Raw genomic sequence first — 55,777 nt, 5'->3', positions numbered from 1 at the left:
CACGACGCAAAACCGCCGCACCTGACACATTCCCAAAAACAAAAACTCCCTTGGAGACAAAAATGAATCGATCACTGCGCCGTTTCGCCCTCGCCGCCAGCTGCATGCTGTTCGCCGGTCAATTGATGGCCGAACCCAAACGCCCGGAATGCATCGCCCCGGCCTCACCGGGCGGTGGTTTCGACCTCACTTGCAAATTGGCGCAGAGCGCGCTGATCAACGAAAAGCTGCTGACCAAACCGATGCGCGTGACCTACATGCCCGGCGGCGTCGGCGCAGTGGCGTACAACGCGGTGGTCGCTCAGCGCCCTGCTGACGCCGGCACGCTGGTGGCCTGGTCCAGCGGTTCGTTGCTGAACCTGGCGCAAGGCAAGTTTGGTCGATTCGATGAAACCAACGTACGCTGGCTGGCCGCCGTCGGCACCAGCTATGGCGCCATCGCGGTGAAAAGCGATTCGCCCTACAAGACCCTGGACGATCTGGTCAAGGCACTGAAAGAAGACCCGAGCAAAGTGGTGATCGGTTCCGGCGGCACCGTCGGCAGTCAGGACTGGATGCAAACCGCACTGATCGCCAAGGCCGCCGGGATCAACCCCCGTGACCTGCGTTACGTCGCCCTCGAAGGCGGCGGTGAAATCGCCACCGCCCTGCTCGGTGGCCACATTCAGGTCGGCAGCACCGACATCTCCGACTCCATGCCGCACATCATGAGCGGCGACATGCGCTTGCTCGCCGTGTTTGCCGAGAAGCGTCTGGACGAGCCGGAAATGAAAGACATCCCGACTGCCAAAGAGCAAGGCTACGACATTGTCTGGCCGGTGGTTCGCGGCTTCTACCTTGGGCCAAAAGTCAGCGACGAAGACTACGCCTGGTGGAAAGACGCCTTCGACAAACTGCTGGCGTCCGAAGACTTCGCCAAGCTGCGCGATCAGCGTGAACTGTTCCCGTTCGCCATGACCGGCCCGGAGCTGGACACGTACGTGAAGAAGCAGGTAGCGGACTACAAAGTGCTGGCCAAAGAGTTCGGCCTGATCCAGTGATCGCCTCTGTCTAGCGGCTGCGGCCTCGTTCTTCGGGGCCGCGGCACAGGAGTTCCCCATGCTCTTACAACGCATTTTTGCTTCGGTGCTGTTGCTGGCCTGTGTTGGCTTGGCACTGATGGCGTGGCCGTATAAAGCGGCTTTTTCCTACGAACCGGTGGGGCCTCGGGCCTTTCCGCTGCTGATGCTCGGGCTGATGGGCCTGGCGCTGCTGTACATGGTGTTTCGTCCGGCGCCGATCAAGCACGACGCCGACGAACCACCGATGGACCGCGAAACCCTGACCAAAATCGGCATTTGCGTGGTGCTGTTACTGGTGTTTGCCGGCACCTTCGAACCCCTTGGTTTCATCGTCGCCAGCATCCTGATCGGCATTCCGATGGCACGCCTGTACGGCGGTCGCTGGGTGCCCAGCATTGTGATCATTACGCTAATGGCCGTCGGCCTTTATCTGCTGTTCGACAAGTTGATGGACGTGCCACTGCCCTTGGGCGTGCTCGACGTTCTGGAGAACTGATATGGATACGCTTGGCTATTTGGGTCAGGGTTTTGGCGTCGCGCTGAGCCCGTACAACCTTGTGACCGCGCTGTGCGGCACCCTGATCGGCACCGTGGTCGGCCTGTTGCCGGGCCTGGGCCCGATCAATGGCGTGGCATTGTTGATCCCGATTGCATTCGCGCTCGGCCTGCCACCGGAATCGGCACTGATCCTGCTGGCAGCGGTGTACCTGGGTTGCGAATACGGCGGACGAATCAGCTCGATTCTGCTGAACATTCCCGGTGAAGCTTCTACCGTTATGACCACACTCGACGGTTACCCGATGGCCCGCAAAGGCCTGGCCGGTGTCGCGCTGTCGTTGTCGGCGTGGAGTTCGTTTATCGGCGCGTTCATCGCCACCTGCGGCATGGTGCTGTTCGCCCCGCTGCTGGCGAAATGGGCGATTGCCTTTGGCCCGGCGGAATATTTCGTGCTGATGGTGTTCGCCATAGTTTGCCTTGGCGGCATGGCCGGAGACCGACCGCTGAAAACCTTTATTGCGGCGTTGATCGGCCTGTTTCTGTCGAGCGTCGGGATCGATGCCAACAGCGGCGTGTACCGGTTCACCGGGGACAACATCCACCTGACCGACGGCATTCAATTCGTCGTGTTGGTGCTGGGGCTATTCTCCATCAGCGAAATCCTCCTGCTGCTGGAAAAAACCCATCATGGTCAGGAAGCAGTGAAAGCCACCGGCCGCATGATGTTCAACTTCAAGGAAGCCTCGGCGGTGTTCGTGGTGAACCTGCGTTGTGGTGTGCTGGGCTTCATCATGGGGGTGTTGCCGGGAGCCGGCGCTACCCTCGCCAGCGCCGTGGCCTACATGACCGAAAAACGTATCGCCGGCGCCAAAGGCACGTTCGGCCAGGGCGACATGCGCGGCCTCGCGGCACCGGAAACCGCCATCGGCGGCGCAGCGTGCGGCGCACTGGTGCCGATGCTGACCCTCGGTGTTCCGGGCTCGGGCACCACAGCGGTGATGATCGGCGCCCTGTCGCTGTACAACATCACGCCGGGGCCGCTGCTGTTCCAACAGCAACCCGATATTGTCTGGGGCCTGATCGCTTCGTTGTTCATCGCCAACATCATGCTGGTGATCCTCAACATCCCGATGATCCGCATCTTCACCCGCATCCTCGCCGTGCCTAACTGGGCGTTGGTGCCGGTGATTGCGATCATCACCGGGATCGGCGTCTACGCGGTTCACGCCACGACGTTCGACCTGTTCCTGATGATCGGCATCGGCATCTTCGGCTACATCCTGCGCAAGCTGGACTTCCCGTTGTCGCCGATTTTGCTGGGCTTCATCCTCGGCGGCCTGATGGAACAAAACCTGCGTCGCGCGCTGTCGATTTCCAACGGTGCACTGGAAATCCTCTGGTCCAGCCCGATCACTTTCGGCTGCTGGGTACTGACCGCAATCATGCTGCTGATGCCACTGCTGCGGATCTGGCGTAAACGTTCGGCCGCTCAACGCGCTATCGCCGATGTCTGATCGAACGCCGCTCAAAGCCTGGTGGGGAACGCCGCTGGTCGGTCTGCTGGGCGGTTACCTCGCCAGCCAGATCGGCTGGCCGCTGCCGTGGATGGTCGGCTCGCTGCTGGCGATCATCCTCGTGCGTTGCGTGACCCCTTGGCAATTGGCGGAAATCCCTGGCGGGCGCAAGTGCGGCCAGTGGATTGTGGGAATCGGCATCGGCCTGCACTTCACCCCGGTGGTGATGGAGCAGGTGCTGGGGCATTTCGGTCTGATCTTCTTCGGTGCGTTGGTCACCAGCCTGTCGGCGGTGGTCGGGGTCTGGTTGATGCGGCGTACCGGTGAAGATCGCGCCACCGCGTTCTTTTCCAGCATGCCCGGTGGCTCCGGGGAGATGGTCAACCTCGGCGCGCGCAATGGCGCAGTACTCAGCCGTGTAGCGGCGGGGCAAAGTTTGCGGGTGTTGGTGGTGGTGTTGTGCGTACCGGCGGCGTTCAAGTATTTGTTGGGTGACGGTGCGCCGGTTGTTCATCCGACAGCCGTCAATGGGTGGTGGCTCGCTCTTCTATTCCCGGCAGGCGCCTTGGCGGCGTGGCTCTGGGAACGTCTTCGTCAACCCAATCCATGGCTGTTCGGCCCGTTGCTGGTGAGTGCGGCGGTAAGTATCAGTTGGGATTTGCACATCGGTTTGCCCAATGGCGGCAGCCAGATCGGCCAATGGCTGATTGGCAGCGGCTTGGGTTGTCACTTCAACCGACAGTTTTTCCGACGTGCGCCTTCATTCATGGGCCGGACCTTGGTTGGCACAGTGTTGACCATGTTGATCGCCACGGCGGCGGCAATGGGATTAAGTGCACTGACCCATCTGGATTTGCGTTCGCTGACCTTGGGCATGATGCCCGGCGGGATTGCGGAGATGAGCCTGACGGCGGAGACGCTGCAGTTGTCGGTGCCGCTGGTGACCGCGATGCAGGTGATGCGGTTGCTGTTTGTGCTGTTTCTGGCGGAGCCGTTGTTCAAGTATTGGAACCGAGTGCCGGAATCTTCCTGAAGACCGAGTTGTCCCCATCGCCGGCAAGCCGGTCTCACTCCCACAGGGTTCGCGCGATTCTTGTGGGAGTGAGCCTGCTCGCGATGCTTTTAGAGTGGCGGCAACCGCCACTCAATCGGCGTCTCGCCATTCTGCTCAAGAAACTTGTTGGTCCGGCTGAAGTGCCCGCATCCCAGAAAACCTCGATACGCTGACAACGGCGACGGATGCACCGACGTCAGCACCAGGTGCTTGGTCGCGTCGATCAGCTTCTGTTTGCTCTGGGCATGCGCGCCCCACAGCATAAACACCAGATGCGGCTGCTGTTGGCTGACAACCTCAATTATCCGGTCGGTGAAAAACTGCCAGCCCTTATCCTTGTGCGCATTGGCATTGGCGCGCTCGACCGTCATGGTGGTGTTGAGCATCAGCACGCCCTGGTCGGCCCAGCGCTGCAAATAGCCATGATTGGGGATGTCGATATTCAGGTCGCGCTTCAACTCTTTATAGATATTCACCAGCGACGGCGGCGCCGGCACGCCCGGTTGCACCGAGAAGCACAAACCATGGGCCTGGCCCGGGCCGTGGTAGGGATCCTGACCAAGGATGACGACCTTGACCTTGTCCAGCGGTGTAGAGTTGAGCGCATTGAAAATCATCGGGCCCGGTGGATAGATCTCTTTGCCCGCCGCACGCTCCTGTTGCAGGAATTCACGCAACTCTGCCATGTAGGGCTGGTCGAATTCGGCACGCAGTGCCTCCTTCCAGCTCGGTTCGAGTTTGATACGGTCGTCAGCAGTCATGGTTACATCCGGCAAAAACAATGGGGCGAACCCTAGGAAAGCCCATCATGCTTGTCAATTGATCTGACGCACATCCGGCACTTTCCTGTACAGCGATCATACTGAACGCTCAAATTCCCGATCGAGGTCACGATGAATCTGCACTTCGAAGAACTCACCGGCACCGACGGCGCTCGCATCGGCATTGCCAGCCTCGATGCCGAAAAGTCCCTTAACGCCCTGTCCCTGCCGATGATCAACGCCCTGCGCGATCAAATGGACGCCTGGGCCAAGGACCCGCAGATAGTCTGCGTGTTACTGCGCGGTAACGGTGCCAAGGCCTTCTGTGCCGGTGGTGAAGTGCGCAGCCTCGTGGAAGCCTGTCGCGCGCATCCCGGGGAGGTGCCGCCGTTGGCCGCGCACTTCTTTGCGGCGGAATATCGCCTGGACTTCAAACTGCACACCTACCCGAAACCGTTGATCTGCTGGGGCCACGGTTATGTGCTCGGCGGCGGGATGGGTTTGTTGCAAGGCGCGAGTATCCGGGTTGTCACGCCAAGCACTCGGCTGGCGATGCCTGAGATCAGCATTGGCCTGTACCCTGACGTTGGCGCCAGTTGGTTTCTATCGAGACTGCCCGGCAAGCTCGGGCTGTTTCTGGGCCTGACCGGTGCCCATATGAACGGGCGCGATGCGATCGACCTGGACCTCGCTGACCGTTTCCTGCTCGACGAACAACAGGAGGAGCTGATCGAAGGGTTGCTGCAATTGAACTGGCAGGAACAAACGCCGATGCAGCTCAACAGTTTGCTCAAGGCCTTGCAGCAGGAAGCGGTCGCGCAAATGCCCGAAGCCCAGTGGTTGCCACGGCGCCAGCACATCGATGAGCTGCTGGACGTCAGTGATGTGAGTTGCGCCTGGAAAGCCATCAGCCTGCAACGCGACAGCGCCGACCTGCTACTCAGCCGTGCTGCAAAAACCATGAGCGAAGGCTCGCCGCTGACCGCGCATCTGGTCTGGGAGCAAATCGCCCGGGCGCGGCATTTGTCGCTGGCCCAAGTATTCGAGATGGAATACACCTTGAGCCTCAACTGCTGCCGTCATCCGGAATTCAGCGAGGGTGTGCGGGCGCGGTTGATTGATAAGGACCAAAAACCGCACTGGCACTGGCCGGACATCAACAAAGTGCCGGATACGGTGGTGGAAGCGCACTTTCAGAAGGCCTGGGAAGGCAGGCACCCATTGGCGGATTTGTCGGAATACTGAACGGAATGTGGGAGCGAGCCTGCTCGCTCCCACAGGGTATTGCGTTTAGCTCAAATTAACGGTGACCGCCTCGGCCGTTGTTGTGGCCTTGACTGTTTTGGTTGCCTTGACTGTTGTGATCACCGCGTCCGTCGTGATGGTTGTTGCGTCCACCCCCCTGGTAATCATTGTTCCAACCGCCGCGATTATGGCCGTCCCACCCATAATTTTGATGGGCCCGGTAATCGCCCCGCGACGGGTAATAGCGCGGGGCCGGTTGATAGACCCTTGGTTGATAGTAATAGCGTGGGGTCGGCTGGTAATACCGCGCTGGCGGTGAGTAGTACCGGGGCGGCGGCGAGTAATACCCCCCGCCTCCTGAATAATAGGATCCGCCACCGGCGTAATAGGTTGGCGCTGGCGAGGTATAGACCTCGGAACTGTAGTAGTTGGCTCCTCCATCGGAATAGGGCACGCACGCACCAAGAGACAATCCCGATAGAGCAATCAGAAGAATTCGGCGCAGCTGTTTTCGACAGAGCATGGCGGCCTCCTGGACCGCGAGTGAGCTACACCAGCGACGCTGGCGAGCGACAGTCAATTATTCGGTGACTGTCGAAAGATCAGACATCGATTTCGAAATCTGGTGCGCCCATGAAACACATTGAAACATCTGCCCGATGAAAGGTTTTTCATCTATTCGCGCACTGATTAATGGTGCCAGCCGTGATATCCACCACCGTAATAACGCGGTCCGTGGCCACCGTAATAACGGTAGCGATAACCCCCGTAATACCGTGGGCCGTAATAGCCACCGTAGTAGTAAGGCGAGTAATAACCAGGATAGTAATAACCGGGGTAGTAATAAGAAGCGCCGTACTCGTCGTAGGGGCCTGTGGAGTAATAGCAACCAGACAACCCCAAACCGAACAACACAGCCAACACAATTCGACGCAGCATGACGGCCTCCGAAAAGACCTGGGACAGCAGCCGACAAAGGCCGACTGACATTGCTTTTGACTTGAAAAACGCCATCGAGTGCGGGGCCGCAAATACCTTCAGATCAGCGGGCAAACCGTTCCATTGCGGTGCAGCTGCGCACCATCACAAGGCAACCTTGCTCCCCCCTCCCGACGTAGTCCTCGCGTCATCCCCACGCTAGAGCGCTCAAGCCGACTTGGCACGTCTCTCGCTTTAGTAAAAGCGTGCAGGAGTTAATTACAGGTTCGCGGCACCACAATTTGCAATGGCTGACTAGGGTTCCGGCTCGCATGAGCGAGTGGCTGGTCCGAGAGTTGGCGACCTCCAGTTGAGGTTACACGGCGGGACAAAAGCCCGGGAGACAAGCCACCGTTCGCGGTGCCGCGTTGACTCCTGCCCGCCCCTGATCAACTGGAGAACCACCATGTCCCAGCTTCGTCTACCCACCCTGCTCGCCGCTGCATTCGCAGCCTTCGTAAGCTTCTCGTCCCAGGCCGCCCAGAAAGACCACTTCAGCGTATGTTGGACGATTTACGCTGGCTGGATGCCCTGGGAATACGCCGGCAGCCAAGGCATTGTCGACAAATGGGCAAAAAAGTACGGCATCAAGATTGATGTGGTGCAGCTCAACGACTACGTCGAATCGATCAATCAATACACCGCTGGCCAGTTTGACGGTTGCACCATGACCAACATGGATGCGCTAACCATTCCGGCCGCTGGCGGCGTCGACAGCACCGCGCTGATCGTCAGCGACTTCTCCAACGGCAACGACGGCATCGTGCTCAAGGGTGACGGTAAAAAAATCACCGACCTCAAGGGCATGGACGTCAACCTGGTGGAGCTGTCGGTTTCCCACTACCTGCTGGCCCGTGCGCTGGATTCGGTCGACCTCACCGAGAAAGACCTGAAAGTGGTCAACACCTCCGACGCCGACATTTCGGCCGCCTTCAACACCGAACAGGTCAACGCGGTCACCACCTGGAACCCGATGCTTTCAGACATCAAGGCCAAACCCGACGTCACCGAAGTCTTCAACTCCAGCCAGATCCCCGGCGAAATCATGGACATGATGGTGGTCAACAGCGCCACCCTCAAAGACAACCCGGCGCTAGGCAAAGCGCTGACCGGTGCCTGGTTCGAAGTCGTCGAATTGATGAACGCGAAAAACGCCGCCAGCAAAGCCGCGCTCGAACATATGGCCAAGGCATCCGGCACTGACCTGGCGGGTTTCCAGGCGCAACTCGACACCACCAAATTGTTCGCCACGCCCAAAGAAGCTCTGGATTTCTCCACCAGCAAGCAACTGCCGGCCACCATGCGCAAAGTTGCCGAGTTTTCGTTCCAGCACGGCTTGCTCGGCGAAGGCGCCAAGGACACCAGCGCCGTCGGCATGGCGTTCGCCAATGGCGTGACCAGCGGCGACACGTCCAACCTCAAGCTGCGCTTCGACCCGACCTTCGTGCAGATGGCTGCCGACGCCAAGCTGTAAACAGGAGGAGCTGGCCATGCGCCTGATCAATCGCCACCTGGACCGCCCGAGTCGCCTGTTGCTGGTGATCCTGCCATTTGCCCTGGTGCTGTTCGCCTACTTCATGGGCTCGGCCGAGCGACTGGCAGACAACCCCAACGACAAGCTATTGCCAAGCGCCGTGCAGATGTCCGACGCGGTGAAACGCCTGGCCGTAGTCGCCGACACCCGCACCGGTGAATACCTGCTCTGGCAGGACAGCGCTTCCAGCCTGCGCCGCTTGGCCATCGGCCTCGGCATCAGCGCATTGGCGGGGCTGTGCCTGGGCATGGCTGCCGGGACTTTACCGTTGTTCGGTACGCCGTTGTCACCGTTGTTGACAGTACTGTCGATGGTGCCGCCGCTGGCGATCCTGCCGATTCTGTTCATCGTGTTCGGACTTGGGGAGTTGTCGAAAGTGATGCTGATCGTGATCGGCATCACCCCGGCCCTGGCCCGTGATCTGGAACAACGCGCCCGGGAAATTCCGGTCGAGTTGCTGATCAAGGCGCAGACCCTGGGCGCCTCGACCTGGACCTTGATGCTGCGCGTGGTGCTGCCGCAACTGCTGCCGCGCTTGCTGATCTCGTTGCGGTTGATGCTTGGTTCAGCGTGGTTGTTCCTGATTGCCGCTGAAGCCATCGCCTCGACCGATGGCCTCGGTTACCGGATCTTCCTGGTGCGCCGTTACCTGGCGATGGACGTGATCCTGCCGTACGTGGTGTGGATCACCCTCCTCGCCTGGCTGATGGACTGGGGCCTGAAGCGCCTGACCCAACGTGCTTTCCCTTGGTATGAAGGAGCACGCGCATGAGCTTCATCACCGTAAAAAACGTGTGGCAGCAATACGGCGACCAAGTGGTGCTCGAAGGACTGAGTCTCAGTATCAAAGAAGGAGAGTTCTGCACACTCGTCGGCGCCTCAGGCTGCGGCAAATCAACCTTCCTGCGCTTGTTGCTCGGCCAGGAACGCGCGAGTCGCGGCGAGATTCTGCTCGACGGTCAGGCTCTGGCCGGCGAACCGGATTCCAGTCGTGGCGTGGTGTTCCAGCGCTACTCGGTGTTCCCGCATTTGACGGTGCTGGACAACGTCGCCCTCGGCCTCGAACTGCCACGCTCGCCGTTGCTCGGACGTCTGTTTGGCAGCGCCAAGCGTGATGCCCGGGAGCAGGCTTCGGTGTTGCTGCACAAAGTCGGCCTCAATCACTCGCTGGACAAGTACCCGGCGCAGCTTTCCGGTGGCATGCAGCAACGGCTGGCCATCGCCCAGGCACTGATCATGAAACCTCGCGTGTTGCTGCTCGATGAACCCTTCGGCGCGCTCGACCCGGGTATCCGCAAAGACATGCACGCCTTGCTGCTGGAGCTGTGGCGCGAGACGCAACTGACGGTGTTTATGGTCACTCATGACCTGTCCGAAGGTTTCAGCCTCGGCACGCGCCTGCTGGTGTTCGACAAGGTCCGCGTCGACCCGCACGCCCCCGGCGCCTATGGCGCACGTATCACCTACGACATCCCTTTGAACAGCGACCGCCGCACCACCCGTGCCGCCGTCGACGCCCTGCCGCTGCCACTGGCAGGCACGCTTCGTATCGCTTAGAGGAATCTGCAAATGACTGATTCGACCCAACTGTTCACACCCTTCGCCGAAGAATTGCTGCCCGGTGGTGGCCATCGTTCGTTCGTGCTGAAGCGCGGCCAATTGCTGCGCCTGACTGACCTGCGTGGCGGAGCCAACGTCAGCCTGACACTTCTCAACGCCAATGAAAAAACCGAACGCCTGAACCTGCCCGACAGCCTCAAATGCCAACACACCGCCAAGCTCACCAGCGGCCACTGCCTGTACTCGGACATGGGCCGCGTGCTGGCTGCAATCACTGCCGACACCTGTGGCTGGAGCGACAGCCTCGGCGGTGTGCTCTGTGCTGAAGAAGTCGCGCAAAAATACGGTGCGGGGCGCTATCAGGAACTGCGCAACGGCTTCTTCCGCAACGGTACTGACAACCTGCTGGTGGAGCTGGGCAAATGGGGTTTGGGCCTGTCGGACTTGCTGATGACCCTCAACTTGTTCAGCCGGGTGAACGTCGATGAAGCCGGACGCTTCCACTTCGTCGAAGGCAATTCCAGGGCCGGTGATTACATCGAGTTGTACGCGCCGATGGACACACTGGTGGTACTCACCGCCCTGCAACACCCGATGGATCCGTCGCCCGAATACGCACCGAAACCCCTGAAGCTCAGCTGGATGAACGCCGACGCCAGCGTCGCCGAACACTGCCGCACATCCCGCCCGGAAAACGAGCGCGGCTTCATCAACACCGACCGTCTGTTCGCCTGAGGATCGCTGCCATGTCACTTGCAATCTCTACTGCTGCCGTTCACACAAGCAGGCATCCAGAAGCTGCTATCTACCGCGCGACCATCCCCGCCGGCGAGCCGTGGCTGATGGAAGTCAAGACCGGCCAGACCTTGCGCATCCTCGACCTGGAAGGCAATCAAGCCGTCGATACGTTGTTCTACAGCGTGGCCAATCCGAAAGAACGCTACGACGTGCAACGCACCTTGCGCCGGCAAAACAGCGTGTACCTGAGCACCGGCAGCGTGCTGTATTCCAACCTCGGCAAGCCAATGCTGACCATCGTCGCCGACACCTGCGGGCGTCACGACACCTTGGGCGGCGCCTGCGCGCAAGAGAGCAACACCGTGCGCTACGCCCTGGAAAAACGCTACATGCACAGCTGCCGCGACAACTACCTGCGCGCCTGCGTCCACGACGGGCGACTGGGCAAGGGCGACATCGGGCCAAACATCAATTTCTTCATGAACGTGCCGGTCACAGCGGACGGCGGGTTGACCTTTGAAGACGGCATTTCGGCGCCGGGCAAATACGTCGACCTGCGGGCCGAGATGGACGTGATCGTACTGATTTCCAACTGCCCGCAACTGAACAACCCGTGCAACGCCTACAACCCGACGCCCGCGGAGTTACTGGTATGGAACTGAAATTCGCGCGGTTGCGTAAATGGTTGTTCGCCCTGTGTCAGGCCCGCTCCGGCCAGTGCATCAAGTAACCGCTCCTACAGGGCGGTGTGAATTTCTGTCATCGGGGACGGCCCTGGTGCATTTCGAAGAACTGCGGGACGGCCCGCATCCCAGGTCGAGGCTGATGCGCTATCGCCTCCAGGGGTTATGCCATGTTCGAAAAAGTCCTGATTGCCAACCGTGGCGCCATTGCCTGCCGCATCCTGCGCACCCTGCGTGAATTACAGGTCAAGGGCGTCGCCGTGTACTCCGAAGCCGATGCCGCCAGCCTGCACATCCTGCAAGCCGATGAGGCTTACAGCCTCGGTGAAGGCGCGGCCGCCGGCACCTATCTGGCGGTCGAAAAGATCCTCGCCATCGCCAAAGCTACTGGCGCGACGGCGATCCATCCCGGCTACGGATTTCTCTCGGAAAACGCTGCGTTCGCCGAGGCCTGCGAAGCCGCCAACATCGCGTTCATCGGCCCGACACCCGAACAGCTGCGCGTGTTCGGCCTCAAGCACACCGCCCGTGCCTTGGCCAGACAACATGGCGTGCCAATGCTCGAAGGCACCGAATTGCTCGACAGCCTCGACGCCGCCCTGATCGCCGGCGAACAGCTCGGCTACCCAGTAATGCTCAAAAGCACTGCCGGCGGTGGTGGCATCGGCATGCGCGTGTGCCGCAGTGCCGCAGAGTTGAGTGACTCCTTTGAAGCCGTCAAACGCCTCGGCCAGAACAACTTCAGCGACGCCGGTGTGTTCATCGAGAAGTACATCCAGCGTGCGCGGCACCTGGAAGTTCAGGTGTTCGGCGACGGCCGGGGCGAGGTGATTGCCCTCGGCGTGCGCGATTGCTCGGTGCAACGGCGTAACCAGAAAGTCCTCGAAGAAACCCCGGCGCCGAACCTGCCTGAAAGCATGGCCGACGACCTGTGCGCAGCCGCCATCAAACTGGCTAAAGCAGTGAACTACCGCAGCGCCGGCACCGTAGAATTTGTCTTCGACAGCGAAGATCAACGCTTCTATTTCCTTGAAGTGAACACCCGTTTGCAGGTCGAACACGGCGTCACCGAACAAGTCTGGGGGGTCGATCTGGTGCGCTGGATGGTCGAACTCGCAGCCGGTGATTTGCCGCCACTGCGTGAGTTGAGCCAAGGGTTGAGAGCTGAAGGGCACGCGATTCAGGCACGGCTGTACGCCGAAGATCCGGGGCGTGATTTCCAGCCAAGCCCGGGCTTGCTCACCGCCGTGAGTTTCCCTGCCGCCAATGGTATTCAACTGCGCATCGACACCTGGGTGGAGGCCGGTTGCGAGATCCCGCCGTATTTCGATCCTATGATCGCCAAGGTCATCAGCTGGGCACCGACCCGCGAAGAAGCGCGCACCGATTTGCATCAGGCATTGGCTGACAGTCAGCTCTATGGTGTGGAAACCAACCGCGATTACTTGCGGCAAATTCTGCTCGATGCGCCATTCGCCAGCGGCCAGCCGTGGACGCGTTGCCTGGAAGGTTTGGTCTATCAGGCCAACACCTTTGAAGTGCTCAGCGCAGGGACGCAAACCAGCGTTCAGGACTATCCGGGGCGCCTCGGCTATTGGGCGGTGGGTGTGCCGCCGTCTGGGCCGATGGACAGCCGCGCACTGCGTCTGGGTAACCTTTTACTGGGTAACGAAGAAGGTGCCGCCGCGCTGGAAATCACCATGAGCGGGCCGTTGCTGCGCTTCAATTGTGATGCGGTGGTGACGGTGACTGGCGCGGTGATTCCGCTGACGCTGAACGGTGAAACCGTCGTAATGAACACGGCGTTGTTGATTCCGGCGGGCGCCACGTTGAGCCTTGGCACAATGGCCGGTGCCGGCGCGCGCAGCTATCTGTGCGTACGCGGTGGCTTGCAGGTACCGGATTATCTGGGGAGCAAAAGCACCTTCACCCTCGGTCAGTTTGGCGGGCATGGTGGTCGAGCCTTGCGGGCCGGTGACGTGCTGCATGTTCCTGCTTTGATCGACCGTAGTGTTGGTGCTGAACTGTCTGACGTTCAAGTCACCGCATTGCCTGCCGTGCGACAAATCCGCGTGATCTACGGCCCCCATGGCGCACCGGAATACTTCACCGAAAATTACATCGGCACGTTCTTCGCGACCCAGTGGGAAGTGCATTTCAACTCCAGCCGAACCGGCGTGCGCCTGATCGGACCGAAACCGGAATGGGTGCGTGCCGATGGGGGCGAAGCGGGACTGCATCCGTCGAACATTCACGACAATCCATACGCCATCGGGGCGGTGGATTTTACCGGTGACATGCCGGTGATCCTCGGCCCGGATGGCCCGAGTCTCGGTGGCTTTGTATGCCCGGTGACGGTGATCGAAGCTGACCTTTGGCAACTGGGGCAACTCAAGGCCGGGGACAAAGTGCAGTTCATCCCCGTCGATATCAAAACCGCCCGCACCCTCGCCTTGAAATGGAACACCCCCTGTAGGAGCTGGCTTGCCAGCGAAGAAGTTGATGCCGTGTCTGGACAGGCCTCTTCGCTGGCAAGTCGGATCGCCGCACCGCAGCTCCTACAGGGGGTTGAGTCGCCTGTGGTGTTGGATTTGGGTCAGGGGGATACACGGCTAGTAGCGAGGCTGTCGGGGGATACTCACCTTCTTCTTGAAATCGGCGCACCGGAACTTGATCTAGTTTTACGCTTCCGCGCGCACGCCCTCATGCAAGCGCTGGAAAGCAAACACCTGCACGGCGTAATCGACCTCACCCCAGGCATCCGTTCGCTGCAAGTGCACTACCAACCTGAGCAACTGCCACTGGCAGACCTGATCGGCATCGTCGCTGGTGAATGGGACGCCGTGTGTGCCGCCAAGAACCTGCAAGTTCCCTCGCGCATCGTTCACTTGCCACTGTCCTGGGACGACCCGGCCTGCCAGCTCGCCATCGAGAAATACATGACCACCGTACGCAAGGACGCGCCGTGGTGCCCGAGCAATCTGGAGTTCATCCGTCGCATCAATGACCTGCCCAACCTCGACGAAGTGCAGCGCACGGTGTTCGACGCCAGCTACCTGGTGATGGGCCTGGGCGACGTCTACCTCGGCGCTCCAGTCGCCACCCCACTGGACCCGCGTCATCGTCTGGTGACCACCAAATACAACCCGGCCCGCACCTGGACCGCCGAAAACTCAGTGGGCATCGGCGGCGCCTACATGTGCGTCTACGGCATGGAAGGCCCCGGCGGTTATCAGTTTGTCGGGCGCACCTTGCAGATGTGGAATCGCTACCGCGAAGTCGCCGCGTTCGATGGCAAACCGTGGCTGTTGCGCTTCTTTGACCAGATCCGTTTCTACCCGGTGAGCGCCGATGAACTGCTGCGCATCCGCAAGGACTTCCCGCTCGGGCGTTTCGAGCTGAACATCGAACACAGTCAGTTGAACCTCGCAGACTATCAGGCGTTCCTGACCAAAGAAGCCGAGACCATCGCCGCGTTTCGCGATCAGCAGCAAGGCGCTTTCAACGCTGAACGCGAGCGCTGGATCGCCAGCGGTCAGGCGCATTTCGACAGCGAAGAATTGGCCCCGCAAGCGACCGAAGATGCAGCGCTGGCCAGCGGTGAAATGAGCGTCGACAGCCACATTGCCGGCAACCTCTGGCAGGTTCAGGTGGAAACCGGCAGTCGCGTGGCCGCCGGTGATGTGCTGGTGATTCTGGAGTCGATGAAGATGGAAATTCCGCTGCTGGCGCCGATGGCCGGCGTGGTGCGCGAGATTCGTGTGCAACCGGGTTCGGCGGTGCGCGCCGGACAGCGCGTTGTAGTGCTGGAAGTCGACTGAAGCCATTTCGAAAAGGATTAACCCCATGACCCTAAATCTGCAACTCGACGTCCTGCGCAGCGCTTACCGCGACGGTAGCACCACGCCTCGAAAACTGCTGCCGAGCCTGCGCGACAAAGCTGCCGCGCTGAACCCGGACTATCACCTGTTCATCCACTTGCTCAGTGTCGAAGAACTGGAACCGTACCTCGCCGCCCTCGACGGCCGCGACATCGACAGCCTGCCGCTGTACGGCGTGCCGTTTGCGATCAAGGACAACATTGACCTGGCGGGTATTCCGACCACCGCGGCGTGTCCCGACTTTGCCTATGTGCCGGAACGTTCGGCGACAATCGTCGAGCAGTTGCTGGCACTGGGAGCGATTCCGTTGGGCAAGACCAATCTCGATCAATTCGCCACCGGCCTCAACGGCAGCCGCTCGCCGTATGGCGCGTGTCCGAACAGCGTGTTGCCGGAGTATCCGTCGGGCGGTTCCAGCGCCGGGTCTTCGCTGGCGGTGGCGCTCGGCGTGGCGAGCTTTTCCTTGGGCACAGACACCGCGGGATCGGGTCGTGTACCTGCGGGGTTGAACAATCTGGTGGGACTGAAAGCCACTAAAGGATTGATCTCCACAGCGGGTGTGGTGCCGGCCTGCCGCACGCTCGATTGCGTGACGACCTTCACGGCTACGGCTCGCGAAGCCAGTCAGTTGCTCGCACTCACCGCACACCTCGACCCGCGCGACGAATACAGCCGCAGCAACCCGCTGTGGAACGACGGATCGGCGTTCGGCTCACCTCGTCCTTTGCGCTTCGGCGTTCCGCGCACGCAGGATCTGGAGTTCTTCGGTTGCCCCGAAGGCCCGCGGTTGTTCGGGGATGCCATCGACCGACTCAAGGCGTTGGGCGGTGAAGCCGTCGAACTGGATATGTCGCCGTTTCTCGAAGCGGCACGCTTGCTTTATGAAGGGCCATGGGTGGCCGAGCGTTACAGCGTGGCCGGCGAATTGATGGAGCAAAATCCGCAAGCGGTGCTGCCGGTGATTCGTGCAGTGCTGGCCAAAGCGCCGGCTGTGACTGGCGTGCAAACCTTCCGCGCGCAATACCGACTGCAAGCCTTGAAGGCGCTGTGCGACAAGGCACTGGAAGGACTCGATTGCGTGGTCACGCCAACCATCGGCCGCCCGGTGACACTGGCGCAGTTGGACGCCGAACCGGTGCTGCGCAATTCGGAACTGGGTTACTACACCAACTTCATGAACCTGCTCGATTACGCCGCCGTGGCCGTACCTAGCGCCTTCATGGGCAATGGCCTGCCATGGGGCGTGACGCTGTTTGGCCGGGCGTTTACCGATCAGTATTTGTTGAGCGTGGCGGATGCTTTCCAGCGCCAGCAAGGTCTGAATGCACCAGCGCCAACGGCGGTTGCGCGCAACGACCGGGCGCGGTTGGTGGTGTGTGGCGCGCATCTGGATGGGCTGGCGCTGAACTGGCAGTTGAAGCGGCGCGGGGCCCGGTTGGTCGAGGCGACGTTCAGCTCGCCGGATTATCAACTGTATGCGTTGGCCGGTGGCCCGCCGTTTCGTCCGGGAATGGTTCGGGTGAAGGATGGCGGTGTGGCGATTGCGGTGGAGGTGTGGGAATTGCCGAGCAGTGAATTGGGCTCGTTCTTGACCGGGATTCCGGCGCCGCTGGGGTTGGGCAAGGTGCAACTGGCGGACGGACGTTGGGAGAGCGGGTTTATCTGTGAGGCGTATGGGTTGGAGGGGGCGGTAGATATCAGTCATCTCGGCGGATGGCGTGCATATCTACAATCCCTGACCTGAACACCAATCCCTGTGGGAGCGAGCTTGCTCGCGAAGGCGTCAGCACATTCACCTATGATGTCGCCTGATGCACCGCCATCGCGAGCAGGCTCGCTCCCACAAGGTCCAGCGCAATTACGCCAGTTATTTTCCAGCAGTCCCATTAGAATGCTTGCCATCGGCTCACTGCCAGGCAACCTGGAAATATCTCACTCGCGTTATGAGTAACCCTTTATGAACCGGCCTGAACTGTGCCCGGCCTGCGGCGCGTCCAACGACTGCACCCTGGCCGCCCCGCAAACCGCTGATCGCGCGTGTTGGTGCTACGGCGTCAGCATCGACCCGGCCGTGCTCGAAGCGCTGCCCCCTGAACTGCGCGACAAATCTTGCCTGTGCCCACGCTGTGCGCAGGTCGAAGCGCAGCTGTAAGCAAGCGCCCGGCCGATCACGTAAGATACGCGCCCTTTTCCCACCGATCTCTTGCCATGCGCGTTGACCGTTTCCTCAGCAACCTGCCGCGCTTCAACCGTAAGCAGGTACGCCTGTTGCTGGTGGAAAAGCGCGTGCGGATCGACGGAAACATCGCCAGCGACCCGCACGCCGAGGTGCTCGAATTCAGCCGCGTCGAAGTCGACGAAGAAGTCCTGCAAGTCGGCAAACCTGCACGCTACTTCATGCTGCACAAGCCACCCGGCTGCGTCAGTGCCACCCGCGACCCGGAGCACCCGACGGTCCTGGACCTGATCGATGAACCGGACAAGGACGAATTGCACATCGCCGGTCGCCTCGACTTCAACACCACGGGTCTGATGCTGATCACCAACGACGGCAGCTGGTCGCGACGCCTGACCCAACCGCAAACCAAACTGCCCAAGGTCTACTACGTCGAGACCGAGCAAGATATCGGGCCGGAGTACGCACTGAAATTTACCGAAGGGCTGTATTTCGCCTTCGAAGACCTCACCACTCAGCCTGCCGAGCTAGAGCTTCTAGGACCGAAGTCGGCGCGTCTGAGTATCGTCGAAGGCCGCTATCACCAGGTGAAGCGCATGTTCGGCCACTTCGACAACAAGGTCATGCGCCTGCACCGCGAGCGCATGGGCCCGCTGGTGCTCGATAACGCGCTAAAACCGGGCGAGTACCGCGCATTGCGCACCGAAGAGATTCATTTGATCTAAGCAGGCGACCGCTCAGCAGAAGTTGTCGAACAATTTACAAAAGGCTCTTGCGCGAAGGCGTCGCCCCTGCTTGAATCAGGTCGTCAGCCGAAATGTGACTGATGAGTCACCACATACCTCTAAGAAACTTTTTGTCGGTTAGAGAACCTTCAGGTTCCACCTCAGACCGGCAGACTGCCCGCCAATAATAATACCCGTCGACCTGCTGTTACGGATCGACATGGGCCCCAAAATTCCAGGCGTATGCCTACCTGTCATAAAGCTCGTGCAATCTCATTTGCGCGCATACCCGCTTGCCAGGAGTCATATGACATGAGGCCAGAAATCGCTGTGCTGGATATACAGGGTCAGTATCGGGTCTACACGGAGTTCTATCGCGCAGACGCCGCAGAGAAGACCATTATCTTGGTCAACGGCTCGATGGCCACGACTGCGTCGTTTGCACAAACCGTGAAAAACCTTCATCCGCAGTTCAACGTAGTCTGCTACGACCAGCCCTACGCGGGCCGGTCCAAAGCCCACAACCTGCATGAGAAATTGCTGACCAAGGAAGTCGAAGGACAGATCCTGCTGGAGCTGATCGACCACTTCGGCGCCGAACACGTGCTGTCGTTTTCCTGGGGCGGCGCCGCGACCCTGGTCGCCCTCGCCCATCGGCCACGGCGGATCGAAAAAGCCGTGATCAGCTCGTTCTCCCCGGAGATCAACGCGCACATGCTCGACTACCTTGAGCGCGGAGTCGACTACCTCGGCAGCCGCGACGGCGACCGGGTCGGCAACCTGGTGAACAGCACCATCGGCAAACATTTGCCTAGCCTGTTCAAGCGTTTCAATTACCGGCACGTCAGCAGCCTGGCCGATCATGAATACGGGCAGATGCACTTCCACATCAGCGACCTGCTGCACAGTGATCGCCAGTGCTTCCTCAAAGCCTCGGAGAAAATCAACGTGCCGGTGCTGTTCATGAACGGCGAATGGGACGAATACACCGCCGCCGATGGCGCGCGATTGTTCGCCAACCACGTTCAGAACGCCACCTTCACGACACTGGAAGCGACCGGCCACTTTCTCGACATGGAACACAAAGCCGCCTGCCGAGACAGCCGCAATGCACTGATGGGCTTCCTGAAACCATCGCAGCATGAAAGCCGAACGCGTTACCACTACGTCAAGGATAACCATGCACTGGCAATCTGAAACTGCGTCCTCGCGAGCAAGCCCCGCCCTACAGTGTTGAACGCATTCCTGTAGGAACGTAGCTTGCCCGCGAAAGACCGCCTCGCGGTCTTTGGCCAGCTTCACCTGCGCTAAAGTCGTCTCGCGCAAAGAAAAACTTCATTTCCACGCGCACATCTGGTACAAAGTCAGCCGCTCTGAGCGGGTGTCGTATAATGGCATTACTCCAGCTTCCCAAGCTGATAACGAGGGTTCGATTCCCTTCACCCGCTCCACTATTTTTAAGGCTTCCAGCGGTGCATGTATATCACTGCAACCAACTGGGGGCCGTATCGGGGGCCACTTCTTAGAACTGCTCTCCCCACTCCAGCGAACCAGGTACTTCCCCAGCGCCTGCGAGTATCAACCTTTAGATCCCCCCAGCCGTAGAAGCGAATTTTTATTTTCAGGTTGGGGTTTAAAGTGACTATTAAAGGTATTTAATTTTTCCTTCCCCTCTCCAACCTATACAGATCAAGGCTTCCAGCGCTTTCACTAACCCTCTTTTTTTCGCCACCGCAGGTATTTACGGGGCTATCACGAAGGCTATTAACGCCGTCTTTTAACTGACTGATTTATAAAGGTTTTTTTATAAATACCTTTTTAAATAGCCCACCCGTCCACGTGACCGCCATGTATCAAAGCCACGTTCTACGCGGGCTACAGAGCATTAATCGCTCGTTTGCGGACAGGGTGGCGAAAAATAGCCACTTTTGACGACCACCTGAAAACTGCTCCGTCAGGCCAGGCAAAGGTTGATCTGTAACGGGGTTAAAAGCGTCGCTGTAAATTCAGCCACCGGGATTGGGTCCGAGCAACGGGGCCATCCTGGATGTTATGTTCCTAGCTGACTCGGCACTTAACTTTAAACAGGCGAACAGACGTCAGATGAAGACCATCAGCAAGCAGCCAGCGCTGCCCGTGATCCTCGTTATCAAGGTTGGAAATAAGTACAAGGTGGACTGGGACAATCAGGGCACGCCGGAAAGCAAGGTTTTGCATACCAACCAGACATTTCTCCGAGGCTACATTTGGGGTGCACTTGCAGCTCTGGACATCCCATCTGCAAATGTAAGCTGCGCGGCGGGAACAACCGGCACCGTAAATAAATTGGATGAAAGCACCGCCAACAAGCTGGCTGCGCTGCTAAAAAACCTACTTCATCCAATGGTCGCAGAGGAACACAAACGGTTAACCAATGAATTCAATCTCCCCCATGTCAAATTCATGAGAGAACGTGAAGAGGCACAGGAGACCGAAGTGACGGATACCCATTCCATCACTGTTGAGATTTGAATTTTTTTGACATCACAGACTGTGTTTCCCTGGCGATTTCCTTGTGTAAAAAAATGAAATCTTGAATCCACCCTGCAAAACGCTTGTAGCCCTTCAGCCATAAGGGCTACCGCCCTGCAACACTCCCCGCCTGGCTTCAGCAATTCCCCATCGAAAAGTTGGCGTGCCAATTTGGAAGACACACCCTTCTCCGCGTTTTCCCGTTTTCCACCGCCCTAGTCCGGGCCTCTTCTCTTTTCTCCGTCTGCACACCATCAAGTGTGTCGTGTGAGTTTTCTTTTCCAAAAACTGAAAAACCTTTCACAAAATGAAAAACGCTCTAACCCGCCAAGCCCCACAGCCGCCTTGGGCTGGAGGGTTGTTTTCATCGCCCGATTCTTTTCGCAAAATTTGTACACGAAGCCCATCGGCGGGAGGGGGAAAAGTGCGTTCCTTGCCTGCACTTTCTAGGCGCGAGATTTTTCCTGTGAAGAGCAGGCACATCGGTGCGTGCACTGCTCAAGCACCAAGCGACAGATAGACCGGTTATGAAAATCGGGGAGATTTTGGTGTAGGAAGGGTCGCAGTGGCGCAAGTACACGGGCCGCACTGAGGACCGCGTGATGGGCATGCACATGCACTTCTACATGGCGGCCCTGCTCACGCGGAGTGAGAACGAATTGTCCCGTGTCGTCGCCATCATGCGCGCGCAGGGGCCGACGTCGAGCTAGGGCCACTACCGGTCGGCCGGCCCGCCAGCTTTGGCTGAAACGCAAGCTACTGCGAAATTGCACTCCACTTGACCAGCCGGTTGCGTTCGACCTGACCAGCGATTGCATCGGATTTGTCCTGCACGCTTTGTAATCATGATCGGCAGAGAACGGCTAGAAGCGGTCCTTCATTCAAGAAAACCGTCGTTTTGCTGGCAAATTGAATCCCTGTATTGTTGTGATCGGCGACAACTCCCACCTAAGCCAATTGGATCAGTCTCAGAGTCCTTACGGAGCGACTGCTGCCGGTCATACCCAACCGAAATCGACCAGCAGCAAAACTTAAAATGAAAGTAACCCGCGCCACGACCAGGTGGCTGAACCTCCGATAACTACAGGGTGCCTCGGCTATGCAAAGTACGCATAGCTACGTCCGAGGTTTGCATTGGTCCAGGGCATTTGCACTCCGGCATGATGCGGGCAGAGTTGGCAGCTCTACTCTCAGCCCCCAAGTCAAAGGATCCATGCACATGGCTATTTGCCCTGAAATCCAAGCCCTGACCACCGATATGCGCGCCTGGCGCCAACAGATTCACAGCCAGCCGGAAATCGCTTTCAAGGAACACAAGACCGCCAACTTCGTCGCCGAACACCTGCGTTCCTGGGATATCGAAACGCACACCGGTATTGGCCAGACGGGTGTCATCGGGGTGATCCACGGCAACCTTGGCCCTGGACCGAGTATCGCCTTTCGCGCCGACATGGATGCCTTGCCTATCGTCGAAGAAGGGCAGCCCTCTTATCGCTCCCTGAATCACGGAATATTCCACGGCTGCGGCCACGATGGCCATACTGCCATCCTCTTGGGCACGGCCCGTCTCTTGGCCCAAAAGCGGAATTTTAGCGGCAAAGTGGTGCTGATATTCCAACCTGCCGAGGAGATCATCCAGGGTAGTAGGGCCATGTTGGAGGATGGCTTGCTGCAGCGTTTCCCTTTCGACGAAGTCTATTCCCTGCACAATCACCCTTCCCTGGCGGCGGGCACCATTGGCGTACGCACTGGTGCCCAGATGGCCTCGGTGGACTTCTTCTCGATCCGCATCACCGGCGTGGGCAGCCACGGCGGCATGCCCCATTTGAGCGTCGACCCGATCGTTATCGGCTCGAGCCTGGTCACAGCCCTGCAAAGCATCGTGAGCCGCAACGTCGATCCGATAGAGAATGCAGTCGTCAGTGTCTGCCGCTTCCAGGCTGGAGAGACCAACAACGTTATCCCTGAGTTCGCCCAGCTCAATGGCACCGTGCGCACCCTGTCCATTCCTGTTCGCCAACAGGTCATCGAGCGCATGCGTGAGGTCTGCCAGGGGCTGGCATTGAGTCATCACTGTCAAATCGACATGACGCTGTCCAATAGCACCCCACCGGTGGTCAACAGTCCGGAGCATACCCAGCACGTGATCCGCGCCGCGAAGAGTGTAGTCGGAGCCCATAACCTGTTCGACAACGTCGCACCGATCATGGCCGGTGATGATGTCGCAGTGTTTCTCCAGGAGCGTCCCGGTTGTCATTTTCTGCTGGGGCAGGACGGCCCCATGTGTCACCACCCGCACTACGACTTCAACGATGAGGTGGCGAGCACTGGAGTCGCGATGTTTGAGCAATTAGTTCGCTTGCGCCTTGGCGCCTGACGCAACAACAACAACAACAACAACAACAACAACAACAACAACAACAACAACAACAACAACTAAGTCCGGAGCCCGGCATGAAACCCAAAACCCTTCCAGCGTGTTTTTCACTGCTGTTCCTGCTGCTGCTTTCGAACCCGGCCAGTGCGGCCACTGGCAGCAGTTACGCCGCCAACTGGCACACCCTGGTGCCGTTTTTCCTGCTGATCACCCTGACCCTCGGCATCACCCGTTGGGCCAGCCGCCGCAACCACAGCACCGCGGACTTCTACACCGCCGGCGGCGGCATCACGCCCTGGCAAAACGGCTTTGCCCTGGCTGGCGACTATATGTCAGCATCGACCTTTCTCGGCGCCGTGGCCATGCAGGCCCTTTACGGCTATGACAGTTTGATCTATGGGGTCGGCACCCTGGTCGGCTGGCCGATCCTGTTGTTTCTGGTGGCCGAACCCTTGCGCAATCTTGGCCATTACACCCTGTCGGATGTGGTTTCGTTCCGCCTGCAAAAACGCCCGGTACACCTGCTGACAGCCGCCAACTCTCTGGTCATCGTGCTGCTCTATCTGGTGGTGCAGATGGTCGGCGCCGGCAAACTGATCCAATTGCTGTTTGGTACGCCCTATCTGCTCTCGGTGGGCATGGTCGGCATTCTGGTACTGTTTTATGTGCTTTTTGGCGGCATGTTGGCCACCACCTGGGTGCAAATCACAAAGGCCGTGCTGATTTTGGCAATCGGCAGCTTCCTCTGTTTCATGGTGCTGAAAAGTGTCGGTTTCAGTACTAACCAGCTGCTCGACAGAGTGATCAAAGCCTATCCCCAGGGCTTGGCCGTATTGGCCCCCAGCAAACTGATAGCCAACCCGATTGATGCAATTTCCCTTGGAGTCTCGCTGATCTTCGGTATGGTCGGTCTACCCCATATCCTGATCCGCTTCTTTACCGTGAAAAACGGCGCCGCCGCCCGCCAGTCGGCCTTCTACGCCACCTGCATCATTGCTTACTTCTACACCCTGCTGGTGGTGATCGGCGCGGGTGCAGCGATTTTCGTCATAGGTAACCCACAGTTCCTCGACACCGCCAGCCAAACCCTGATCGGTGGCAACAACATGGCCGCGATGCACCTGGGTACCTTCTTCGGGGGCGAACTGTTCCTGGGGGTGATGTCCGCCGTAGCCTTCGCCACCATCCTCGCAGTCGTCGCCGGCCTGACCATCTCCGGCGCGTCGGCGGTCGGCCACGATATCTATACCCACCTCTTCCGCCAGAAAGAAAATGACCCCAAGCGAGAACTGAAAATATTCCGGGGGGCTTGCATTACCCTGATCCTCGTCGCCCTGCTGCTCTCGCAACTGGTGCAGAACCTGAACATCAGCTTCCTCGCTGGTCTGGTATTCGCGGTTGCCGCAAGCACCAACTTTCCGATGCTGATTCTGTCGATCTTCTGGCGTGGACTGACCACCCGAGGTGTCGTCGCCGCCTGCCTGTGCGGTCTCATCTCGTCGGTGGGCCTGCTGGTACTGGGGCCGACGATCTGGGTGGGAGTGCTGGGGCACGATACGGCGATATTCCCTTATTCCAACCCTGCGCTGTTCTCCATGAGCCTAGCCTTTATCGCCGCCTGGGTCGCCTCGGTCACCGACCGCAGCCCGTCGGCCCAAGCCGAGCGCGCCAGGTTCGATGCCCAGCACTACCGTTCGCTGACCGGCATCAACGCCAGCAACGCCGTGGCTCACTGACCCCTAACTGCAAACGAGGTACCTACCATGCCGACCCCGTTCATTGCCCCCAAAAGCGACACGTCTCTAGCCCGTCTAAAAAAGATCCGCCTCAGGTTAATCCTGGGGCTGACTGTACTGACCCTGAGCACCTACTTCGGCTTTATCCTGCTGGTAGCCTTTGTTCCCCACTGGCTGACCCTGCCGCTGTCGACAGAGTCGCGGCTGACAACCGGAATCGTGGCGGGAATTGGCCTGTACTGGTTCTGTGTCGCTGTCACCGGCTTCTACACCTGGTACGCCAACCGCCACATCGATCCGCTGTTGCGTGAAATGCAGCGCTCGGCCGACGCTAAAGGCACCCAGCTCCAAGTTGATCAATCGTCAACTGCGGGCGCCACGGCCAGCAGTTCGGCGTAACCTGCGAATATTTTATGGGCCAACGCCTTGGCCCCCTTCACCGAGGGGGCCAAGGTACGTCCTGCAAGGCTGACCGAGCCGAAACGCGCGCTTCGTTGCAGCGGCGGACTCAAGGCGATTTCCTGCAACCGACCGCCGCCCAATGCCTGCCAAAAAGCCGGACGGCTGCCAAAGATCACCGAGCTCCCAGCCAGAGCCAATGCCTCCAGATCTGCGAGCACATCAGTCTGAAAATGAATAGCCGCCTCGATAGATCCCTCAAAATACACATCCAGGTCAGCCATGGCCCACGCAGACAACTTGATGCAACCCAAGGGGTAATCCAACAACTCGGCCGGGGTGACCAGGCTTCTTTGCGCCAGAGGATGGTTGGCGGCGCAAAAAAAACCGCTGCGCCAACTGGGTAACGAATCGACCTGCAAATCCTGCCGATAGGACAGCAGTGCCACATCGCCGAAAAAAATGTCGATTTTCTCCTCCAGCAGCAATCTCAACAACTCTTCATAAGTGCCGCCTTTGACGGTCAGCCGTACCTGCGGTGCATTCAGGGCAAAATGCTCCAGCAGTGGGGTCTTGAGCAGGGCGGCTGCCGTCGGCCCGAAACCCAGGGCAATCTCTCCATACTCACCGCGCCGCACCAACTCGATGTCCCGGCGTAACTCATTGAGTTCGGCCAGTACCTTACGCGCCCGTTCGGTAAACACCTCGCCGTAGGGGGTCAGCTCAACACCAGTGGGCCCGCGATCAAACAACTGAACCCCAAGTTCGGCCTCGATCGACTGAATGCTCCGAGTCAGGGCCGGCTGACTCAGGTTGACCTCGATACTGGCTCGGGTGAATGTCAGGTGCTCTACCAGCCCCAGGACGTGACGCAGTTTCCTAGTATCCATTTTTCTCTTTCTTGACTGTCGGATCTATTGGACATAGCCAAGGACAATCCTACAAAAGCCCACCTGCGTCCATATTGATCTGGCATCGCGGGTTTCGAGTTTCTGCTTTTGGCTGTTTTCTCGTCACGAATATTCGCTTCAGCGACGTAATGCTTCAGTGACCACTTCACATCCGAAGCCGAGGCAGCGCCTTCGGCCTCAAGTTTGTTCGTGTAAGCATCCAACAGGTTTTGAAAGGTGCCAGCGGCTATCACCACTTCTTTTTCCACTCGGCACAGATCACGCGCGCCAGTCAGGCTCATTGCTGGCCACGTACCGAGTTTGGTTTTGATTTTCTTTCCATCCAGTCGACGCTGGAAATAAAACTCTTTGGTGCCGGTAGGTCGCACCCTCAGCATCAAAACGCCTTCGCCTCTCGCACTGCGTCCATCCGAAACTGTGTATTCCCGTTCCTCAGGTTTCATTGCCCTGATCTGTTTATCCGTAAGCATTTGGGGGCCGTATCTGGGGGCCGTTAGGCCAGAACATGGAGGTAATCGGCGGAATAGCATGAAACTGACCACCTAGCGAAAAGCCTTGATCTAGAGAGGTTAAACACGCACAAGCATACCTTACGCGTCTGTCTGATACTCCACCCACCATAGTTTCCCAAGCTGATAACGAGGGTTCGATTCCCTTCACCCGCTCCAATCGAATTTTGGTCTCACGTTGAGGTGGTTTTGACGGGGGACGTAGAGATAGAAAAAAACCGGTCCTGAGTGGCCGGTTTTTTTATGCCTGAAAATTGAGCTACGCAGCGCTTCGGTAGGGATGCAAAACCCTGCAATACAGAAAACACCTCATTTGAGGTTATCCCCAAACCCTCTCCTCAAGCCCTCCTAGACTGGTTTCTTCGCACCTGACCAGAGCCGCCAAAGAAGGCTCAGTGGTTATAGTGTTGATCATAAAAAATCAGTAGGCATAGTAACCACCTAAGCACACCACAGGGAGGTGATGTGAATAGCCGATTTTTGATAAGCCAAATCGTTGCGGATGGATGGTACCTGGTTCGAATCAGGGCTGGTGACAGTTCCTCACCCGAAAAAGGATCTGCTCAAAAAAAACGGCTATCAGTATTTTGCAACAGGCGCTGCTCTGAGGATCTCCATGCGCGGCGTCACAGGAGGACAATGAACATGCTTTATCCGATTGCGATTTCAATAGGCGATAATGAACACGCTTGGGGCGTGGAAGTACCCGATATTCCTGGCTGCTTCTCTGCCGGTGAGGATTTGGACGATGCGATGGCCATGGCTCGCGAAGCCATTGAGGGTCATTTCGAAATCCTGGCTGAAGACGGTTCGCCGATTCCAGCCGCGAACAAGGTCACTTTGCATGCGGCCAATCCGCAGTACGCACGCTGCACGTGGGCTTTGGTGGATATTGATGTCACCAAGTATCTGGGCAAAGCCCAGAAGCTGAACATCACACTGCCCGGCTACCTGCTCAACCGAATCGATGAGTACGTACTGCATCATCCAGAAGAGAAAAGCCGTTCAGGTTTTCTCGCCTCGGCAGCACTTAAGGTATTGCAGCAAAACTGATGAACTTATTTCAGGGACGTATCTACCGGCCCTGAGTGGCCGGTTTTTTGTGGGTGGGATTTAGTGAACCGTTGTTCTTCGGCCTAAGTGGCCAGTCAGTGACTGCAAAATCAGGTGTAGATCAACCATTCACTGGTGGCCCTGCTAGCGTTTTTCTTGCGCCTATCAAGGATTTCGTCAATGCAATAGGGTTTCAGGGGCTCGCGACCGCTATGGCATTGCACTGGTACGGTTGCATCTCGTCAATGCGAAGACGACCACCTCCCAAAACGGGAGGACTTGCGGTGCGAGTGATTGCAAAAGGGACATTGAGGGAATTTTGGGAAAGCAGTTCAGCCTACACTGACGCAGAAACACCGCTTGTTGAATGGTATCGACATATGGAAAAAGCCGTTTATCGCACGCCTCAAGAGGTCAGGGCGGAGCTGAGAATTGCCAGAATTTTCAAGGGCGGCAGGGTTGTATTCAACATCGGCGGCAACAAATATCGCGTGATTCTGGCAGTCGACTATCAACGACAGCTCGGCTTCATCAGATTCGTTGGCACCCACGCCCAATATGATCAGATCAACGCGGAGACCGTGTAATGAACATTAAACCTATTCGCAGCCAAGAAGACCTGACTGATGCATTTGCTCGATGGAGCAACTGTGGGGGGCAGACATTGGTTCACCTGAAGGCGATGAGCTGGAAATTCTGGCGCTGCTCATCGAAAAATACGAAGACGAGCATTACCCAATGCCGCCGTCCGATCCGATTGAGGCCATCTTTTGAGCGCACTTGGCTGCCTCTTTTTGGTGGCTGTGCGTGGGAGACCTTAGGGTCTGCCGGTTTTACCATGGCCCGGTTCGCCAACCCGCGTACAGCTACCACCCTATTGTTTGGCGACGATTGAGTGGTAGATCTTCCTCCTATCATGCTGATCAATCTTGAAAGAATATATGGCTTTAACCAGCAACGCCGACGATCTACCTTCCCTGTTCGTCAACACCACCCAACCGCTGCACTCACTGCTCAGCACGGCCAGTTACAGAGTTCGGGCCGTGACGCAGATCCTGGAAAACCTCGCAATGCGAGGTGATATCACCACTGACTCGGTCATCCTCAGCGATTTTGCATTGCTCCTCTGTGTGCCTTTGCGCGACGGTTGCGATGTGCTGGATGTCATCGCTCGACGCATGGATGCAGAACCATCCTGACGTGATAGCGGGCGCCTTTCGGGGCGTCCTTTGCGTTTCATGGCCGACTATTGTGACGTATCACGGTGGCGAGGGTGCTTGCTCCCTCGCCACAGGTTCAGTGTGTGCTTACCGAGTCGCGACAATAAACAACCGCGGAAACGGCAACAGCACCGAACCATCGCTCAACGCCGGATAAGCCTGCTCTATCGCAGCATGGTATTGCTTGAGGTACTGCACCTTTTCCGCGGCATCCAGCGGTTCAAGAAACGGCCGCAAACCGCTGCCCTTGAACCACTCGACCACACCCGCCGCACCGCCCGCCAGCGGATGATGGTAAGTGGTGCGCCACACATCGACGCGCGTGCAGTGCGGTCGCAGCATCGAGTAATAATTGCCGGCACTCGCCATTTCCGTGCGTTGCCCGGCGGCGTCCGCCAGTTTGCTGGCCCAAGGGCCTTCGGCGGCCACTTCGCGCATCAGGCGATGGGACGGTTCGTTGAGGTTGTCGGGCATCTGAATGGCCAGGCTGCCGCCCTGGGTCAGTCGGGCGGCCAGCGACGGCAGTAACGTCGCGTGATCGGGCAGCCACTGCAACACGGCGTTGGCGAATATCACATCGAACGGGCCGCTATTGTTCCAGGTTCCGATATCAACGATGTCGAACTGCACGTTTGGCAAACGCTTGCGAGCGGCCTCGATCATGTCGGTCGAGCTGTCGACGCCACGCACCGTGGCGTTAGTGAAGCGCTCAACCAGCAACTCGGTCGAATTACCGGGCCCACAACCGATGTCGATGGCCGAGCGCGCGTCCACGGGCGCAATCGCAGCGAGCAAGTCGCGCGCCGGGCGGGTGCGTTCATCTTCAAAAGCGACGTATTGTTTGGCGGACCAACTCATTGCGTTCTCCTGTCGGTGTGTTGTGGGCCAGAGGCCGACAACCGGTCCGATACGATACCTCGACCAACGCATACGGCCCTATCCCGGCCTTTGTCCAACGCAACAAATTGACCGCTCGTCGATCCAGCCATAAAGCGATTTTGACAGTCTGAATATCGCATCTATAGTCCAATCGCGGCCCGTCGGAAGGAACCCGAACCTGTTGGTTTGCACGCAAGGAGCAAGGCCAGCTCATGCCCGTGACAGGTGGATTCCGCCCGTAGTGTTTGCGCAACGACCGCAAGGCAAGCAATCGTTGTTGTGCCTGGAAAGATGCCAGGCGTTCACTATGAAAAAGGAGCTTCACTATGTCACGAGTCACGGATGTACTGGTTTCAATCGACACCGAAACCATTCTGAAAAACTACCCCAATATCAGCAAAAACCCTGCCGCGCCGACGATGATCGACGTCAATCATGTGTACATGGTCACCAACCAGAACAACGTGGTCAGTGGCCAGGCCGGTGGCGAACTGAACTTGAAAGCACAAGTGGGCGACCTGATCCGCTGGCGGGAAACCAGTCTGTCACAGAGTTTTGAAACCGCCGTGATTTTCTACAAATTCATCGGCAATGTCGGCAACGAGCTGATCTCCACCCCCACGCCGCGCAAGGCCACAGCTTGCGTTGCCGTCCCTAACACCAGTAATCCTTCGGTGCCAAGCTGCCAGAAAGTCGATAACCATTACTGGTCTTCGGAAACACTTTCGTGCGGCAGCGTGACCTACCACTTCCACTTCCTGATCGTGGACCGCGATTGCAAGATCGTCGGCTGCTGTTCGTGGGATCCGTTCATTACCATCCGTAACTGACGAGAGTCTGGCCCCTTGGCAACAAGGGGCTTGCCACGCAAGTTGCCGCCTCGACAGGAACGGGATGTCTTGCGTGAACCGAAGCGGCTGCCGTCATCTGCCAACATCATGAAAGGAATCCATGATGACTTCCGAACCGATCAAATCCCCTTCATCCAGCGTCGCGACCGCGAGCAATGTATTGCTGATCGTCGATGCCGAATCGTTACTTTCACGCTATCCGCAACCCAGTCTCATGCCGCAATTACCTACGGTGATTGAGGATGGATTTATCTTTTCCATCGGCGGACTAAAAAATACAACTAATGACAGTAATTTGACTTTAAACGCGGATAACGGGACGACATTCCTTATCCGTGCAAGAACCGTCAGTTTGCTCGCCGAGCACAGTGTGGTGCTTTACGAGATGTCCGTGGGCGACGCCGGCGTACTGTCAGCGCCCAAGTTGGTGGTCCATGGCAACATGACGGTACCTACGCCAGCCCCTGAAAACCCGACCGAGCCAGGTAACCATGTGGCTGACGATCATTATTGGGAATGCACTTACCTGTCCTCCGGGGTGGAGGCGTGTGAGCTGAATTTCATGCTGATCAATAAAAGCTGCGAGGCGTTGGGTTACTTCAGTTGGGCGGTTGAAATAACCCTAACTGACTAAACGCAACTTGTAGCAGCCGGACGCAGGCTCCGCCAGCTGCTACAAAACTCGCCTCACCGCCGAATCCGGGAATGTAAGTAGAATTTTCAACACGCCGTCGCTGTCTGAAATTCAGGCGCATCCCTATAAGGAACACGGCAATGAAATTCGCAAAAATCTCGCAGAAACTCGCTCTGTAGGCCAGTAGCCCCAAGACGTTTATGGCGGCGTTGCTTCTGATTGCGCTGTGGGGCTTGAGTGGGCCGGGTTTTGGTTTCAACAACACTTGGCAATTGGTCATCAACACGTCCACCACGATCATCACGTTCCTGATGGTGTTCCTGATCCAGAACACGCAGAACCGCGATACCGACATCCTGCATTTGAAAATCGATGAATTGTTGCGGGTGAACAAGGAGGCGAAGAACGCAATGCTGGGGCTGGAGGTACTGGACCTCGAGCAACTGGAGGCGCTGCGCAAGCACTATCGCGCCATGGGCGAAAAAGAGGTGCATGACCTGGCGGGGCTGGCGACGTCGAGCCAGCGCAAACAGAATTTGAATGAGTGCTCAGTAAAATGAAACGGCGCGTGATGTGAGTCACGCGCCGTTGGCTTTAAATGCCACTATCGACCGGCCTGCAACGCCCTGGCCATTTGCAGATGGTTTTGCAGTTTGGGCAGGGTTTCTTCGGCGAAGGCTTTGAGTTCCGGCACGTCGGTGCTCTGCGCTTCCTGCTGAAGTTGTTCGATGGCTGCCTGGGTGGTTTTCACCTGACTGGCGGCGTAGGCCTGATCAAAGGATGCACCGTCCATCACTTGCGGCATCAAGGCTTTGGCCTTGTCGACTACTTCTTCACGCGGGGCCACCGGCAAATCCAGTTGTTTGGCGATTTTTGCCAGGTGCTGGTTGGCGGTAGTACGGTCATTGATGACGACGATGGTGTAGTCCTTGACCTCTTTGGATTCGGTTTTCTGGTGTGCCAGTCGACTGGCTTCAATGTCGGCCATGCCTTGGGCCGAGGTATCGTTGATGAATTCTGCAGGGGACTGGGCCAAAGCACTACTGGCACACAGGCCCAGTAATGTGACAAAACCTGCATGACGTATTCGGGTGGCCATCCTGTTCATGGTCGCGCCCTCCTTGTAAAAAAATTCAAGCGGGAGCTTTCGCCCCCGCCCAAAACCATCTTCAACCACTACTTTGATTTCTGACCACGTTTGCGGCCCATTTCGGGTTTCGTAGAGTCTTTATCGACAGTCGTGGTCGTGGTTTTCCCACCTTTGCGACCAGCTTCAGACGCCTTCGCTCGATCATTGGCGAAGTTTCCCGAATTCGAGTTTCTTGAGTTAGGCATGATTCTCTACCTCTTGGTGATGACCTAGGCGAGCAGCAGCCCGCATAAAATCAGAATGGAAACACCCCAAAAGGTTTAGTAAACCTGAAAGCGCCGCGACGAACGGCGGCGCAGTTTCAGACTTCGAGCCGCAGATGATGTTGGCGCTTGGCGGTGTACATGGCCTCGTCGGCATGCCTGAACAACTGCTGTTCTTCGGTGCCGTGCTCGGGGAAATGAGCGACACCGATGCTGATCTGGATGTTCAGGCTGTGCCCGTCCAGACGCAGTGGCTGCGCCAGGACCTGAAGGATTTTTTCCGACACACGGTCGGCATCCTCCGAAGCGTGGATGCTGTGCAGCAACACTACAAACTCGTCCCCGCCGATGCGTGCCACGGTGTCGGTTTCGCGTACGCAACCCTTGAGTCGATTGGCCACCGCTTGCAGCAGCATGTCGCCCACCGCATGCCCGTGGGTGTCGTTGACGTCCTTGAAGCGATCAAGATCGACGTACAGCAACGCCATCCGCCCGCCATCTTCCCGAGCCAGCGCCAATGAAGCCTTGAGACGATCACGCAGCAGCTCGCGATTGGGCAGTTGAGTCAGTTGGTCGTACTGGGCCATTCGCTGCAGCCTGGCATTCAATTGCTTGCGCTCGATGGCGGTCGCGACCTGAGCACAGACGTATTGCAACAGTTCCTTGTCCTGCTCGGTGTAGCGCTCGCCCCCAGCTACGCTTTTGACGATGAGCGCGCCGATGGTGCCGTTTTTCGAGTTCAGAGGCACACCCAGCCAGCACGACGAATTCGGACCGGCGACCGACATCTCAAAGCCTGCCTGCGAATTGTCTTGTTCCGGGGTCAGTAAAATCGGCTGACCACTACGGATCACTTCCGCGCACAGGCGCCCGGTCATGGTGCCAGGCTGCTCGGGTTGCAGTTCAACGTCGTCGACGTGATAAGGAAAATTCAGCTGCGCGCAGTGTTCGTCATACAGCGCCACAGAGAAATTCAGCGCGGGCAGCCATTCGCCGATGATCAAGTGAACGCGTTTGAACAGCGTCAGTAAATCTTCCGCTGCGTGGGCCGCTTCGGAGATCGCATACAACGCTGCTTGCCGGGATTCGGCCTGCTTTCGTTCGGTAATGTCCCGCGCCACCGCGATGCGCAATTGATCGACTTCCGACCAGCGCGCCGACCAGAGGATATGCACCACTTGGCCGTCCTTGCGCAGGTAACGGTTTTCGAAGTTGAGTTTAGGCTCGCCGCCCATGATCTCCCGCGCAGCGTCGAGGGTGCGCTGGCGATCAGCAGGATGCACCAGATCAATCATCGATTGACCGATCATCTCGTCGGGGGAGTAACCGAAAATGCGCTCGAAAGCCGCACTGACAAAAACGAAGCGGCCTTGCTTGTCGACCGCGCAAACGGCGTCCAGCAATAGATCGATGTAGCTCGCCAGCGGCGCGGAGTTACTGTTTGCCATGGTGCCCTGCATGTGGCCTCAAGCCTTGTTCGTGACCAGCCCCGGCAACGCATGCGCCAGGGCATTAATGGCAAAACCGATAAACATGACCCCGCACAACCGGGTGATCGCCAGTTCATGTCGCTGATACAAGGTACGAACCTGCCGCGCACCGACGATGCCGATGAGGATAGCGTAGGCGATCAGGCCACCGACGAAGCTCAGGACAATCAACCACGGCAGCATCGACCAGTGCAGCAGTTCTGCGCGACTCGATAACAGCGCGGTGAACGTGGCCACCGCCACCGGGTAAGCCTTGGGATTGGTCAGACCGAACACAATGCCGTGCCAGAACGGTTGGCGAGCCGGGCCTTGAGGAGCCTCGGCACTGCTGCGTTTCGCCCGAACGGCGCGCAAACCGAGCCAGAACAAATAGAGACCGCTGAGCACGCCCAAGACATCGAACGCTGTGCTGCCAATTTCCCGTGCACCGACAATCGCGATCAACGCGGTGCTGCACCAGACCACATCACCAAGCAAATGCCCGCACAAAAAACCCGCCCCTGCCCGCCGACCGCGCGCCGCGCCAATGCCGAACACCGCCAACACACCCGGCCCCGGCGTGATGCCGTAGATAAAGCCCGAGGCGAGAACAGCCATAAGCAGCGATGGGGTCATGGGAAGTCCTGATGAACCAATGAGCGAATGGACGCCAGTCTATCCCAGCGCCCGCGCCACAATCATCAACCGCACGCTATTCCCTCGTTAATCCGCCCATTCAACCAATTCAACGCCTGATCCCCTCCCCGCCGCTTGTGCCACGCCAATACAAACGTAAACGACGGAATATGAAACGGTGGCGGCACCACCACCAATGACCGCACATCGACATCGCGCAGCCCACGCGAAGCCACCGTCAGAATCAAATCCGAACCACTGATGAATTCCGGCGCCACGCTCCAGTGCGGCAGGCTGACGGCCACTCGACGGCGCTCGCGCAACGCAGTCAGCGCCCGTTCGATTTCCGGCGTGCCGCTGCCGCGCATTTCCAACAGAACATGCGGGCGGGCGGTTTGGGGGGGGCTTTATTTCGTTGGCGCTGATGCTGCTGCCCAGGCTCGGGGCGTCGGGATTTATTGCTTTAGCACTGGCGGGACAGGTGGTGGCGTCGTTGGCGCTGGATCGCTTTGGGTTGTTTGGGTTGGTGGAGCGGCAAATGACCTCGCCGCGAGTGATTGGGGCGGTTTTTTTGCCAGTCGGTGTGGCGTTGATTCAGTTCAGTGGGACGCCGGCCATGGGATTGGTGACGTCGGGTTGAGGGGTCAACTGACAGTGAGATGTTGACTGTCAGACCGCCATCGCGAGCAGGCTCGCTCCCACCTTTGATCGGCGGCGTGGCACAGATCGAGTGTGGGAGCGAGCCTGATCGCGATAGCGGCCTGTCTGACGATACGGATCTCAGAACTTGTCGAGGGTGCGCAACTTCTGCGGCAATCCCCACATCAACAACGCAACGGCGATCAGCGCGCAGACTCCGATGACATACAGTGCCGGCGTGGTGCTGCCGGTCAGGTCCTTGATCCGCCCGACCATCACCGGACTGACGATGCCGCCAAACTGACCGAGGGTGTTGATCACCGCAATCCCGCCCGCCGCCCCTGCGCCGGCACCGGCCAGCAGTTTCGGTGGCAGGGTCCAGAAGCTCGGGATTGACGCAATAATCCCGGCACCGAGCAAGCCCAGCGCAACAATCAGGAAGGTCGTGTGGTTGGCGAAGATCCCGGCGCAGAAGAACCCCACCGCGCCCACCGCCACCAAGCCTGCGACAAACTTGCGCCGCTCCCCGGTCGAGTCTGACAAGCGGCCGATCACCACCATGCTGATCGCGCCGCAGATGTAAGGGATGGCAGTTAGCAGACCGATCATCACCGGGCTTTCAGTGCCCGCACTGCGGATCAGTTGCGGGGCCCAGAAATTCAAGCCGTAGGACGCCACCTGAATCAGGAAGTAGATCAGCCCCAGCGTCAGGAAACCTGGAATCCGCAGCGCGGCGAGCAGCGAGCCGCCACTCTTATGCGGTTCATGGTGCGCGATGCGGCTGGCCAGCAACGTCTTCTCTGAAGGCGTCAGCCAATGGGCGTCTTCAATGCGATCCTTGAGCAGCGTCAGCACCAGCAAGCCGAGGCCGATGCACGGCACGCCGCCGAGCAGAAACAGCCAGTGCCAGCCACGCATGTCGAGGAAGCCGTCGAGGTGTTGCAGGACCAATCCGGAGAACGGTGCGCCGACCAGACCGGCAAACGCCGACGACAGAAACAGCATCGATGTGATCCGCCCGCGATAGTGCTGCGGGAACCACAGCGTCAGGTAATACAGGACTCCCGGTGCAAAACCGGCTTCCATCGCGCCAATCACAAAGCGCAGCGCATAGAACTGCCATTCGCTGTTGACGAAGACCATGGCAGCGGTGGCGAGGCCCCAGGACATCATGATCCGGGCGATCCAGCGCCGCGCGCCGACCTTGTACAGCATCATGTTGCTCGGCACTTCGAACAGCACGTAGCCGACCACAAACAACCCGGCGCCGAGGCCGTAAGCGGTGTCGCTCAGGCTCAGGTCGGTCTGCAACTGGAACTTGGCGAAGCTGATGTTGATGCGGTCAAAAAACGCGAACAGGTAGCAGACCATGATCAGCGGCATCAGGCGCCAGGCGACCTTGCTGACCAGGGCTTTTTCTTCGTCGTGGCTAACGGACGGGCTCGCGCCCGCCTCCAGTACTTTGAGGCTCATGGTGGTTCTCCAGGCGGACTTCCCGTGGGTATCCGATTGTTTTTGTTGTCTGGTTGAGTGGCTCTATATGGGAGCTTTACTGTGGGAGCGGGCTTGCCCGCGATTTCGGTCTGACATGCAGCAATGATGTCGACTGACACTCCGCTATCGCGGGCAAGCCCGCTCCCACAGGGGATTTCGGTGCGGTCAGGACGGGCTTGGGTGCAGGTCACAATTGCGTCCGGCCTTGGCCAGTTGACCGGGCACTTCGTGGCCCAGCAGCGTGGGCAATCCTCGGGACAAGCGCAGCAGCAGCGGCAGATCGATGCCGGTGTGGATGCCGATTTCATCACACAGGTTGACTAGATCTTCCGTGCAAATATTGCCCGAGGCACCAGGCGCAAACGGGCAACCGCCGAGCCCGCCGAGCGCTGCGTCAAAGCGTCTGGCACCCGCCTCATAAGCAGCCAGCACGTTGCACAAACCGAGGCCGCGGGTGTTGTGGAAATGCAGGGTCAAATCCGCCGGCGAAACCCGTTGCAAGACTCGACGGACCAGGCGGTCAACCTGTCGTGGATTGGCCATGCCGGTGGTGTCGGCCAGGGTAATGCCCTGAATCCCGAGTTCCTGATAGGCCTCGACGATTTGCAGCACGCGATCCTCATCAATCTTGCCTTCGAACGGGCAGCCAAAGGTGGTGGCGATGCTGCCATTGAGCCGCACCTGCGTGCCGCCCACGTAATGCACGATCTCGCCGAACGCGGCCAACGAGTCTTCGCAGCGCATGCGCATATTCGCCAGGTTGTGGGTCTGGCTGGCGGACATCACAAGGTTCAGTTCATCGGCCCGCGTCGCCAATGCCCGTTGCGCGCCCTTGAGGTTGGGGATCAACGCGACGTAGATCACCCCCGGTTGTCGGGTGATGCCCTTGAACACCGACTCGCCATCGCGCAATGCCGCAATGGCTTTGGGCGACACGAACGAGCCGGCTTCGATACGGCTGAAACCGGCCAGCGACAGCTGATCGACCAGGGCAATCTTGTCGGCGGTTTCGACCCAGGTCGGCTCGATCTGCAAACCGTCGCGCGGGCACACTTCCTGAACAATCAGGGTTTGGGAAAAGTCAGTGATCATTGCACCACCCCTTCAGTTTTCAGGCGTTCGATATCTGAATCCGTCAGGCCCAGCCCGGCGAGAATCCCGTCGGTGTGCTGGCCCAGACTCGGCCCCGACCAATTCACGCCGCCAGGGGTTTCCGAGAGTTTCGGCACGATGCCCGGCATCTTCACGGTGGCGCCGCCCGGCAGGTCGGCACTGAGCAGCATGTCCCGCGCCTGATAATGCGGATCGGCGACGATGTCGGCCACCGAATAAATGCGCCCGGCGGGGACTTCAGCAGCTTCCAGCGCCGACAACACGGCGTCGATGGGCAGGCTGCTGGTCCAGTGGGTGATCGCGGCGTCGAGCACATTACTTTTCAATGCACGGCCATCGTTATGGGCGAATTCCGCTGCATCAGCCAGATCGCGCCGACCGATGACCTCCATCAAGCGCTTGTAGATCGGGTCGCTGTTGCCGGCAATCACCACATAAGCGCCATCGGCCGTCAGGTAGGTATTGGACGGAGCGATGCCCGGCAAAGCGCCACCGCTGCGCTCACGGACATGGCCGAGCATGTCGTATTCCGGCACCAAGCTTTCCATGACATTGAACACGCTTTCGGCCAGCGACACATCGACCACTTGCCCACCGCCCTGCCCGGTCTTGACCCGCAGCAGTGACATCAAGGCACCGATCACTGCGTGCAGCGACGCAAGGGAATCACCGAGGCTGACACCCACCCGCGCCGGCGGTGAGCCGGGGGTACCGGTGGTGTAGCGAATCCCACCCATGGCCTCGCCGATGGCACCGAAACCCGGACGATCACGGTAGGGGCCGGTCTGGCCGTAACCGGAAATCCGTACCAGCGTCAGGTTGGGATTGAGGGCGTGCAACACGTCCCAGCCCAAGCCCAGTTTTTCCAGGGCGCCGGGGCGCAGGTTTTCGATCAGCACGTCGGCGCCGGTCGCCAGTTGCTTGACCAGTTCGATGCCTTCGGGGGATTTGAGATTCAGCGCCAGCGACTTCTTGTTGCGCGATTGCAGGTACCACCACAGCGAGGTGCCTTCGTGCAGTTTTCGCCACTTGCGCAGGGGATCGCCCAGGCCCATGGCTTCGATCTTGATCACTTCGGCGCCGAACTCGGCGAGCATGCGCGCGGCGAAGGGGGCGGCGATCAGCGTGCCGATCTCGATCACTTTGATTGCACTTAACGGGGCAGTCATCGCGGGGTACCTCTTGTTCTTGGAATAGGTGCCAAGGCTAGAGGAGCGAGGGGTGAGGAATCCAACCTTCAGTTGGCAATGGGCGTTCGTCAAACGCGAACGCTCTGGAAGATTGCCGCGGCCTCAGGTCAGTCATCGCGAGCAGGCTCGCTCCCACACTGGATCTGCGGCGTCCACAAATCCCCAAGGAGTGAGCCTGCTCGCGATGAGGCCGGCACATCCAATGAAGAAATTTCAGACCGCCCCACGCAACTGCTCAAACAACATCCGGCTCACCGGCGACAACCCCGCCTCATCCCGCACCACAATAATCAACGCCCGATCCGACCATTCATCCGTCAACGGCACCGCATGCAGCCCCAACGCCCGGCCAAACAATTCATAAGCCTTCTGCGGCAAAATCCCGATGCCCATGTTGGCCTGGACCATCCGGCACATCGCATCAAAACCCGGCACATGAATGCGCAACCGCAACACCTTTCCCGCCTGACGCGCCGCCGCATGGGTACGCATGTTGATTGAACTGGCGGAATGCAGCCCGACGTAATCACTGTCCAGCGTGTCGGCAAACGCCAGGCTAGAACGGTTGGCCAAGGGATGATCGGGCAGCATCATCACCACCAGTTTGTCCTGCCGGTACAGCACGCTGTGCAACCCTTTGATGTCGCTGTCGATGGAGCAAATGCCGAGGTCCGCCACGCCATCCAGCACCCCCTGAATCACCCCGCCGCTGGGACGTTCTTCAAGGTCGGTCTTGACCTGCGGATGGCGCTCGGAAAAGTCCCGCAAGTCCTCGGGCAAAAACTGAATGATCGCCGACAGATTGGCGAGCATGCGCACATAGCCGCGAATGCCGTGGCTGTGCTCGCCCAGTTCGAGGCCCATTTTCTCAACGTTGAACAGCATTTGCCGGGCATGGTGCAGCAAGGTTTCGCCAGCCGGCGTCAACGCCATGCCTTTGGCCTGGCGCACGAACAGACTGATTCCCAACGCCTCTTCCAACTCCATCAAGCGCTTGCTGGCCGCTGACACTGCGATGGCTTCACGCGCGGCAGCACGGGTCAGCGTGCCCTCTTCGTGGACGGCGACGAACAGCTGGAGGGTGATCAGGTCGAGACGGCGAATCAGGCTTTTTTGCAGCATGGAGGGCTCGATGACTTCTGTGCGGCGGAATGGGCAGGATAACCGGGTTTTGCCTCACATCCACACAGCCATCGCCCTACACACAAATCTCTTGTAACACTCAACCGAACCGGAAACAGCCGATTCAGCGGCAACGTCGCACTCTGTAAAGTCTGGCAACACACACGGACGGCTTCACCACTCAAGGACAGACACTTCAAATGGACCAGACAACGCACGCGGCAAATACCTTCACCAACTATCGAAAACTGATCTCGCTGGCCGATCACGACTGGGAAACCGCAGAAGCAGGAAAAGTCGCGGGGCTGAACGTCGACATCAGAAGCAGCAACCGCATGGTTGACCAGCACGGACGCGCGTTTCATCACTTCTGCACCACCTCCTACCTGGGCCTGGATCACCACCCCGACTTGCTCGACGGCGCCATGACCACCTTGTGGGAAACCGGCACCCTGCGCATCGCCAACTCGAAAAACCGCTGCAAACTGGCGATCCTCGATCAGTACGAAACCGAGCTGTCAGCATTGTTCGGCGCCACGTGCCTGAGCACCTTGTCATGCAGCGCGGCAAGTGCCGGCATCCTGCCTCTGTTGGCCAGCGGTGTGTTCACCGAGAACCGGCCGCCGGTGATGGTATTTGACCGCTTGGCGCATGACTCGATGAATCACCTCAAAGCCGCCTGCGCCGATGAAACCAGGGTCGTGACCAGTCCGCACAACGACATGGACTTTCTGGAAACCCAGTGCCAGCAAAACACCAGGGTCGCGTATGTTGCCGACGGTGCGTACAGCATGGGCGGGGTCGCCGACATGGACAGTCTTTTGTACCTGAAGGACCGTTATGGGTTGTTTCTCTACCTTGACGACTCCCATGCGCTATCCACCGTCGGCACATTTGGGGCAGGCCTGGTGCGCCCCAGGTTTCAGGCCCTGGAAGATGACGGCCTGATCGTCGCCTCATTGGCCAAGTCATTTGGCGCTAGCGGCGGGCTGGTGATGCTGGGCAATGAACGGCAGAAAAAGCTGATTCAACGTTACGGCGGCCCCAGCAATTGGTCGCAAAGCCTGAACAGCGCGGCCATCGGCGCGGGCAGAGCCTCCATCCAGCTGCATCAAACACCGGCATTTGCTGCGTTACAGGAAAAACTTCAGGTTAATATCCGGCTCTTTGACAGCCTGATCCGTACCGCACAGCACGGCAGCAATATGCCGATTCGCTTGATCCACTGCGGTGAGGCGGTGCTGGGCAACCGCATCGCCATCGAATTGGCCAATCTCGGCTTCTTCACCTCGGCGGTGTTTTTTCCGCAGGTAGCACAAAGCAAGGCTGCTCTGAGAATCACCTTGCGGGCGGACATGGAACCGATGCTGATCCGCCACTTTTGCGAGCTCGTCACCGAGCTTTTATGCACAGCCGCCGGGGTCGTCGGCGACTGAACACCAGGGAAGTTGTCATGAAGAGCCGCACCACCCTCCTCGTCACCTACAGCACGGTTTTTCTCGCTCAACTGGGCATGAGCATTTACCTGCCGGCGCTGCCGGAGATGGCTCGGCACCTGTCTGCCGATGCCTCGCAGGTGTCCTGGGGCCTGGCGGTGTACTTGATCGGGATGGCATTGCCGATGTTGTTCTGGGGCAGCCTCGGTCAACGCATTGGTCGTAAACCGGTATTGCTCGCGGCGCTGGGCATTTATGGGCTGGGCAACCTTGCACTGCCGCTGGGCCAGACACTTGAAGCGTTTCTGTTTTTTCGGCTGCTTCAAGGCATTGGTGCCAGCGGGATTTCAGTCATGGCCCGGGTGTTGATCCGCGACAGTTTCCGCGGCGATCTGCTGGCAAAGGCGTTGTCGTGGATTTCGATTTCGTTCGTGATAGCGCTGGGAATCGGCCAGTACCTGGGGTCGGTTATTCAGGTGGCGCTGGGCTGGTCCGCGATCTTCTATCTGTTGGGGGGCGCGAGCCTGTTGATGGCGACGGTTGTGGCGCGGGTCCCGTTTGCGCGGCTGACCGAGGACAATGTGCAGTTGTCTGCATGGCCGAGTTACGGGCGCATTCTGTGCGATCGTGCCTTCCTGCTACCGGCCCTCACCGGCGGCCTCGGTTATGGGGTGATCGTCGCATTCAACACCGCCGCTCCGTTGATTCTGCAAGGTCCGTTCAATTGGTCGGCGGTGGAATACGGGTTGCTGGGGTGGCCGATCAGCGCGGCGTATTTTTTGGGGGCGTTGGGGGTCAATGGCTTGGTACTGCGCACCGGTCAGCGTCGATTGATGACGACCGGCGTCGGGCTGGTGCTGGCGGGGAGTGCGATGATGTTATTGGGCAGCTTCGTCGGCACCACCATTGCGCTACTGTTCTGGTTGCCCTATTGCGTGGCGGTGTTGGGGCAGTCGCTGACCTACCCCATCAGCCTTTCCCTGGCCAACGACGGTTCACCGGTCGGCGGTGCCTATGCGATGGCCCTGAGCGGTTTTATTCATCAACTGATGGCTGCCGTGATTGGCGCGATTGCCAGCCTGATTGCCAGTGAGCAAGCGTGGCCGCTGTCGTTGTTGTGCACATTGCTGGCAGTGGGCGCGATGCTCTGCGTACTGCTCGCGCCGGGTCGCCAAACTACATGTTGATCTGACTCGATGCCCGGCCGTGATAAAGTCGCCGCCCATTAGCCCCTTTGCTTCGAGACGACCACCGCAATGACCGATTTCCAGGATGTTGATGCCCAACTTGAAGACTGGAACGCCTTGCGCGCTACCGCATCGTTCAGCGGCCTACTGGTGGGTAACGGCGCCAGCCGTGCGGTGTGGGACGATTTTGGTTACGACTCGCTATTCGAAAATGCACGCACCGTCGAAGAAAAACCCCTGAGCCAATCCGAGCTGAGTGTGTTCGAGGCGATGCAGACGCGCAGTTTCGAACAAGTACTGAGCGCACTGAAAACCACCAGCCGCGTGAATAAGGCGCTGGCTGTCAGCTCCGCCGCACCGCGCAATCGCTATTACGCGATCAAGGAAGCGCTGATCAACACCGTGCACGCCGTGCATATTCCGTGGCGGCTGGTGGTGCCTTCGACCCTGGCGACCATCAGTCAGGAACTGGGCAGCTATCAGACGGTGTTCACCACCAACTATGACTTGCTCAACTACTGGTCCATCCAGCATCAGCCGGACGCGATCACCGATCTCTTCCAGGGCACCGAGCCGGGCTTTGACCTGAGCGCCACGGCGACCGATAAAACCCGCTTGCTGTACCTGCACGGTGGTTTACACCTGGTGCGCAATCAGGACGGTACGGCGCGCAAGCTGATGTCGACCGAGGGCACATTGCTTGGCAGTTTCGCGATCAACAATACGATCAAGACCCTGGATGACGTGCCGCTGTTCGTGAACGAAGGGCCGGCGCAGGACAAGCTCAAGACGATTCGCAGCTCGGATTATCTGTCGTTTTGTTATGACCAGTTATTGGGGCATGGCGACGGGTTGTGCGTTTTTGGTCATGCGCTGGGCGAGCAGGACAGCCATATCGTTCATGCGTTGCGCCAGGCGAAACCGTCGGTGGTGGCGATCTCGATTTATCCGCGCAGCAAGGCGTTCATTCAGCATCAGAAGCGGCATTACGCGAAGGTGTTTGAGGGGACCGGATCGCAATTGCGGTTTTTCGATTCCAAGACGCATTCGCTGGGGAGTCCGAAGCTGACGGTTCCAGTCGAGGTTTAGTGGCGACCCGGCGAGCCACTTCGCGAGCAGCCTCGCTCCCACCTTTATCGCGTTCCCCCAGGACAAATGCGGTCGAAAGTGGGAGCTTGGTTTAGAGCACAGGCAAGGTCTTGTCCTTGATCACCTTGGTCGGCCCGTTGGCTTTCACACTGGCGATGCCTTTTTCCCGTGCGGCCTCGGAGGAATAGGCTTCGCTGCTGCCGATAATTTCGTGGTTGGCGGCCTTGAGGTTGAAGTAAGGATGGCCATCCTTGGTGGTCTTTTTCTCGTAGCGCTCATCCAGCGGACTGTTTTTTTGCACCGAGGCAATGCCGTTGTCGGCCGCGCTGCGGGTGGTGTAATGCTCGCTGGCCAGAATGGTTTCGGCATTGGCCGCCTTGAGGACAAACCGAAACTGGCCGTTGCTGGTTTTGCTCACTTCATACCATCCAGACATGCTCTATCTCCTTGGCAATTGAGAGGCTTTGCGCTTCAGATTAAAGACCACGTCAAGGTTTCTGTCGCCTGTACCGGCCCCTTCGCGGGCAAGCCCGCCCTCACATTGGAATGCGATCCCCTGTGGGAGCGAGCCTGCTCGCGATTGGGTCAACACGATTTTCGCTACTTCACCACCGCCCGAACCACCGACAACTCCGGCACAACCACCCGCCGCTGACTCAGATAGCGCATACAACTCACCCGCAAAAACGACGCAAAATTCACCACTTCCCCGCGGTAATCCATCACCTCTTCATACAGCTTGGCGATCAGCTGATTCGTGGTCATACCGTCGACTTCGGCGATTTCGCTGAGGATGTCCCAGAACTGGTTTTCCAGCCGCAGGGTGGTGACCACCCCGCAGATGCGCAGCGAGCGGGACCGCGATTCGTAGAGGATCGGATCGGCCTTGACGTAGAGCTCGCACATGGACAAATCCCTCGTTACAGCGTGATTTTGGTGCCCAGCAACCCGAGGAAACCGGCGAGCCAGCTCGGGTGCGCCGGCCAGGCCGGGGCAGTCGCCAGATTGCCTTGAACATGACCTTGCGTCACCGGGATGTCGATGAACGTACCGCCGGCCAGGCGCACTTCTGGGGCACAGGCCGGGTAGGCGCTGCACTCGCGCCCTTCGAGAACGCCGGCCGCCGCCAGCAGTTGCGCGCCATGGCACACGGCAGCAATCGGTTTGCCGGTCTTGTCAAAGGCGCGCACCAAATCCAGGACTTTTTCGTTCAGGCGCAGGTATTCCGGCGCTCGGCCACCGGGGATCAGCAGCGCGTCGTAGTCGGCTTCAGCGACCTTGGCGAAGTCGAAGTTCAGGGCGAACAAGTGGCCAGGCTTTTCACTGTAGGTCTGGTCTCCTTCGAAATCGTGGATCGCCGTGCGCACAGTCTGGCCCGCGGTTTTGTCCGGGCACACGGCGTGTACGGTGTGACCAACCATCAGCAGTGCCTGGAACGGCACCATCACTTCGTAGTCTTCGACGTAATCGCCGACCAGCATCAGGATTTTTTTAGCAGCCATGGGGAGGACTCCTCTGGGGGAACATTCGCAGGAATATTCAAGGTAGTCCTTATCCGCGGGGTCGGGTAATAACCTGCTACTACCTGATAGACCGCGTCATCGTTCATCGCGGGCAAGCCACGCTCCCACAGGTGATCGCATTCCCATGTGCGACTCGGTTAACTGTGGGAGCGTGGCTTGCCCGCGATGGCGTCCTCAACTGTACGGATAACTCTGCGCCTAGCTGTAACAGCGCAGCCGGCGCGGTTTGTGGCTAGATGAAGACTCTTCCTCCACTCTGAATTCTGGTTGCCATCATGACCTCGCGCGAAAACACCGGCATGGCCCTCGGCCTGCTCGGTGTTGTGATCTTCAGCCTCACCCTGCCCTTCACACGCATCGTCGTGCAGGAACTCCATCCCCTGCTCAATGGCCTCGGTCGTGCGCTGTTCGCGGCGGTGCCGGCGGCGATGCTGTTGCTGTGGCGTCGGGAGAAATGGCCGACCTGGAAACAGGTCAAAGGCCTGACGTTGGTGATCGCCGGGGTCATTCTGGGTTTTCCCGTATTGTCGGCGTGGGCCATGCAAACCTTGCCGGCGTCCCATGGTGCCTTGGTCAATGGTCTGCAACCGCTATGCGTGGCGCTGTACGCCGCGTGGTTGTCCCACGAGCGACCGTCAAAAGCCTTCTGGGCCTGTGCCGCGCTGGGCAGTGCGTTGGTGTTGGGTTATGCGCTCATCAGCGGTGCCGGCAGCATTCAGGCCGGTGATTTGCTGATGCTCGGGGCGATTGCGGTGGGTGGCCTGGGTTACGCCGAGGGCGGACGCCTGGCCAAGGAAATGGGTGGCTGGCAGGTTATCTGCTGGGCGCTGGTGCTGTCGACACCGCTGTTGATCGGGCCAGTGGTGTACCTGGCGCTGCAACATCAGGGTGAGATATCGGCCAAGACCTGGTGGGCGTTTGGTTACGTTTCGTTGTTCTCGCAGTTCATCGGCTTCTTCGCCTGGTACGCCGGGCTGGCGATGGGTGGGATTGCTCGGGTCAGTCAGATCCAGTTGTTGCAGATCTTCTTCACGATTGCGTTTTCGGCGCTGTTCTTCGGCGAACACATCGAACCGATCACCTGGCTGTTTGCTGCCGGAGTAATCGTGACCGTCATGTTGGGCCGCAAGACCGCGGTTAAACCCGCACGCATTGCCACCGCCTGAACTGTAGGAGCCCGGCTTGCCGGCGATGGCGTACTCGAAATCGCTATCGCCGGCAAGCCGGGCTCCTACAGTGTTTAGAGGTAGCCGTCAGCCCGCAGCAGGGTTTCCAGGCAATGTTCGCTGATGTGGTAGAAATCCTTCAGTTCCTGAATCTTCACCAACAGCTGGGCCGGGTCCGCCGGCTCGGCGCGTTTGACCGCCAGAATCATCTTGTTCTTGTTGGTGTGGTCGAGCGAGATGAACTCGAACACCTTGGTTTCATAACCGCAGGCTTCGAGGAACAGCGCGCGCAAACTGTCAGTGACCATTTCTGCTTGCTGACCCAAGTGCAAACCGTATTGCAGCATCGGCTTGAGCAGTGCCGGACTCTGGATTTGCAGGCGGATCTGTTTGTGGCAGCACGGCGAGCACATGATGATCGAGGCGCCGGAACGGATGCCGGTGTGGATCGCATAGTCGGTGGCGATGTCGCAGGCATGCAGCGCGATCATCACGTCCAGTTCGCTCGGCGCCACGCTGCGCACGTCGCCGCATTTGAACACCAGCCCCGGGTGCTCAAGCTTCGCGGCGGCGGCGTTGCACAGGTTGACCATTTCTTCGCGCAACTCGACCCCCGTCACCACGCCTTCGGCGTTCAAGGTGTTGCGCAGGTAATCGTGGATGGCGAACGTCAGGTAACCCTTGCCCGAACCGAAATCCGCCACCTGCACCGGCTTGTCCAGCGCCAGCGGTGAGGTAGTCAGCGCATGGCTGAAGACTTCGATGAACTTGTTGATCTGCTTCCACTTGCGCGACATCGCCGGGATCAGCTCGTGCTTGCTGTTGGTCACGCCGAGGTCGGCGAGGAACGGCCGGCTCAGATCGAGGAAGCGGTTCTTCTCGCGGTTATGCTCGGAGGACGGTACTTCACGCAATTGCTGAGGTTTGCTCTTGAACAGCGAAGACTTGCTCTTTTTGCTGTATTCGAGCTGGGCTTCGTCGGTCAATGACAGCAAATGCGCATTTTTGAACGAAGCCGGCAGCAGCGCGGCGATGGTCGCAACGCCTTCGGCAAGCGGCAGATTCTTGGTGATGTCGCGGGTTTTATAGCGGTAAACGAAGGACAGACAAGGCTGATCCTTGACCGTCAGCTGCTTGATGATCAGGCGCTGTAAATCCGTTTCAGTGCCGACGTACTTGGCCAGCACCAGTTTGATGAAGGTGTTGGCGTCGAGGCTGGTTTGCAGCAGGTCGATGAACTGGGCGTGGTGATCCGGCGCGAGGCTGGCGGGAGTGGCGGTGACGGACATGAAAAAACGGCCTCGGGCGGAGCGAATCGAAGAATGGCGGGTATTTTAGGGGGGATGGCCTCTGGGGACACGCAGTTATTTACCGAACGGCGCGATCTGCAGGGAATGAGTTGCGGCTTAGCCCAACACCACCAACCGGTTCGGCAACTCATTCCTCTCCAGCGTCACCGGCACATGCACTTTGAGCAATTCACCACACGCCTCGATGCAGGTCACGAACCCTTGCAACGTCTGCCCCTGTTTCACTTGCTGGGTAAACGCCGCAACTATCCCGTCCCAGTTCTTGTTGTCCAGCCGTTTGGAAATCCCCTCATCCACCAGGATCTCCACATAGCGCTCAGCCTCGCAGACAAAAATCAGCATCCCGGTGCTGCCGGCCGTGTGGTGCAGGTTCTGCTCCAGAAATTGCCGGCGCGCCAGGTTCGAGGCGCGCCAATGCCGCACCGAGCGCGGGACCAGGTGCGTGGTGACTTTGGGAAGACGGAACACCAGGCACAGCACGATAAAGGTAACCCATTGCACCAGCAGCAAACTGTGCAGGGTCAGCCAGCCGGTCAGGTAATGCACGATCCCCGGCACCATCAGCGCCAGCAGGCTGGCCCACAGCAGCGGGATGTACGCATAGTCGTCGGCGCGGGCGGCAAGCACAGTCACCAGTTCGGCGTCGGTGTTGCGCTCGACCCGGGCAATCGCCTCGGCGACTTTGCGTTGTTCGTGTTCAGTCAGTAACGCCATGTTCAAAAGTGCCTGCTCATTATTGTTATCACCAGCCGCCCGACGAACCTCCGCCCCCGAAACTGCCCCCGCCGCCACTAAAGCCCCCGCCTCCACCGCCACCACCAAAACCACCACCGCCGAAACCACCGCCCGAACCACCCGAGCCCCCTCGGCCAGCGGGCAAAAGCCCGAGCATCTGCAAAACAAAAATCGTCAGGATGAACAGCATCACCAGAAACACAAAAACGCCGGGATGGCGCGCCACGAAGTCGCTATCCTCATCGCCTCGCGGTTCATAGACGGTCGAGGGTTCATCCAGCGGGCTGCCGCCCAACACCACCAACATCGCCGCGACCCCGTCGCTGATGCCTTTGCTGAAGTTGCCGGCCTTGAATGCGGGGGTGATCACCTGATTGATGATCACCGAACTTTGCGCGTCGGTCAGGCGATCTTCGAGGCCATACCCGACTTCGATGCGCAATTTACGCTCATCGCGCGCGACGATCAGCAGTGCGCCGTTATTTTTATCTTTCTGGCCGATGCCCCAGGCGCGCCCCAGCTGGTAGCCAAAATCCGCGATATCGGTGCCTTGCAAGTCCGGCAACGTGACCACCACCAACTGCTCGCCGGTGGCGCTTTCATGGGCCTTAAGTTGCTGCGTCAGCTGCTCGCGCACCGACGGCTCGATCATCTGGGCGTTATCGACCACCCGCCCGGTCAGTGACGGAAATTTCAACTCGGCCTGTACCGTCAGGGCGCACACCCAGAGCACCAGCATCAGGCCCACTTTCAACACGCGCATTGGCAACCTCATCCGTGGTGATGCTCAGGCCGATCAAAACTTCACTTGCGGCGCCTTATCGGCATCCGGGGTGGTCGCCTCGAAGGTTTCTCGGATCGGCAAATCGCTATACATCAGGCTGTGCCACAGGCGACCGGGAAAGGTGCGGATTTCAGTGTTGTACTTCTGCACCGCAAGGATGAAGTCACGACGGGCCACGGCGATACGATTCTCGGTGCCTTCAAGTTGCGACTGCAAGGCCAGGAAGTTCTGGTTGGCCTTGAGGTCCGGATAACGTTCGGACACCACCATCAAACGGCTCAGGGCACCGGTCAGTTGATCCTGGGCCTGCTGGAACTGTTTGAGTTTTTCCGGGTTATCAAGGGTCTTGGCGTCCACTTGAATCGACGTCGCCTTGGCCCGTGCTTCGATCACTGCGGTCAGGGTTTCTTCTTCATGTTTGGCGTAGCCTTTGACAGTTTCCACCAGATTGGGGATCAAATCGGCGCGACGCTGATACTGGTTTTGCACCTGGCCCCACGCGGCTTTGGCCTGCTCGTCGAGGGTCGGAATCGTGTTTATGCCACAGCCCGCAAGCATGGTGATCAGCAACATCAAGGCTGCAACCTGCAGGCTTGAGCGATAAGGGTGTCTTGCATTCATCTGGGTCACTCCCTGGCACATTCCGTTGAAAAACAACCTGTACCCTTCTGACCGGGCACTTGGGGCATAATCAGCCGCCACCACTGGATTGCATCGAGCCAATGGGCTAAAAGATGCCCCTAGCGCAAAATACTGCGCAAGTGTGCATGCATTTACCTGAACAACAATAGTCGCTCCCTAACTTTTGGCTGACCGGCGCGTATTCCCTGCCGTTTAGGCTCTCGAGAAAAACATTCATGAAGAAGCTGTGTTTGCTGGGCCTGTTCGTCAGCCTGGCCAGTCATAACGTATTGGCCGCCACGACGCCCGCACCTCTAGAGAACAAGGACGCCTTCATCAACGACTTGATGAAGCAGATGACCCTCGATGAAAAGATCGGCCAGTTGCGCCTGATCAGCATCGGCCCGGAAATGCCACGCGAGCTGATCCGCAAGGAAATCGCGGCCGGCAACATCGGCGGCACGTTCAACTCGATTACTCGCCCGGAAAACCGTCCGATGCAGGACGCGGCCATGCGCAGCCGGTTGAAGATCCCGATGTTCTTCGCCTACGACGTGATCCACGGCCACCGCACCATTTTCCCGATCCCGCTGGCCCTGGCTTCGAGCTGGGACATGGACGCCATTAGCCTGTCCGGGCGCATCGCCGCCAAGGAAGCCTCATCGGACGGCGTCGACCTCACCTTCGCGCCGATGGTCGACATCTCCCGCGACCCGCGTTGGGGCCGTACGTCCGAAGGCTTCGGTGAAGACACTTACCTGGTGTCACGCATTGCCGGCGTCATGGTCAAAGCCTTCCAGGGCACCGGCGCCAACGCGGCGGACAGCATCATGTCCAGCGTCAAACACTTTGCCTTGTACGGCGCGGTCGAGGGCGGTCGCGACTACAACGTGGTCGACATGAGCCCGGTCAAAATGTACCAGGACTACCTGCCGCCGTACCGCGCGGCGATTGACGCCGGTGCCGGTGGGGTGATGGTTGCCTTGAACTCGATCAACGGTGTGCCGGCCACCGCCAACACCTGGCTGATGAAAGACCTGTTGCGCAAGGAATGGGGCTTTAAAGGCCTGGCCGTCAGTGACCACGGGGCGATTTTCGAGCTGATCAAGCACGGCGTTGCCCGTGACGGTCGTGAAGCCGCGAAGCTGGCGATCAAGGCTGGCATCGACATGAGCATGAACGATTCCCTGTACGGCAAAGAGCTGCCGGGGCTGTTGAAGGCAGGCGAGATCGAGCAAAGCGACATCGACAACGCCGTGCGTGAAGTGCTCGCCGCCAAGTACGACATGGGCCTGTTCAAGGACCCGTACCTGCGCATCGGCAAGGCTGAAGATGATCCGGCCGACACTAACGCCGACAGTCGTCTGCACCGCGCCGAGGCCCGCGATGTCGCGCGCCGCAGCATGGTGTTGCTGAAGAACCAGAATGAAACCCTGCCGCTGAAGAAAACCGCAAAAATCGCCTTGGTCGGCCCGCTGGCCAAAGCGCCTATCGACATGATGGGCAGCTGGGCTGCTAATGGTAGACCGGCGCAATCGGTGACCCTGTTCGACGGCATGACCAACGCACTGGGCGCGCAATCGACGCTGATCTACGCCCGCGGTGCCAACATCACCAGCGACAAGAAGATCGTGGATTACCTGAACTTCCTCAACTTCGACGCCCTGGAAGTGGTCGATGATCCGCGTCCGGCGCAAGTGATGATCGACGAAGCGGTGAAAGCCGCCAAAGATGCAGACGTGGTGGTGGCAGCGGTTGGCGAATCCCGTGGCATGTCCCACGAATCATCGAGCCGCACGGACATCAACATTCCGCAAAACCAGCGTGAACTGATCCGCGCCTTGAAAGCCACCGGCAAGCCACTGGTGCTGGTGTTGATGAACGGCCGTCCGCTGTCGATTCTCGAAGAAAAAGAACAGGCTGACGCAATTCTGGAAACCTGGTTCACCGGCACCGAAGGTGGTAACGCCATCGCCGACGTGCTGTTCGGCGACTACAACCCGTCGGGCAAACTGCCGATCACCATCCCGCGCTCGGTGGGTCAGATTCCGACCTACTACAACCACCTGAGCATTGGCCGGCCCTTCACGCCGGGCAAACCGGGCAACTACACCTCGCAGTATCTCGATGACACCACCGGCCCCCTGTTCCCGTTTGGTTTCGGTCTGAGCTATACCGACTTCAGCCTGAGCGACATGGCCCTGTCGTCGACCACGCTGAACAAGACCGGAAAGCTCGACGCCAGCATCACGGTGAAAAACACCGGCAAGCGTGACGGCGAAACCGTGGTGCAGTTGTACCTCCAGGACGTGACCGGTTCGATGATCCGACCGCTCAAAGAACTGAAGAACTTCCAGAAAGTCATGCTCAAGGCCGGCGAACAGAAAGTCGTGCACTTCACCATCACCGAAGACGATCTGAAGTTCTACAACACCCAGCTCAAGTACGTTGCCGAGCCGGGCAAGTTCAACGTGCAGATCGGCCTCGACTCCCAGGACGTGACACAGCAGAGCTTTGAATTGCTGTAATTATTCAAACACCGCATGAACCTGTGGGAGCGAGCCTGCTCGCGAAAGCGGTCTAACATTTAGCATTTTCGTTGAATGTTATTCCGTCTTCGCGAGCAGGCTCGCTCCCACAATGGTTTTAGGGTGTTGCAGAGATTGGTATCAACCCCTGAGATTCAGCAGGTTCACCACAAGCCGATCCACCCATCCCCAGACCCGTTGCTTGACCCGCCGCCACAGCGGTCGGCGTTGCCATACCTCCAGGCTGACTTCCTGACTCTGCGCAAAGTCCCGCTGGAAACTTCCCGCCACGGCCCGCGTCAGCCCAGGGTCCAGCGCTTCCAGGTTGGCTTCCAGGTTAAAGCGCAAATTCCAATGATCGAAATTGCACGAGCCGATGCTCACCCAGTCATCGATCAAGACCATTTTCAGGTGAAGGAAACACGGCTGGTATTCAAAAATCTTCACGCCAGCCTTGAGCAGTCGTGGGTAGTAGCGATGCCCGGCGTAGCGCACCGACGGGTGATCAGTGCGCGGCCCGGTCAGCAACAGTCGCACATCGACGCCTCGACTGGCGGCACGCCGCAGTGAGCGGCGGACTTTCCAGGTCGGCAGAAAATACGGAGTCGCCAGCCAGATCCGTTGCTGGCCGCTGTTCAATGCACGAACCAGCGATTGCAGAATGTCGCGGTGCTGGCGGGCGTCGGCATAGGCCACCCGGCCCATGCCCTCCCCCGTGGACGGCACCCGAGGCAGGCGCGGCAAGCCGAAATGCGCGGCCGGTTTCCAGGCACGTCGATGACGGTTGGCGATCCATTGGCGATCGAACAGCAACTGCCAGTCAATGACCAAAGGTCCGGTGATTTCCACCATCACCTCGTGCCATTCGCTGGTGTCCTCACCCGGCGTCCAGAACTCATCGGTGACGCCCGTGCCGCCGACCACCGCCAGGCTTTGATCCACCAGCAACAATTTGCGGTGATCGCGATAAAAGTTACCGACCCAGCGCCGCCAGTTCAGGCGATTGTAGAAACGCAATTCGACCCCGGCCGCCGTCAGGCGCTGACGCAAAGTCAACGTAAATGCCAGGCTGCCATAGTCATCGAACAGGCAGCGCACGCGCACACCGCGCTCAGCCGCCGAAACCAATGCTTGCACCATGGCCTCGGCACAAGCACCCGCCTCCACTAGATATAACTCCAGTTCGACCTGTTCTTCGGCGCGGGCAATCGCGACCAACATGCGTGGGAAAAACTGCGGACCGTCGATCAGCAGTTCGAAGCGGTTGCCTTCACGCCAGGGAAAAATTGCGCCGGCCATGTCAGCGCGCCGTGAAAATCAGTACCGCACCCACCGGCACTGACAAACTGATGGCCGACAAACCGGCGACCTTGCGCAGCGATTCCAGTCCGGGTGCCAAATCGAAGTCTTCGGCATTGATGACCAGCGGCTCGAGCGTTACCACTTGAAAGCGTCGATCATCGAGACGCGTCGCCAGCAGTTCGGCGTTGTAGGCGTGTTGCTTGCCATGCAGGTTGACGGTCAGCGGCAAACGCAACTCCAACTGCGCGCCAGGCGCGAGGTCGTTAATGGGACGCAGATCAATCTGCGTGGTGATCAACGCTTCGGGGAAGGTCTGGATCTCGAACAACTCCTTGCGCATGCGTTCATCGCGCAACGGGATGCCACTGTTGACCGAGTCCAGTTCGACTTCCACCTCGGCCAGGCCATTGGCGTCCACCTTGCCATGCAGCACCAGAAAGCGCTGCACTTCGGAAATGCTGGCGTTTTTGGTGCTGATGAACGACAGCCGCGAGGACTCGCCGTCCAGATACCAATCGGCATGGGCCGACAGCGTGGCGCCGGCCAACAGCAGGAACGTGAGGGTTTTGCGCAGGGAGCGGTTGAACATGGAGACTCGTGGGGCAGATAAACCTGCACGAACCTTAACCGCCCGACAGCCAATTGCAAAACTTGCTACGGAATCAGACGGCAGCCTTGACGCTCGCCGATCCACGCGGCGCTGTTGCTACGGCCCATTCCGCTGACTGTCACGCGTTTGCTGGCGGCGTCATCGAGAAAGCTGCTAGTGGGTAGCCACTGCGTTACATAGCTGTGGCAATACCCGACCTCGTTGTTCATCACATACCGGCACGAGCAATACTCCTTGGCGGTATAGGCGCTGATGATGTCGGGGAAGGCCCATAGCGAAATCCGCTCCTGCCAGACCCAACCGAGCAAGGCGATGAGCAGGATCAACAGCAACGTGCTGAACGGTCGGCGACGAACAAAACCGCGACGGTTCATGGCTGCACCTGTTGCGCAAACGCCTTGAGCGCGAGTCTGAGCAAATCGTTGTGCTGGTAGCTGTCGTCGCGATCATCGCCATAGCGCACGATCACCAGGTGTTCACTGGGAATCACATACATCGCCTGCCCCCAATGGCCCAACGCCGCGAAGGTATCGGCAGGGGCATCGGGCCAGGGTTGTGCTGCTCCTTCCACCGCGCGGTTGAGCCACCATTGGCCACCGGGCACGGCGTCATCCTCATCGGCGTGATAGTGGGCGAACGGTTCGCGATTGAAGGCAACCCAGTCGTCAGGCAGCACTTGGCGATCCTGCCAGCGCCCGTTGCGCGCCATCAACAACCCGACTCGCGCCAGATCCCGTGCCGTCAGGTAGGCGTAGGACGAAGCGACGAAGACTCCCGTGGCGTCGGTTTCCCAAACGGCATGACGAATGCCCAATGGCTCGAACAGCGCGGTCCATGGATAGTCCGGATAACGTCCCGGACCTACGATGTTTCTCAGCGCGGCAGACAGCAGACCACTGTCACCGCTGGAGTATCGAAAGGCCTGACCGGGCTTGGCGTATTCGGCGTGATCGGCAGTAAAGGCGGCCATGTCCTGATGCCC

General features: G+C 58.9%; 54 protein-coding genes, 1 tRNA gene, 5 pseudogenes and 1 riboswitch (1 of these 61 only partly in view). Of the genes and pseudogenes, 34 read left to right on the top strand and 26 right to left on the bottom strand.

What is annotated here, in order from left to right; translation table 11 throughout:
- Window positions 1-62 precede the first annotated feature (62 nt).
- The 4 genes from AC3ISI_RS06320 to AC3ISI_RS06305 are packed head-to-tail and all read left to right on the top strand — an operon-like array spanning window position 63 to window position 4,106.
- Window positions 63-1,040, top strand: a complete 978-nt coding sequence (locus AC3ISI_RS06320) for a Bug family tripartite tricarboxylate transporter substrate binding protein (protein WP_489335976.1) — start codon at window positions 63-65, stop codon at window positions 1,038-1,040.
- A 58-nt stretch (window positions 1,041-1,098) separates the two neighbouring features.
- On the top strand, window positions 1,099-1,557 hold the full coding sequence (locus tag AC3ISI_RS06315; protein ID WP_489335975.1) for a tripartite tricarboxylate transporter TctB family protein: 459 nt from the start codon (window positions 1,099-1,101) through the stop codon (window positions 1,555-1,557).
- Window position 1,558: 1 nt separating this feature from the next.
- Window positions 1,559-3,073 carry a tripartite tricarboxylate transporter permease gene (locus AC3ISI_RS06310; protein ID WP_452625280.1) on the top strand — a complete coding sequence of 505 codons (1,515 nt, stop codon included), beginning with the start codon at window positions 1,559-1,561 and terminating at the stop codon, window positions 3,071-3,073.
- The gene (locus tag AC3ISI_RS06305; RefSeq protein ID WP_489335973.1) at window positions 3,066-4,106 is read left to right on the top strand and encodes an AbrB family transcriptional regulator; all 1,041 of its coding nucleotides are present in this window, start codon (window positions 3,066-3,068) and stop codon (window positions 4,104-4,106) included. The genes AC3ISI_RS06310 and AC3ISI_RS06305 overlap by 8 nt, the downstream gene beginning before the upstream one ends.
- An 89-nt stretch (window positions 4,107-4,195) precedes the next feature.
- Here AC3ISI_RS06305 and ung read toward each other — a convergent pair whose 3' ends face one another.
- A complete protein-coding gene (gene ung / locus AC3ISI_RS06300) occupies window positions 4,196-4,888 on the bottom strand; it encodes a uracil-DNA glycosylase (protein WP_489335971.1) in 693 nt (230 codons plus the stop codon).
- Window positions 4,889-5,020: 132 nt separating this feature from the next.
- On the opposite strand from ung, the gene AC3ISI_RS06295 reads away from it, so the two are divergent.
- On the top strand, window positions 5,021-6,133 hold the full coding sequence (locus tag AC3ISI_RS06295; RefSeq protein WP_489335969.1) for an enoyl-CoA hydratase/isomerase family protein: 1,113 nt from the start codon (window positions 5,021-5,023) through the stop codon (window positions 6,131-6,133).
- A 55-nt stretch (window positions 6,134-6,188) separates the two neighbouring features.
- Here AC3ISI_RS06295 and AC3ISI_RS06290 read toward each other — a convergent pair whose 3' ends face one another.
- Both AC3ISI_RS06290 and AC3ISI_RS06285 read right to left on the bottom strand, forming a co-directional pair.
- Complete coding sequence (locus AC3ISI_RS06290; RefSeq protein WP_489335967.1) at window positions 6,189-6,656, bottom strand: hypothetical protein; 468 nt, start codon at window positions 6,654-6,656, stop codon at window positions 6,189-6,191.
- Between the two features lie 167 nt (window positions 6,657-6,823).
- The gene (locus AC3ISI_RS06285) at window positions 6,824-7,072 is read right to left on the bottom strand and encodes a hypothetical protein (protein ID WP_489335966.1); all 249 of its coding nucleotides are present in this window, start codon (window positions 7,070-7,072) and stop codon (window positions 6,824-6,826) included.
- Between the two features lie 283 nt (window positions 7,073-7,355).
- Window positions 7,356-7,456: riboswitch (guanidine-I (ykkC/yxkD leader) on the top strand.
- A 61-nt stretch (window positions 7,457-7,517) separates the two neighbouring features.
- On the opposite strand from AC3ISI_RS06285, the gene AC3ISI_RS06280 reads away from it, so the two are divergent.
- The 15 genes from AC3ISI_RS06280 to AC3ISI_RS06210 all read left to right on the top strand — a co-directional run bounded on the left by AC3ISI_RS06280 (window position 7,518) and on the right by AC3ISI_RS06210 (window position 25,431).
- Window positions 7,518-8,585, top strand: a complete 1,068-nt coding sequence (locus tag AC3ISI_RS06280; protein WP_489335964.1) for a putative urea ABC transporter substrate-binding protein — start codon at window positions 7,518-7,520, stop codon at window positions 8,583-8,585.
- Between the two features lie 16 nt (window positions 8,586-8,601).
- Window positions 8,602-9,417: an ABC transporter permease gene (locus tag AC3ISI_RS06275; RefSeq protein WP_489335963.1), complete on the top strand. Its 816-nt coding sequence runs from the start codon at window positions 8,602-8,604 to the stop codon at window positions 9,415-9,417.
- Window positions 9,414-10,202 carry an ABC transporter ATP-binding protein gene (locus tag AC3ISI_RS06270; RefSeq protein WP_489335962.1) on the top strand — a complete coding sequence of 263 codons (789 nt, stop codon included), beginning with the start codon at window positions 9,414-9,416 and terminating at the stop codon, window positions 10,200-10,202. Before AC3ISI_RS06275 ends, AC3ISI_RS06270 begins: the two co-directional genes overlap by 4 nt.
- 12 nt (window positions 10,203-10,214) lie before the next feature.
- A complete protein-coding gene (locus AC3ISI_RS06265) occupies window positions 10,215-10,940 on the top strand; it encodes an urea amidolyase associated protein UAAP1 (RefSeq protein ID WP_489335961.1) in 726 nt (241 codons plus the stop codon).
- A gap of 11 nt (window positions 10,941-10,951) precedes the next feature.
- Complete coding sequence (locus AC3ISI_RS06260) at window positions 10,952-11,605, top strand: urea amidolyase associated protein UAAP2 (RefSeq protein WP_489335960.1); 654 nt, start codon at window positions 10,952-10,954, stop codon at window positions 11,603-11,605.
- A gap of 191 nt (window positions 11,606-11,796) precedes the next feature.
- The gene (gene uca, locus AC3ISI_RS06255; protein WP_489335959.1) at window positions 11,797-15,447 is read left to right on the top strand and encodes an urea carboxylase; all 3,651 of its coding nucleotides are present in this window, start codon (window positions 11,797-11,799) and stop codon (window positions 15,445-15,447) included.
- Window positions 15,448-15,472: 25 nt separating this feature from the next.
- The gene (atzF, locus tag AC3ISI_RS06250; protein WP_489335958.1) at window positions 15,473-17,251 is read left to right on the top strand and encodes an allophanate hydrolase; all 1,779 of its coding nucleotides are present in this window, start codon (window positions 15,473-15,475) and stop codon (window positions 17,249-17,251) included.
- Window positions 17,252-17,464: 213 nt separating this feature from the next.
- Complete coding sequence (locus AC3ISI_RS06245; RefSeq protein ID WP_452625268.1) at window positions 17,465-17,659, top strand: cysteine-rich CWC family protein; 195 nt, start codon at window positions 17,465-17,467, stop codon at window positions 17,657-17,659.
- Between the two features lie 56 nt (window positions 17,660-17,715).
- Complete coding sequence (locus AC3ISI_RS06240; protein WP_489335957.1) at window positions 17,716-18,408, top strand: pseudouridine synthase; 693 nt, start codon at window positions 17,716-17,718, stop codon at window positions 18,406-18,408.
- A gap of 312 nt (window positions 18,409-18,720) precedes the next feature.
- Entirely contained in the window at window positions 18,721-19,605 is an 885-nt protein-coding gene (locus AC3ISI_RS06235) for an alpha/beta fold hydrolase (RefSeq protein WP_489335956.1), read from the top strand.
- Between the two features lie 180 nt (window positions 19,606-19,785).
- A tRNA-Gly gene (locus AC3ISI_RS06230) sits at window positions 19,786-19,859 on the top strand.
- Window positions 19,860-20,511: 652 nt separating this feature from the next.
- Entirely contained in the window at window positions 20,512-20,919 is a 408-nt protein-coding gene (locus tag AC3ISI_RS06225) for a hypothetical protein (protein ID WP_489335955.1), read from the top strand.
- 1,219 nt (window positions 20,920-22,138) lie between these two features.
- On the top strand, window positions 22,139-23,296 hold the full coding sequence (locus AC3ISI_RS06220; RefSeq protein WP_489335954.1) for a M20 aminoacylase family protein: 1,158 nt from the start codon (window positions 22,139-22,141) through the stop codon (window positions 23,294-23,296).
- A gap of 77 nt (window positions 23,297-23,373) precedes the next feature.
- Complete coding sequence (locus AC3ISI_RS06215; RefSeq protein ID WP_489335952.1) at window positions 23,374-25,032, top strand: sodium:solute symporter family transporter; 1,659 nt, start codon at window positions 23,374-23,376, stop codon at window positions 25,030-25,032.
- Window positions 25,033-25,059: 27 nt separating this feature from the next.
- Complete coding sequence (locus AC3ISI_RS06210) at window positions 25,060-25,431, top strand: DUF485 domain-containing protein (protein ID WP_489335951.1); 372 nt, start codon at window positions 25,060-25,062, stop codon at window positions 25,429-25,431.
- Here the strand turns inward: AC3ISI_RS06210 and AC3ISI_RS06205 are convergent.
- Window positions 25,389-26,321 (bottom strand): LysR family transcriptional regulator, encoded by a 933-nt coding sequence (locus AC3ISI_RS06205; RefSeq protein ID WP_489335950.1) that lies wholly within the window; start codon window positions 26,319-26,321, stop codon window positions 25,389-25,391. The genes AC3ISI_RS06210 and AC3ISI_RS06205 overlap by 43 nt on opposite strands.
- The gene (locus AC3ISI_RS06200; protein ID WP_489335949.1) at window positions 26,282-26,812 is read right to left on the bottom strand and encodes an Arm DNA-binding domain-containing protein; all 531 of its coding nucleotides are present in this window, start codon (window positions 26,810-26,812) and stop codon (window positions 26,282-26,284) included. The genes AC3ISI_RS06205 and AC3ISI_RS06200 overlap by 40 nt, the downstream gene beginning before the upstream one ends.
- Window positions 26,813-27,316: 504 nt before the next feature.
- On the opposite strand from AC3ISI_RS06200, the pseudogene AC3ISI_RS06195 reads away from it, so the two are divergent.
- The 5 genes and pseudogenes from AC3ISI_RS06195 to AC3ISI_RS06175 all read left to right on the top strand — a co-directional run bounded on the left by AC3ISI_RS06195 (window position 27,317) and on the right by AC3ISI_RS06175 (window position 29,103).
- A pseudogene (locus AC3ISI_RS06195) lies at window positions 27,317-27,459 on the top strand (type II toxin-antitoxin system HicA family toxin).
- Window positions 27,460-27,496: 37 nt separating this feature from the next.
- Window positions 27,497-27,904 carry a type II toxin-antitoxin system HicB family antitoxin gene (locus tag AC3ISI_RS06190; protein WP_489337637.1) on the top strand — a complete coding sequence of 136 codons (408 nt, stop codon included), beginning with the start codon at window positions 27,497-27,499 and terminating at the stop codon, window positions 27,902-27,904.
- A gap of 284 nt (window positions 27,905-28,188) precedes the next feature.
- Complete coding sequence (locus AC3ISI_RS06185) at window positions 28,189-28,491, top strand: type II toxin-antitoxin system HigB family toxin (protein WP_489337635.1); 303 nt, start codon at window positions 28,189-28,191, stop codon at window positions 28,489-28,491.
- A pseudogene (locus AC3ISI_RS06180) lies at window positions 28,491-28,672 on the top strand (helix-turn-helix domain-containing protein); the annotation flags it as partial. The gene AC3ISI_RS06185 and the pseudogene AC3ISI_RS06180, both read left to right, overlap by 1 nt.
- Window positions 28,673-28,833: 161 nt before the next feature.
- Window positions 28,834-29,103, top strand: a complete 270-nt coding sequence (locus tag AC3ISI_RS06175; protein ID WP_489335948.1) for a short-chain dehydrogenase — start codon at window positions 28,834-28,836, stop codon at window positions 29,101-29,103.
- Between the two features lie 108 nt (window positions 29,104-29,211).
- Here AC3ISI_RS06175 and tam read toward each other — a convergent pair whose 3' ends face one another.
- The gene (gene tam / locus AC3ISI_RS06170) at window positions 29,212-29,982 is read right to left on the bottom strand and encodes a trans-aconitate 2-methyltransferase (RefSeq protein WP_489335946.1); all 771 of its coding nucleotides are present in this window, start codon (window positions 29,980-29,982) and stop codon (window positions 29,212-29,214) included.
- Window positions 29,983-30,329: 347 nt separating this feature from the next.
- On the opposite strand from tam, the gene AC3ISI_RS06165 reads away from it, so the two are divergent.
- The 3 genes and pseudogenes from AC3ISI_RS06165 to AC3ISI_RS06155 all read left to right on the top strand — a co-directional run bounded on the left by AC3ISI_RS06165 (window position 30,330) and on the right by AC3ISI_RS06155 (window position 32,048).
- Entirely contained in the window at window positions 30,330-30,833 is a 504-nt protein-coding gene (locus tag AC3ISI_RS06165) for an inclusion body family protein (protein WP_489335945.1), read from the top strand.
- Between the two features lie 124 nt (window positions 30,834-30,957).
- The gene (locus AC3ISI_RS06160; protein WP_489337633.1) at window positions 30,958-31,488 is read left to right on the top strand and encodes an AidA/PixA family protein; all 531 of its coding nucleotides are present in this window, start codon (window positions 30,958-30,960) and stop codon (window positions 31,486-31,488) included.
- Between the two features lie 140 nt (window positions 31,489-31,628).
- Window positions 31,629-32,048, top strand: a pseudogene (locus AC3ISI_RS06155) (low affinity iron permease family protein).
- Window positions 32,049-32,092: 44 nt separating this feature from the next.
- Here AC3ISI_RS06155 and AC3ISI_RS06150 read toward each other — a convergent pair.
- The 5 genes and pseudogenes from AC3ISI_RS06150 to AC3ISI_RS06130 form a co-directional block, all read right to left on the bottom strand.
- The gene (locus tag AC3ISI_RS06150; protein WP_489335944.1) at window positions 32,093-32,596 is read right to left on the bottom strand and encodes a DUF4142 domain-containing protein; all 504 of its coding nucleotides are present in this window, start codon (window positions 32,594-32,596) and stop codon (window positions 32,093-32,095) included.
- A gap of 68 nt (window positions 32,597-32,664) precedes the next feature.
- Window positions 32,665-32,823 carry a KGG domain-containing protein gene (locus AC3ISI_RS06145; protein ID WP_489335943.1) on the bottom strand — a complete coding sequence of 53 codons (159 nt, stop codon included), beginning with the start codon at window positions 32,821-32,823 and terminating at the stop codon, window positions 32,665-32,667.
- A gap of 116 nt (window positions 32,824-32,939) precedes the next feature.
- Complete coding sequence (locus AC3ISI_RS06140; RefSeq protein ID WP_489335942.1) at window positions 32,940-34,289, bottom strand: sensor domain-containing protein; 1,350 nt, start codon at window positions 34,287-34,289, stop codon at window positions 32,940-32,942.
- Between the two features lie 18 nt (window positions 34,290-34,307).
- Window positions 34,308-34,946 (bottom strand): LysE family translocator, encoded by a 639-nt coding sequence (locus AC3ISI_RS06135; RefSeq protein WP_489335941.1) that lies wholly within the window; start codon window positions 34,944-34,946, stop codon window positions 34,308-34,310.
- Window positions 34,947-35,011: 65 nt separating this feature from the next.
- Window positions 35,012-35,350, bottom strand: a pseudogene (locus AC3ISI_RS06130) (type 2 periplasmic-binding domain-containing protein); the annotation flags it as partial.
- Between AC3ISI_RS06130 and AC3ISI_RS06125 the strand changes: the two are divergent.
- Window positions 35,329-35,586: pseudogene (locus tag AC3ISI_RS06125) on the top strand (DMT family transporter); the annotation flags it as partial. The pseudogenes AC3ISI_RS06130 and AC3ISI_RS06125 overlap by 22 nt on opposite strands.
- Window positions 35,587-35,726: 140 nt before the next feature.
- On the opposite strand, the gene AC3ISI_RS06120 reads toward AC3ISI_RS06125, so the two are convergent.
- The 4 genes from AC3ISI_RS06120 to AC3ISI_RS06105 all read right to left on the bottom strand — a co-directional run bounded on the left by AC3ISI_RS06120 (window position 35,727) and on the right by AC3ISI_RS06105 (window position 40,504).
- A complete protein-coding gene (locus AC3ISI_RS06120; protein WP_489335939.1) occupies window positions 35,727-37,058 on the bottom strand; it encodes an MFS transporter in 1,332 nt (443 codons plus the stop codon).
- 186 nt (window positions 37,059-37,244) lie between these two features.
- A complete protein-coding gene (locus AC3ISI_RS06115; RefSeq protein ID WP_489335938.1) occupies window positions 37,245-38,171 on the bottom strand; it encodes a hydroxymethylglutaryl-CoA lyase in 927 nt (308 codons plus the stop codon).
- The gene (locus AC3ISI_RS06110) at window positions 38,168-39,361 is read right to left on the bottom strand and encodes a CaiB/BaiF CoA transferase family protein (protein WP_489335937.1); all 1,194 of its coding nucleotides are present in this window, start codon (window positions 39,359-39,361) and stop codon (window positions 38,168-38,170) included. The genes AC3ISI_RS06115 and AC3ISI_RS06110 overlap by 4 nt, the downstream gene beginning before the upstream one ends.
- Window positions 39,362-39,595: 234 nt before the next feature.
- Entirely contained in the window at window positions 39,596-40,504 is a 909-nt protein-coding gene (locus tag AC3ISI_RS06105; RefSeq protein WP_489335936.1) for a LysR family transcriptional regulator, read from the bottom strand.
- Between the two features lie 200 nt (window positions 40,505-40,704).
- Between AC3ISI_RS06105 and AC3ISI_RS06100 the strand changes: the two genes are divergently transcribed.
- From AC3ISI_RS06100 to AC3ISI_RS06090, 3 genes are all read left to right on the top strand, one after another.
- Complete coding sequence (locus tag AC3ISI_RS06100; RefSeq protein WP_489335935.1) at window positions 40,705-41,940, top strand: aminotransferase class I/II-fold pyridoxal phosphate-dependent enzyme; 1,236 nt, start codon at window positions 40,705-40,707, stop codon at window positions 41,938-41,940.
- Between the two features lie 17 nt (window positions 41,941-41,957).
- The gene (locus AC3ISI_RS06095) at window positions 41,958-43,127 is read left to right on the top strand and encodes a multidrug effflux MFS transporter (protein ID WP_489335934.1); all 1,170 of its coding nucleotides are present in this window, start codon (window positions 41,958-41,960) and stop codon (window positions 43,125-43,127) included.
- A 69-nt stretch (window positions 43,128-43,196) separates the two neighbouring features.
- Window positions 43,197-44,216: a DUF4917 family protein gene (locus tag AC3ISI_RS06090; protein ID WP_489335933.1), complete on the top strand. Its 1,020-nt coding sequence runs from the start codon at window positions 43,197-43,199 to the stop codon at window positions 44,214-44,216.
- 91 nt (window positions 44,217-44,307) lie between these two features.
- On the opposite strand, the gene AC3ISI_RS06085 is transcribed toward AC3ISI_RS06090, so the two are convergent.
- From AC3ISI_RS06085 to AC3ISI_RS06075, 3 genes are all read right to left on the bottom strand, one after another.
- Window positions 44,308-44,652 (bottom strand): YegP family protein, encoded by a 345-nt coding sequence (locus AC3ISI_RS06085; protein ID WP_489335932.1) that lies wholly within the window; start codon window positions 44,650-44,652, stop codon window positions 44,308-44,310.
- A gap of 164 nt (window positions 44,653-44,816) precedes the next feature.
- The gene (locus tag AC3ISI_RS06080; protein WP_489335931.1) at window positions 44,817-45,122 is read right to left on the bottom strand and encodes a ribbon-helix-helix domain-containing protein; all 306 of its coding nucleotides are present in this window, start codon (window positions 45,120-45,122) and stop codon (window positions 44,817-44,819) included.
- Between the two features lie 14 nt (window positions 45,123-45,136).
- Window positions 45,137-45,718 carry a DJ-1/PfpI family protein gene (locus AC3ISI_RS06075; protein WP_489335930.1) on the bottom strand — a complete coding sequence of 194 codons (582 nt, stop codon included), beginning with the start codon at window positions 45,716-45,718 and terminating at the stop codon, window positions 45,137-45,139.
- A 296-nt stretch (window positions 45,719-46,014) separates the two neighbouring features.
- On the opposite strand from AC3ISI_RS06075, the gene AC3ISI_RS06070 reads away from it, so the two are divergent.
- Window positions 46,015-46,905 (top strand): DMT family transporter, encoded by an 891-nt coding sequence (locus AC3ISI_RS06070; RefSeq protein ID WP_489335929.1) that lies wholly within the window; start codon window positions 46,015-46,017, stop codon window positions 46,903-46,905.
- Window positions 46,906-46,979: 74 nt separating this feature from the next.
- Here AC3ISI_RS06070 and AC3ISI_RS06065 read toward each other — a convergent pair whose 3' ends face one another.
- From AC3ISI_RS06065 to AC3ISI_RS06050, 4 genes are all read right to left on the bottom strand, one after another.
- Window positions 46,980-48,194 (bottom strand): class I SAM-dependent methyltransferase, encoded by a 1,215-nt coding sequence (locus tag AC3ISI_RS06065; RefSeq protein ID WP_489335928.1) that lies wholly within the window; start codon window positions 48,192-48,194, stop codon window positions 46,980-46,982.
- Window positions 48,195-48,311: 117 nt separating this feature from the next.
- Window positions 48,312-48,929, bottom strand: a complete 618-nt coding sequence (locus tag AC3ISI_RS06060; protein WP_489335927.1) for a TPM domain-containing protein — start codon at window positions 48,927-48,929, stop codon at window positions 48,312-48,314.
- 28 nt (window positions 48,930-48,957) lie between these two features.
- On the bottom strand, window positions 48,958-49,713 hold the full coding sequence (locus AC3ISI_RS06055; protein ID WP_489335926.1) for a TPM domain-containing protein: 756 nt from the start codon (window positions 49,711-49,713) through the stop codon (window positions 48,958-48,960).
- A gap of 33 nt (window positions 49,714-49,746) precedes the next feature.
- A complete protein-coding gene (locus AC3ISI_RS06050) occupies window positions 49,747-50,355 on the bottom strand; it encodes a LemA family protein (protein ID WP_489335925.1) in 609 nt (202 codons plus the stop codon).
- 236 nt (window positions 50,356-50,591) lie between these two features.
- On the opposite strand from AC3ISI_RS06050, the gene bglX reads away from it, so the two are divergent.
- Window positions 50,592-52,883: a beta-glucosidase BglX gene (bglX, locus tag AC3ISI_RS06045; protein ID WP_489335924.1), complete on the top strand. Its 2,292-nt coding sequence runs from the start codon at window positions 50,592-50,594 to the stop codon at window positions 52,881-52,883.
- Between the two features lie 141 nt (window positions 52,884-53,024).
- On the opposite strand, the gene AC3ISI_RS06040 is transcribed toward bglX, so the two are convergent.
- The 4 genes from AC3ISI_RS06040 to AC3ISI_RS06025 form a co-directional block, all read right to left on the bottom strand.
- Window positions 53,025-54,182 (bottom strand): phospholipase D-like domain-containing protein, encoded by a 1,158-nt coding sequence (locus AC3ISI_RS06040; RefSeq protein ID WP_489335923.1) that lies wholly within the window; start codon window positions 54,180-54,182, stop codon window positions 53,025-53,027.
- A gap of 1 nt (window position 54,183) precedes the next feature.
- Window positions 54,184-54,774, bottom strand: coding sequence for a YceI family protein (locus AC3ISI_RS06035; RefSeq protein ID WP_489335922.1), 591 nt, complete (start codon window positions 54,772-54,774; stop codon window positions 54,184-54,186).
- 65 nt (window positions 54,775-54,839) lie between these two features.
- A complete protein-coding gene (locus tag AC3ISI_RS06030; protein WP_489335921.1) occupies window positions 54,840-55,169 on the bottom strand; it encodes an amidase in 330 nt (109 codons plus the stop codon).
- Window positions 55,166-55,777 carry the 3' portion of a serine hydrolase domain-containing protein gene (locus tag AC3ISI_RS06025; protein WP_489335919.1) on the bottom strand. Its footprint extends 483 nt past the window's final position, so 612 of the gene's 1,095 nt are visible here — the last part of the coding sequence; its start codon lies off the right edge, out of view — the gene reads right to left on this strand; the stop codon is at window positions 55,166-55,168. Before AC3ISI_RS06025 ends, AC3ISI_RS06030 begins: the two co-directional genes overlap by 4 nt.

It is taken from the genome of Pseudomonas sp. GL_139_B (assembly GCF_057834475.1).
This window is presented reverse-complemented; position numbering and strand designations above follow the sequence as displayed.

Coding starts and splice junctions, on each gene's coding strand:
- AC3ISI_RS06120 (WP_489335939.1), bottom strand. CDS start 37,058: ATGAGCCTCAAAGTACTGGAGGCGGGCGCGAGCCCGTCCGTTAGCCAC.
- ung (WP_489335971.1), bottom strand. CDS start 4,888: ATGACTGCTGACGACCGTATCAAACTCGAACCGAGCTGGAAGGAGGCA.
- AC3ISI_RS06140 (WP_489335942.1), bottom strand. CDS start 34,289: ATGGCAAACAGTAACTCCGCGCCGCTGGCGAGCTACATCGATCTATTG.
- AC3ISI_RS06305 (WP_489335973.1), top strand. CDS start 3,066: ATGTCTGATCGAACGCCGCTCAAAGCCTGGTGGGGAACGCCGCTGGTC.
- AC3ISI_RS06080 (WP_489335931.1), bottom strand. CDS start 45,122: ATGTGCGAGCTCTACGTCAAGGCCGATCCGATCCTCTACGAATCGCGG.
- AC3ISI_RS06090 (WP_489335933.1), top strand. CDS start 43,197: ATGACCGATTTCCAGGATGTTGATGCCCAACTTGAAGACTGGAACGCC.
- AC3ISI_RS06265 (WP_489335961.1), top strand. CDS start 10,215: ATGACTGATTCGACCCAACTGTTCACACCCTTCGCCGAAGAATTGCTG.
- AC3ISI_RS06240 (WP_489335957.1), top strand. CDS start 17,716: ATGCGCGTTGACCGTTTCCTCAGCAACCTGCCGCGCTTCAACCGTAAG.
- AC3ISI_RS06065 (WP_489335928.1), bottom strand. CDS start 48,194: ATGTCCGTCACCGCCACTCCCGCCAGCCTCGCGCCGGATCACCACGCC.
- AC3ISI_RS06275 (WP_489335963.1), top strand. CDS start 8,602: ATGCGCCTGATCAATCGCCACCTGGACCGCCCGAGTCGCCTGTTGCTG.
- AC3ISI_RS06205 (WP_489335950.1), bottom strand. CDS start 26,321: ATGGATACTAGGAAACTGCGTCACGTCCTGGGGCTGGTAGAGCACCTG.
- AC3ISI_RS06310 (WP_452625280.1), top strand. CDS start 1,559: ATGGATACGCTTGGCTATTTGGGTCAGGGTTTTGGCGTCGCGCTGAGC.
- AC3ISI_RS06100 (WP_489335935.1), top strand. CDS start 40,705: ATGGACCAGACAACGCACGCGGCAAATACCTTCACCAACTATCGAAAA.
- tam (WP_489335946.1), bottom strand. CDS start 29,982: ATGAGTTGGTCCGCCAAACAATACGTCGCTTTTGAAGATGAACGCACC.
- AC3ISI_RS06095 (WP_489335934.1), top strand. CDS start 41,958: ATGAAGAGCCGCACCACCCTCCTCGTCACCTACAGCACGGTTTTTCTC.
- AC3ISI_RS06050 (WP_489335925.1), bottom strand. CDS start 50,355: ATGAATGCAAGACACCCTTATCGCTCAAGCCTGCAGGTTGCAGCCTTG.
- AC3ISI_RS06075 (WP_489335930.1), bottom strand. CDS start 45,718: ATGGCTGCTAAAAAAATCCTGATGCTGGTCGGCGATTACGTCGAAGAC.
- uca (WP_489335959.1), top strand. CDS start 11,797: ATGTTCGAAAAAGTCCTGATTGCCAACCGTGGCGCCATTGCCTGCCGC.
- AC3ISI_RS06150 (WP_489335944.1), bottom strand. CDS start 32,596: ATGAACAGGATGGCCACCCGAATACGTCATGCAGGTTTTGTCACATTA.
- AC3ISI_RS06315 (WP_489335975.1), top strand. CDS start 1,099: ATGCTCTTACAACGCATTTTTGCTTCGGTGCTGTTGCTGGCCTGTGTT.
- AC3ISI_RS06190 (WP_489337637.1), top strand. CDS start 27,497: ATGCTTTATCCGATTGCGATTTCAATAGGCGATAATGAACACGCTTGG.
- AC3ISI_RS06040 (WP_489335923.1), bottom strand. CDS start 54,182: ATGGCCGGCGCAATTTTTCCCTGGCGTGAAGGCAACCGCTTCGAACTG.
- AC3ISI_RS06145 (WP_489335943.1), bottom strand. CDS start 32,823: ATGCCTAACTCAAGAAACTCGAATTCGGGAAACTTCGCCAATGATCGA.
- AC3ISI_RS06210 (WP_489335951.1), top strand. CDS start 25,060: ATGCCGACCCCGTTCATTGCCCCCAAAAGCGACACGTCTCTAGCCCGT.
- AC3ISI_RS06160 (WP_489337633.1), top strand. CDS start 30,958: ATGACTTCCGAACCGATCAAATCCCCTTCATCCAGCGTCGCGACCGCG.
- AC3ISI_RS06270 (WP_489335962.1), top strand. CDS start 9,414: ATGAGCTTCATCACCGTAAAAAACGTGTGGCAGCAATACGGCGACCAA.
- AC3ISI_RS06260 (WP_489335960.1), top strand. CDS start 10,952: ATGTCACTTGCAATCTCTACTGCTGCCGTTCACACAAGCAGGCATCCA.
- AC3ISI_RS06115 (WP_489335938.1), bottom strand. CDS start 38,171: ATGATCACTGACTTTTCCCAAACCCTGATTGTTCAGGAAGTGTGCCCG.
- AC3ISI_RS06105 (WP_489335936.1), bottom strand. CDS start 40,504: ATGCTGCAAAAAAGCCTGATTCGCCGTCTCGACCTGATCACCCTCCAG.
- AC3ISI_RS06060 (WP_489335927.1), bottom strand. CDS start 48,929: ATGGCGTTACTGACTGAACACGAACAACGCAAAGTCGCCGAGGCGATT.
- AC3ISI_RS06285 (WP_489335966.1), bottom strand. CDS start 7,072: ATGCTGCGTCGAATTGTGTTGGCTGTGTTGTTCGGTTTGGGGTTGTCT.
- AC3ISI_RS06235 (WP_489335956.1), top strand. CDS start 18,721: ATGAGGCCAGAAATCGCTGTGCTGGATATACAGGGTCAGTATCGGGTC.
- AC3ISI_RS06200 (WP_489335949.1), bottom strand. CDS start 26,812: ATGCTTACGGATAAACAGATCAGGGCAATGAAACCTGAGGAACGGGAA.
- AC3ISI_RS06320 (WP_489335976.1), top strand. CDS start 63: ATGAATCGATCACTGCGCCGTTTCGCCCTCGCCGCCAGCTGCATGCTG.
- AC3ISI_RS06030 (WP_489335921.1), bottom strand. CDS start 55,169: ATGAACCGTCGCGGTTTTGTTCGTCGCCGACCGTTCAGCACGTTGCTG.
- AC3ISI_RS06245 (WP_452625268.1), top strand. CDS start 17,465: ATGAACCGGCCTGAACTGTGCCCGGCCTGCGGCGCGTCCAACGACTGC.
- AC3ISI_RS06135 (WP_489335941.1), bottom strand. CDS start 34,946: ATGACCCCATCGCTGCTTATGGCTGTTCTCGCCTCGGGCTTTATCTAC.
- AC3ISI_RS06110 (WP_489335937.1), bottom strand. CDS start 39,361: ATGACTGCCCCGTTAAGTGCAATCAAAGTGATCGAGATCGGCACGCTG.
- AC3ISI_RS06070 (WP_489335929.1), top strand. CDS start 46,015: ATGACCTCGCGCGAAAACACCGGCATGGCCCTCGGCCTGCTCGGTGTT.
- bglX (WP_489335924.1), top strand. CDS start 50,592: ATGAAGAAGCTGTGTTTGCTGGGCCTGTTCGTCAGCCTGGCCAGTCAT.
- AC3ISI_RS06055 (WP_489335926.1), bottom strand. CDS start 49,713: ATGCGCGTGTTGAAAGTGGGCCTGATGCTGGTGCTCTGGGTGTGCGCC.
- AC3ISI_RS06225 (WP_489335955.1), top strand. CDS start 20,512: ATGAAGACCATCAGCAAGCAGCCAGCGCTGCCCGTGATCCTCGTTATC.
- AC3ISI_RS06085 (WP_489335932.1), bottom strand. CDS start 44,652: ATGTCTGGATGGTATGAAGTGAGCAAAACCAGCAACGGCCAGTTTCGG.
- AC3ISI_RS06295 (WP_489335969.1), top strand. CDS start 5,021: ATGAATCTGCACTTCGAAGAACTCACCGGCACCGACGGCGCTCGCATC.
- AC3ISI_RS06280 (WP_489335964.1), top strand. CDS start 7,518: ATGTCCCAGCTTCGTCTACCCACCCTGCTCGCCGCTGCATTCGCAGCC.
- AC3ISI_RS06035 (WP_489335922.1), bottom strand. CDS start 54,774: ATGTTCAACCGCTCCCTGCGCAAAACCCTCACGTTCCTGCTGTTGGCC.
- atzF (WP_489335958.1), top strand. CDS start 15,473: ATGACCCTAAATCTGCAACTCGACGTCCTGCGCAGCGCTTACCGCGAC.
- AC3ISI_RS06165 (WP_489335945.1), top strand. CDS start 30,330: ATGTCACGAGTCACGGATGTACTGGTTTCAATCGACACCGAAACCATT.
- AC3ISI_RS06290 (WP_489335967.1), bottom strand. CDS start 6,656: ATGCTCTGTCGAAAACAGCTGCGCCGAATTCTTCTGATTGCTCTATCG.
- AC3ISI_RS06215 (WP_489335952.1), top strand. CDS start 23,374: ATGAAACCCAAAACCCTTCCAGCGTGTTTTTCACTGCTGTTCCTGCTG.
- AC3ISI_RS06220 (WP_489335954.1), top strand. CDS start 22,139: ATGGCTATTTGCCCTGAAATCCAAGCCCTGACCACCGATATGCGCGCC.